Annotated in this window: 48 protein-coding genes (1 of these 48 only partly in view); 24 read left to right on the top strand and 24 right to left on the bottom strand. The window is 53.2% G+C overall.

All coding sequences use genetic code 11. The annotated features are described in order from the left end of the window. On the top strand, positions 1–449 hold the 3' portion of the coding sequence (cobA, locus tag HUF18_RS08920) for a uroporphyrinogen-III C-methyltransferase (protein ID WP_225691932.1). Its footprint begins 400 nt before the window's first position; 449 of the gene's 849 nt are visible here — the last part of the coding sequence; its start codon lies beyond the left edge, outside the window; it ends in the stop codon at positions 447–449. Positions 450–517: 68 nt separating this feature from the next. Here cobA and HUF18_RS08915 read toward each other — a convergent pair whose 3' ends face one another. Beyond that, on the bottom strand, positions 518–2,719 hold the full coding sequence (locus HUF18_RS08915; protein ID WP_225691931.1) for an OsmC domain/YcaO domain-containing protein: 2,202 nt from the start codon (positions 2,717–2,719) through the stop codon (positions 518–520). A gap of 258 nt (positions 2,720–2,977) precedes the next feature. On the opposite strand from HUF18_RS08915, the gene HUF18_RS08910 reads away from it, so the two are divergent. Continuing rightward, entirely contained in the window at positions 2,978–3,886 is a 909-nt protein-coding gene (locus HUF18_RS08910; RefSeq protein WP_225691930.1) for a hypothetical protein, read from the top strand. 545 nt (positions 3,887–4,431) lie between these two features. Here the strand turns inward: HUF18_RS08910 and HUF18_RS08905 are convergent. Continuing rightward, positions 4,432–4,872, bottom strand: a complete 441-nt coding sequence (locus HUF18_RS08905; protein WP_225691929.1) for an acetyltransferase — start codon at positions 4,870–4,872, stop codon at positions 4,432–4,434. Positions 4,873–4,878: 6 nt separating this feature from the next. Then, positions 4,879–5,526 (bottom strand): L,D-transpeptidase family protein, encoded by a 648-nt coding sequence (locus tag HUF18_RS08900; RefSeq protein WP_225691928.1) that lies wholly within the window; start codon positions 5,524–5,526, stop codon positions 4,879–4,881. Between the two features lie 191 nt (positions 5,527–5,717). Here HUF18_RS08900 and HUF18_RS08895 point away from each other — a divergent pair, with 191 nt between their 5' ends. The 4 genes from HUF18_RS08895 to HUF18_RS08880 are packed head-to-tail and all read left to right on the top strand — an operon-like array spanning position 5,718 to position 9,589. Further along, positions 5,718–6,488: a TetR/AcrR family transcriptional regulator gene (locus HUF18_RS08895; protein ID WP_225691927.1), complete on the top strand. Its 771-nt coding sequence runs from the start codon at positions 5,718–5,720 to the stop codon at positions 6,486–6,488. Continuing rightward, complete coding sequence (locus tag HUF18_RS08890; RefSeq protein WP_225691926.1) at positions 6,485–7,456, top strand: HlyD family secretion protein; 972 nt, start codon at positions 6,485–6,487, stop codon at positions 7,454–7,456. Before HUF18_RS08895 ends, HUF18_RS08890 begins: the two co-directional genes overlap by 4 nt. Then, a complete protein-coding gene (locus HUF18_RS08885) occupies positions 7,453–8,421 on the top strand; it encodes an ABC transporter ATP-binding protein (protein WP_225691925.1) in 969 nt (322 codons plus the stop codon). Before HUF18_RS08890 ends, HUF18_RS08885 begins: the two co-directional genes overlap by 4 nt. Then, positions 8,414–9,589 (top strand): ABC transporter permease, encoded by a 1,176-nt coding sequence (locus tag HUF18_RS08880; protein ID WP_225691924.1) that lies wholly within the window; start codon positions 8,414–8,416, stop codon positions 9,587–9,589. The genes HUF18_RS08885 and HUF18_RS08880 overlap by 8 nt, the downstream gene beginning before the upstream one ends. 12 nt (positions 9,590–9,601) lie before the next feature. Here the strand turns inward: HUF18_RS08880 and HUF18_RS08875 are convergent, their stop codons facing one another. From HUF18_RS08875 to HUF18_RS08860, 4 genes are all read right to left on the bottom strand, one after another. Next, a complete protein-coding gene (locus HUF18_RS08875; RefSeq protein WP_225691923.1) occupies positions 9,602–10,297 on the bottom strand; it encodes an MgtC/SapB family protein in 696 nt (231 codons plus the stop codon). A 220-nt stretch (positions 10,298–10,517) separates the two neighbouring features. Further along, complete coding sequence (locus tag HUF18_RS08870) at positions 10,518–10,877, bottom strand: hypothetical protein (RefSeq protein WP_225691922.1); 360 nt, start codon at positions 10,875–10,877, stop codon at positions 10,518–10,520. A 50-nt stretch (positions 10,878–10,927) separates the two neighbouring features. After that, entirely contained in the window at positions 10,928–11,521 is a 594-nt protein-coding gene (locus HUF18_RS08865; RefSeq protein ID WP_225691921.1) for a DNA-3-methyladenine glycosylase I, read from the bottom strand. Next, positions 11,514–12,176 (bottom strand): DUF938 domain-containing protein, encoded by a 663-nt coding sequence (locus HUF18_RS08860; protein WP_222428549.1) that lies wholly within the window; start codon positions 12,174–12,176, stop codon positions 11,514–11,516. The genes HUF18_RS08865 and HUF18_RS08860 overlap by 8 nt, the downstream gene beginning before the upstream one ends. A 225-nt stretch (positions 12,177–12,401) precedes the next feature. On the opposite strand from HUF18_RS08860, the gene HUF18_RS08855 reads away from it, so the two are divergent. From HUF18_RS08855 to HUF18_RS08845, 3 genes are all read left to right on the top strand, one after another. Continuing rightward, positions 12,402–14,135 carry a proline--tRNA ligase gene (locus HUF18_RS08855; RefSeq protein WP_225691920.1) on the top strand — a complete coding sequence of 578 codons (1,734 nt, stop codon included), beginning with the start codon at positions 12,402–12,404 and terminating at the stop codon, positions 14,133–14,135. Between the two features lie 96 nt (positions 14,136–14,231). Next, on the top strand, positions 14,232–14,780 hold the full coding sequence (locus tag HUF18_RS08850; protein ID WP_225692020.1) for a lytic transglycosylase domain-containing protein: 549 nt from the start codon (positions 14,232–14,234) through the stop codon (positions 14,778–14,780). Positions 14,781–14,831: 51 nt separating this feature from the next. After that, positions 14,832–15,857 (top strand): hypothetical protein, encoded by a 1,026-nt coding sequence (locus HUF18_RS08845; RefSeq protein WP_225691919.1) that lies wholly within the window; start codon positions 14,832–14,834, stop codon positions 15,855–15,857. A gap of 74 nt (positions 15,858–15,931) precedes the next feature. Here HUF18_RS08845 and HUF18_RS08840 read toward each other — a convergent pair whose 3' ends face one another. Genes HUF18_RS08840 through HUF18_RS08830 form a run of 3 tightly spaced genes read right to left on the bottom strand, consistent with a single transcriptional unit; the run spans position 15,932 to position 18,122 of the window. Next, positions 15,932–16,867: a TlpA family protein disulfide reductase gene (locus HUF18_RS08840; protein WP_225691918.1), complete on the bottom strand. Its 936-nt coding sequence runs from the start codon at positions 16,865–16,867 to the stop codon at positions 15,932–15,934. Further along, positions 16,864–17,394, bottom strand: coding sequence for a TlpA family protein disulfide reductase (locus tag HUF18_RS08835; RefSeq protein WP_225691917.1), 531 nt, complete (start codon positions 17,392–17,394; stop codon positions 16,864–16,866). The genes HUF18_RS08840 and HUF18_RS08835 overlap by 4 nt, the downstream gene beginning before the upstream one ends. Before the next feature lie 32 nt (positions 17,395–17,426). After that, the gene (locus HUF18_RS08830; RefSeq protein ID WP_225691916.1) at positions 17,427–18,122 is read right to left on the bottom strand and encodes a cytochrome c biogenesis protein CcdA; all 696 of its coding nucleotides are present in this window, start codon (positions 18,120–18,122) and stop codon (positions 17,427–17,429) included. Positions 18,123–18,337: 215 nt separating this feature from the next. Here HUF18_RS08830 and HUF18_RS08825 point away from each other — a divergent pair, with 215 nt between their 5' ends. Next, positions 18,338–20,686, top strand: a complete 2,349-nt coding sequence (locus HUF18_RS08825) for a winged helix-turn-helix domain-containing protein (RefSeq protein WP_225691915.1) — start codon at positions 18,338–18,340, stop codon at positions 20,684–20,686. A 2-nt stretch (positions 20,687–20,688) separates the two neighbouring features. Here HUF18_RS08825 and chrA read toward each other — a convergent pair whose 3' ends face one another. Further along, positions 20,689–21,882: a chromate efflux transporter gene (gene chrA, locus HUF18_RS08820; protein ID WP_225691914.1), complete on the bottom strand. Its 1,194-nt coding sequence runs from the start codon at positions 21,880–21,882 to the stop codon at positions 20,689–20,691. A 460-nt stretch (positions 21,883–22,342) separates the two neighbouring features. Between chrA and HUF18_RS08815 the strand changes: the two genes are divergently transcribed. From HUF18_RS08815 to HUF18_RS08795, 5 genes are all read left to right on the top strand, one after another. Beyond that, positions 22,343–23,416: a TRAP transporter substrate-binding protein gene (locus tag HUF18_RS08815; protein ID WP_145468978.1), complete on the top strand. Its 1,074-nt coding sequence runs from the start codon at positions 22,343–22,345 to the stop codon at positions 23,414–23,416. A gap of 72 nt (positions 23,417–23,488) precedes the next feature. Next, positions 23,489–24,019, top strand: a complete 531-nt coding sequence (locus HUF18_RS08810) for a TRAP transporter small permease subunit (RefSeq protein ID WP_145468979.1) — start codon at positions 23,489–23,491, stop codon at positions 24,017–24,019. Beyond that, positions 24,016–25,308 (top strand): TRAP transporter large permease, encoded by a 1,293-nt coding sequence (locus HUF18_RS08805; RefSeq protein WP_145468980.1) that lies wholly within the window; start codon positions 24,016–24,018, stop codon positions 25,306–25,308. Before HUF18_RS08810 ends, HUF18_RS08805 begins: the two co-directional genes overlap by 4 nt. A gap of 184 nt (positions 25,309–25,492) precedes the next feature. Next, a complete protein-coding gene (locus HUF18_RS08800; protein ID WP_225691913.1) occupies positions 25,493–26,908 on the top strand; it encodes a cache domain-containing protein in 1,416 nt (471 codons plus the stop codon). Further along, positions 26,905–27,549, top strand: coding sequence for a response regulator (locus tag HUF18_RS08795; RefSeq protein ID WP_225691912.1), 645 nt, complete (start codon positions 26,905–26,907; stop codon positions 27,547–27,549). The genes HUF18_RS08800 and HUF18_RS08795 overlap by 4 nt, the downstream gene beginning before the upstream one ends. Before the next feature lie 19 nt (positions 27,550–27,568). On the opposite strand, the gene HUF18_RS08790 is transcribed toward HUF18_RS08795, so the two are convergent. The 5 genes from HUF18_RS08790 to HUF18_RS08770 are packed head-to-tail and all read right to left on the bottom strand — an operon-like array spanning position 27,569 to position 35,042. After that, a complete protein-coding gene (locus HUF18_RS08790) occupies positions 27,569–28,531 on the bottom strand; it encodes a DUF4124 domain-containing protein (protein ID WP_225691911.1) in 963 nt (320 codons plus the stop codon). After that, positions 28,497–28,913 (bottom strand): group II truncated hemoglobin, encoded by a 417-nt coding sequence (locus HUF18_RS08785; protein ID WP_225691910.1) that lies wholly within the window; start codon positions 28,911–28,913, stop codon positions 28,497–28,499. The genes HUF18_RS08790 and HUF18_RS08785 overlap by 35 nt, the downstream gene beginning before the upstream one ends. After that, positions 28,913–32,569, bottom strand: a complete 3,657-nt coding sequence (locus tag HUF18_RS08780) for an ATP-binding protein (protein WP_225691909.1) — start codon at positions 32,567–32,569, stop codon at positions 28,913–28,915. The genes HUF18_RS08785 and HUF18_RS08780 overlap by 1 nt, the downstream gene beginning before the upstream one ends. Before the next feature lie 5 nt (positions 32,570–32,574). Continuing rightward, entirely contained in the window at positions 32,575–33,537 is a 963-nt protein-coding gene (locus HUF18_RS08775; RefSeq protein ID WP_225691908.1) for a DUF4194 domain-containing protein, read from the bottom strand. 2 nt (positions 33,538–33,539) lie between these two features. Beyond that, on the bottom strand, positions 33,540–35,042 hold the full coding sequence (locus HUF18_RS08770) for a Wadjet anti-phage system protein JetA family protein (protein WP_225691907.1): 1,503 nt from the start codon (positions 35,040–35,042) through the stop codon (positions 33,540–33,542). Between the two features lie 199 nt (positions 35,043–35,241). Here HUF18_RS08770 and HUF18_RS08765 point away from each other — a divergent pair, with 199 nt between their 5' ends. The 3 genes from HUF18_RS08765 to HUF18_RS08755 all read left to right on the top strand — a co-directional run bounded on the left by HUF18_RS08765 (position 35,242) and on the right by HUF18_RS08755 (position 38,914). After that, entirely contained in the window at positions 35,242–35,763 is a 522-nt protein-coding gene (locus tag HUF18_RS08765) for a hypothetical protein (RefSeq protein ID WP_145468987.1), read from the top strand. Between the two features lie 25 nt (positions 35,764–35,788). Beyond that, positions 35,789–38,230, top strand: a complete 2,442-nt coding sequence (locus HUF18_RS08760; RefSeq protein WP_225691906.1) for a sensor histidine kinase — start codon at positions 35,789–35,791, stop codon at positions 38,228–38,230. Between the two features lie 165 nt (positions 38,231–38,395). Then, positions 38,396–38,914, top strand: coding sequence for a discoidin domain-containing protein (locus HUF18_RS08755; protein ID WP_225691905.1), 519 nt, complete (start codon positions 38,396–38,398; stop codon positions 38,912–38,914). 139 nt (positions 38,915–39,053) lie between these two features. Here the strand turns inward: HUF18_RS08755 and HUF18_RS08750 are convergent, their stop codons facing one another. From HUF18_RS08750 to HUF18_RS08715, 8 genes are all read right to left on the bottom strand, one after another. Then, positions 39,054–41,096: an NADPH-dependent 2,4-dienoyl-CoA reductase gene (locus tag HUF18_RS08750; protein ID WP_225691904.1), complete on the bottom strand. Its 2,043-nt coding sequence runs from the start codon at positions 41,094–41,096 to the stop codon at positions 39,054–39,056. A 260-nt stretch (positions 41,097–41,356) separates the two neighbouring features. Beyond that, positions 41,357–42,451 (bottom strand): iron-sulfur cluster carrier protein ApbC, encoded by a 1,095-nt coding sequence (gene apbC, locus HUF18_RS08745; protein ID WP_145468993.1) that lies wholly within the window; start codon positions 42,449–42,451, stop codon positions 41,357–41,359. Between the two features lie 110 nt (positions 42,452–42,561). Further along, on the bottom strand, positions 42,562–44,172 hold the full coding sequence (locus HUF18_RS08740; RefSeq protein WP_225691903.1) for an ABC transporter ATP-binding protein: 1,611 nt from the start codon (positions 44,170–44,172) through the stop codon (positions 42,562–42,564). A 10-nt stretch (positions 44,173–44,182) separates the two neighbouring features. Next, positions 44,183–45,601 carry an ABC transporter permease gene (locus tag HUF18_RS08735; protein WP_225691902.1) on the bottom strand — a complete coding sequence of 473 codons (1,419 nt, stop codon included), beginning with the start codon at positions 45,599–45,601 and terminating at the stop codon, positions 44,183–44,185. Between the two features lies 1 nt (position 45,602). Then, positions 45,603–46,580, bottom strand: a complete 978-nt coding sequence (locus HUF18_RS08730) for an ABC transporter permease (RefSeq protein ID WP_145468995.1) — start codon at positions 46,578–46,580, stop codon at positions 45,603–45,605. A gap of 1 nt (position 46,581) precedes the next feature. Further along, positions 46,582–48,924, bottom strand: coding sequence for an ABC transporter substrate-binding protein (locus HUF18_RS08725; RefSeq protein WP_225691901.1), 2,343 nt, complete (start codon positions 48,922–48,924; stop codon positions 46,582–46,584). A gap of 442 nt (positions 48,925–49,366) precedes the next feature. Beyond that, complete coding sequence (locus tag HUF18_RS08720) at positions 49,367–49,630, bottom strand: hypothetical protein (protein WP_225691900.1); 264 nt, start codon at positions 49,628–49,630, stop codon at positions 49,367–49,369. Between the two features lie 337 nt (positions 49,631–49,967). Beyond that, complete coding sequence (locus tag HUF18_RS08715; RefSeq protein WP_225691899.1) at positions 49,968–50,465, bottom strand: hypothetical protein; 498 nt, start codon at positions 50,463–50,465, stop codon at positions 49,968–49,970. A gap of 1,132 nt (positions 50,466–51,597) precedes the next feature. On the opposite strand from HUF18_RS08715, the gene rsxA reads away from it, so the two are divergent. Genes rsxA through HUF18_RS08685 form a run of 6 tightly spaced genes read left to right on the top strand, consistent with a single transcriptional unit; the run spans position 51,598 to position 57,563 of the window. Then, positions 51,598–52,179: an electron transport complex subunit RsxA gene (rsxA, locus tag HUF18_RS08710; protein ID WP_145468997.1), complete on the top strand. Its 582-nt coding sequence runs from the start codon at positions 51,598–51,600 to the stop codon at positions 52,177–52,179. Positions 52,180–52,187: 8 nt separating this feature from the next. After that, the gene (gene rsxB, locus HUF18_RS08705; RefSeq protein WP_225691898.1) at positions 52,188–52,796 is read left to right on the top strand and encodes an electron transport complex subunit RsxB; all 609 of its coding nucleotides are present in this window, start codon (positions 52,188–52,190) and stop codon (positions 52,794–52,796) included. Continuing rightward, positions 52,793–55,090 (top strand): electron transport complex subunit RsxC, encoded by a 2,298-nt coding sequence (gene rsxC, locus HUF18_RS08700; protein WP_225691897.1) that lies wholly within the window; start codon positions 52,793–52,795, stop codon positions 55,088–55,090. Before rsxB ends, rsxC begins: the two co-directional genes overlap by 4 nt. A 2-nt stretch (positions 55,091–55,092) precedes the next feature. Beyond that, the gene (gene rsxD / locus HUF18_RS08695) at positions 55,093–56,145 is read left to right on the top strand and encodes an electron transport complex subunit RsxD (RefSeq protein ID WP_225691896.1); all 1,053 of its coding nucleotides are present in this window, start codon (positions 55,093–55,095) and stop codon (positions 56,143–56,145) included. A 9-nt stretch (positions 56,146–56,154) separates the two neighbouring features. Then, positions 56,155–56,847 (top strand): electron transport complex subunit RsxG, encoded by a 693-nt coding sequence (rsxG, locus tag HUF18_RS08690; RefSeq protein ID WP_225691895.1) that lies wholly within the window; start codon positions 56,155–56,157, stop codon positions 56,845–56,847. Between the two features lie 2 nt (positions 56,848–56,849). Beyond that, complete coding sequence (locus tag HUF18_RS08685; RefSeq protein WP_225691894.1) at positions 56,850–57,563, top strand: electron transport complex subunit E; 714 nt, start codon at positions 56,850–56,852, stop codon at positions 57,561–57,563. The last annotated feature ends 108 nt before the right edge of the window (positions 57,564–57,671 follow it).

The following is a 57,671-nucleotide window of genomic DNA, read 5'->3' as shown; positions in this document are numbered from 1 at the left end:
ACCTGCAACAGCGCGGCGTGGAAGTGGATATTGTCCCCGGCATTACCGCCGCCGGAGGCTGTGCCGCGGCAGCCGGTATTCCCCTCACCCACCGCGATTATGGCAATGCGCTGGTACTGCATTCCGGCCATAGCAAATTTAACGAATTTTCTCCGTGCCAGAATCCAACCCGGGTATTTTATATGGGCCTGCGCCAGGCCGGGCCGATTACCGCCCAACTGCTGCAGGAAGGCCTGCACGAATCCACCCCGGTAGCTTTAATCACCAACGGTACGTTAGCCAACCAACAGGTTTTTAAAGGCGTACTGATGGATCTTGCGTATCTGGCCGAACGTTATCTGAAAAGCGAGAGCGATGGTCCGGGGCTGATTATTGTCGGGGAAGTGGCAGCGATGGCACGCAGCAATAAAGAACTGCAGGCTGAGCTGAATGCACAGGCGGTAGCCTGAGAATATAAAAAGCCCTGCACTGCAGGGCTTTGTCTGGCATTAATAAATATAAGCGCAATGACGGGTGCTTAATTAAGCCCCGCTGCTGCTGCCCGCGCAGCATGCAGCTTTTTATAGCTGGCAATCAAACGCAGGTGTTTATCCAGCCCTTCCAGCTGCATATTGGTTGGTGTTAAACCGTAAAAACGCACACTGCCTTCAATGGAACCGACCACAGCATCCATGCGCTCGTTACCGTACATACGGCGGAAATTGCCGATGTAGTCTTCAGGCTCCAGTTCGTCATCAAGCACCACTTCCAGCATCACGTTCAGCGCCTGATAAAACAGCCCGCGCTCAACCGTATTGTCGTTAAACTGCAGGAAGGTTTCGGTCAGCTCTTTCGCTTCTTCCAGACGATCCAGTGCCAGATAAATCAGCAGTTTCAGTTCCAGAATCGTCAGCTGACCCCAGACGGTATTGTCGTCAAATTCAATACCGATCAGAGTGGTAATATCGGTATAGTTATCCAGGCCGCTTTCTTCCAGACGCTCAGCCAGATCTTCCAGTTGCTCATCGTTAAGGCGGTGCAGGTTAAGAATATCTTCACGGAAATACAGCGCTTTATTGGTGTTATCCCAGATCAGGTCTTCCACCGGATACACTTCAGAATACCCTGGCACCAGAATCCGGCAGGCATTAACGCCTAAATCGTCATACACCGCCATATAGCTTTCCAACCCGAGTTTTTCCAGAATGGCGAACAGGTTGGCCGCCTCTTCTTCGTTGGATTTTTCGTTATTGGCAGAAAAATCCCACTCAACAAAATCGACATCGGCTTTGGCACTGAAAAAGCGCCAGGACACCAACCCGGTTGAATCAATAAAGTGTTCAACGAAATTATTCGGCTCCTGCACAGCCTGGCTTTCAAAGGTTGGCTGCGGCAGATCATTTAAGCCTTCAAAACTGCGGCCCTGTAATAATTCAGTCAGGCTGCGCTCCAGCGCTACTTCAAAACTCGGGTGGGCGCCAAAAGAAGCAAACACACCGCCGGTACGCGGGTTCATCAGGGTGACGCACATGACCGGGAAACGGCCGCCAAGGGAGGCATCTTTTACCAGAACCGGAAAGCCCTGCTCTTCCAACCCCTGAATACCGGCAACAATACCCGGATATTTCGCCAGTACGTCCCGCGGTACGTCGGGTAGCGCGATTTCATTTTCCAGAATTTCGCGTTTTACCGCCCGCTCAAAAATTTCGGACAGACACTGTACCTGTGCTTCAGCCAGGGTGTTACCGGCACTCATGCCGTTACTGAGAAACAGGTTTTCGATCAGATTGGAGGGGAAATAGACCGTTTCGCCGTCAGACTGACGCACATAGGGCAGCGAGCAGATACCGCGTTCAACATTGCCCGAGTTCGTATCGTACAGGTGTGAGCCACACAGTTCGCCATCCGGGTTATAAATATCCAGACAGTATTCATCGAGAATTTCCTGCGGTAGTTCATCGTTCGGGCCGGGTTTAAACCAACGCTCCTGCGGGTAATGAACAAAATTGGCGTTAGCGATCTCTTCGCCAAAAAACTGATCGTTATAAAAGAAATTGCAGTTCAGGCGTTCAAGGAATTCACCCAGCGCCGAGGCCAGCGCACTTTCTTTGCTGGAGCCTTTACCATTGGTAAAACACATCTGCGAATCGGCATCACGGATATGCAACGACCAGACATTCGGCACGATATTACGCCAGGAAGCGATCTCGATTTTCATGCCCAGATCAGCCAGCTTGCCCGACATATTGGCAATGGTCTGCTCCAGTGGTAAATCCTTGCCCGGAATATAGGTCGCGGCATTGTCAGCCGGCAGTGTCATCAACAGCGCCTGCGCGTCTTCATCGAGGTTGTCGACTACCTCAATGACAAACTCCGGGCCGGTTTGTACAACCTTTTTAACCGTACAGCGGTCAATGGAGCGCAGAATCCCCTGACGGTCTTTCTCGGAGATATCTTCCGGCAGCTCGACCTGAATCTTGAAGATCTGGTTATAACGGTTTTCCGGATCGACGATATTGTTCTGCGACAGACGGATATTCTCAGTCGGGATATCACGGGTCTGGCAGTACAGCTTCACGAAATAGGCCGCACACAAGGCTGAAGAGGCCAGAAAGTAGTCAAACGGTCCCGGTGCGGAACCGTCTCCCTTATAGCGGATCGGCTGATCAGCCACCACGGTAAAGTCGTCGAATTTGGCTTCCAGACGGAGGTTGTCGAGAAAATTGACCTTAATTTGCATGCGGGAATACCAGAATAAGCGGGTTGCAACCGGGCGTTCAGCCTGCCCGGATCAGAATGAGCGCTATTATCCAGTTTTTAGGCGCGGAGTCTTGTTTGCTTTTTGAAGTACTCCTGAGGAACCCTCTGCTCAGCCCTGCCAGTCATAAGAAAACTGTCCTTCCTGCCGCGTTCTCCCGCCCCTCCTTATTATGTTCCCTATTCATAACCCCATTGGCGGACGTTATACTGGCGGGCCAAGTCATCACCGAGCCGGAATATGGACGTTACACCCGATATCAGGACATCACTGGAAGATACCCTGCAACGCTGGAGCAACACGCTGCTGAGCCGCAACAATACCCCATCAACATTCAGCAACAGCGCTGGCTGGCGGCAGCATTTCTTTGTCTTTGACGCCATTGATATCGAGCATGCAGTGATTACCTTCGATGAGCATGAGCAGGCTTTTATTGCCAGTTACTGTTTCAACCAGGAACATTTTATATCCGATGCTTTTCCCACCGAGGCAGAAGCACTCGCCAGCAAGAGTTTTTCCCTGCGTAACAGCAATCTGCATCAGCATCAGGCGATTTACCTTGATCAGCAGTGGCAGGTACTGAACAGAGCCTGCGACAGCAGCACCTTCCCTGATGACGCCCCGAGTGCCTGTGACCGCTTTGTCCAGCGCGCTGGCAATAAAGTATGTGTCAACGATTACGACTGTCGTGAGACCAATAATATTGCTCTTTCTCTGGGCAATAAAGCCTATGTACAACCGTCTGATTGCAGCATCACCACCGAATCACTGCCCGCGCGCTCGTCACCCGCCATCAAAGGCGAGATGGCCTTTGTGATCTGTGATCTGCCCGATGACGATGGCAAAAATGTTGAAATACAATTCCGCCTGACTTTCGATTTTAAAACCAAAGGCAAATCCTATCGTGCGCACAGCATTGTCCGTTTTTACGAAACGGAGAATATCGGCTGGTATGAAATTCCGGCAAAAGACCAGCTTAAAGCACAGATACATCTCTTGCTGAAAAGCGCCATCCTGCACAACAAAACAGAGCTGGAGAGAAAATTTGGCGGCATTTTCAGAGAGGGACCAGCCTTTCCCACGGACGACGAGAACATTGCATTGTTAGCGGAGGATATGTGGAGCAGGATTATGATTGACTATATATGACGGTTTATTTTGCCATTCAGATCCGGCGCTTACCGGGCAGTAACGTGACAGATGAGTACAGGTTTACCTTTATCATCTACTGATATTCACCCCGTACGCCGCAACGCTTTTTCAATTAATTCCGCCTCCCGGTATTTACCCATCGCCCTGAGCTCGCGGGCAAAAACAGGCCATGGAGGAAAATGAGCCACAAATGGATTCGGGTCCGCACCTGTGTACATTCCCCCGCCCGGACCGGTATAGAGGCCACCGCCCGGGCCAGTGTATAAACCACCGCCAGGCCCCGTATATAAACCGCCCCCGGGGCCAGCATAAGCACCACCACCAGGCCCGATATACAATCCACCACCAGGGCCTTTATAAGCTCCGCCACCCGGTCCGCGGTACAGGCCGCCGCCTGGACCGACAGATGCACCTCCTCCGGGACTGCGATACATGCCTCCGCCGGGGCCGGAATACGCACCACCACCGGCGCCGGTATAAAGATTACGAACCCACATGACCGGTTCACTCATAGCAATGTCCTTATCTTATGTTTCCGTCCGTTAAACGGCTGTCAGCTCCATATGCAACAGAGGATAAGGCTTGCCCTGTCCGTCCTGCGGCGAGCGTCCGATAACCGAAAAACCCAGATGCTGATAAAATCCCAGCGCCTGCTCATTCTGTTCGTTCACATCCACTCTGGTAGCCTGCTGACAATTGATGACATAACAGGTAAGCAGCTTCCCCACGCCCAGCCCCCTGGATTCTGGTGCAATAAACAGCATTTCAATATTGCCCTCACTGACGCCGATAAATCCCAGAATCTGAGCATCAGTATCTTTTGCCACCGTCAATTCAACCGCAGCAAAATACTGCTCCAGAATCAGTGGTTTTAACTCAACCAGGTCCTGCTCGGCTAAAAAATTATGCGTTGCCCGCACCGATGCTTCCCATAGTTCTATCAGTCGCGGATAGTCCGCCTGAGTTGCCCGTTCTGTATACACAATGATTTACCACTCAATCCGTATTGTTGTTCCGATGCTGACAAGATTCATAAATTCATCCATTTCTGCATCGGTAAGTGCGATACAGCCGTTTGTCCAGTTGAAATACTGCACAAGCAGTGCAAGCCATCCCAGTCCGTTACGCTGACCGTGCACCATGATAAAACCACCCGGAGCGATACCTTTTTTCTCAGCTTCAGCAACATCTGCGGCGTTCGGATAGCTAATGTGCATAGCCCGATAATAAGCAGAATCTTCTTTTTTATAATCGAGCGTGTAATCACCCTCAGGGGTTCTTTCATCACCTTCCTGCTGCTTATGACCTTGCGGGTTTGCTCCCAGAGCCACACGGTATTCTTTAACGATTTTACCGCCCGACAGCAGATACATTTTCCTTTCCGACTTGTCGACCTTAACAAGGTCAACGGTTTGCAAACCAGTCGTTAGCAAATCAGCTCCGACATCAACAGACGGCATTGCAAGCAGACAACAGAAAAGACCACCACTCGCACTTTTAAACAAAAATCTACGTGAGAATTTGATGGCTGAATACGCCCGTAAAATTATCTGTCGCACCGTAAAGGCCCCAATCCTGTTATTGCATCCACGCTCAGATAAACCGTTCAGACGGCTATCAGCGCAATCAATCTGCAACCTATATCCCTGTTATGTTGGCAGCCAGTCTGTATTGCGCTGAGTACTTAGTCAATAAACCACAAACCAACAACAACGCTTGGGTAAGCACCCTTAATTCATCAACCGCCGCTATCCGCAGAATTATTCCGCTGCCAATATTCATGCCTCTGCCCTAGGATATTCATCAAGTGATGAAACAGGCGATCAGCATGGAACAGCCCCCTTCAGAGAACACCCACAGCAAAGGTCCGGATGCAGCACCCAAGGCTGCAACAGCCGATGCAAAAAAAACACGCCGTGGCCGCCCGCTGGGCGATTCCGATGCCCGCGAGGCTTTACTGGAAACCGCCCGTGAACTCTTTGCCAACCGCCCCTACCGCACCGTGACCCTGCGCGAAGTCGCCCGTTATGCCGGAGTCGATGCCGCACTGGTGCGTTACTACTTTGGCGGCAAGGCCGGCCTGTTTGAGGCGATGATGCGCGAAACCCTGGCACCGGTGCTGGATGCCCTGCGTAAGGCCGGAGCTGGCACGGCGACAGCAGGCCAGCTCCCTGCAGCGCAACAGCAGGCCGAGCACCTGATGCAGACCTATTACCGGATTATGGGGCGCCATCCGCATCTGCCGCGGCTGGTGTTCCGCATTCTGAACGAAGGCGATGATCTGGAGCCTTTTGCCATTTTAAGCCGCGTCTTCGCCGATGTTGTCCAGGCGTCCGACAGCTGGCTGAAACAGGCCCTGCTGCTGCCCGGTCAGTTTGATCAGAGTGTTAATCCACAGTTTGCGCGGCTGTCGTTTATCAGCCTGATGGTATTTCCGCTGGTCGCGCCCCCTTTAATTTTGCGCCGCCTGGGCATCAGCATTAATCCCGACACTCTGGCAGCACTGGCCGGTCATAACAGCCGCCTGTTCAGCCAGGGCGTATTCACACCGCCAGAATCCGCTACCGATCAGAACACCAGCGGGGAGAACCTGAAATGAAAACGCTATGGCTTACCCCCTTTTACCTGTTGCTGTGCGCCTGCGGCAGCGACGATTCATCCGTTGCCCTGGGCACGCTGGAACGCGACCGTATCAGCCTGAGCGCCCCGGTCAGCGAAGTCATCCGCACCCTGAATGTGACTGAAGGTCAGAGCGTTCAGCCCGGCGATATCCTGCTGACCCTCGACAACACACTGGCAGAAAGCCGTCTGCAGCAGCGTCAGGCCGAACTCGACAGTGCCCGCGCCACGCTGGATGAATTGCTGGCTGGTGCCCGCCGCGAAGAACGCGCCGCCGCCGCAGCAGCAGCTGAAGCCGCTCGCGCCAGTCTGACCGAAGCCAGCCAGCGCCTGAGCCGTAATCGCACCCTGTTTAAACAACAGATGATTGGTCAGGCCGAACTCGACAATGCCATCGCCCAGCACGATGCCGCCGCTGCCCGCCTCGATCAGGCCGAAGAACAACTGCGTCAGTTAACCAACGGTACCCGGCCGGAAAAAATCCGTCAGGCCCAGGCCGCACTCAGAGCCGCCGAAGCCCGTCTGGCCGCTGAACAGAAGAATCTGGATGACTTAACCCTGCGTGCACCGCTGGCAGCACGCATTGATCTGATTGCTGCCGAAGCCGGCTCTCGGGTGAATGCCGGTACGCCCCTGCTGACCTTACTGGCCGATGCCGAACCCTATGTGCGGGTGTATGTACCGCAAAGCAAGATCGCCGCGCTGAGTGTTGGCACAGAGGTCGAGGTGCGGGTCGAAGGCCTGCCGCAAACACTGCATGGCCGGGTGCGGAATGTCCGTGCGCAGCCCGCCTATACCCCGTATTTCGCCCTGAATGAACGCGACCGCGCACGACTGATGCACCTGACGGAAATCGTACTGAACGATATGCCTGCCGGGCTCGCCAGCGGTCTGGCGGTTGAGGTTTTACTGCCAGACGACGCTTCAGCACAGGGAAGCAAACCATGAGCGATCTGGCGATTAACGTACAGAAAATGACCCGCTGCTTTGGTAACAATATCGCGGTCGATCATCTCGACCTGCAGATTCCGCGCGGGACTATTTATGGTTTTCTCGGCCCCAACGGCTGCGGTAAATCCACCTCGATCCGCATGCTGACCGGCCTGCTGACACCCACTTCCGGCGAGCTGGAAGTCCTGGGCCAGCGCCTGCCGGAAGAAGCCGAAGCCCTGCGCCTGCGCATTGGCTATATGACGCAGAAGTTTTCGCTGTACGACAACCTCAGCATCCGCGAGAACCTCAGTTTTGTTGCGCAGATTTATGGCCTTAACAGCCGTCAGAGCCGTGAGCGGGTCAACGAATTACTCGCCCTGTATGCACTGGATAAGCGCCAGACGCAGCTGGCCGGCTCACTCAGTGGCGGTCAGAAACAACGGCTGGCACTGGCTGCCGCCACCCTGCATCACCCGGATCTGCTGTTTCTGGATGAACCAACCTCGGCGGTCGATCCGGAAAACCGCCGTGAATTCTGGGAACGGTTGTTCGACCTGTGTAATGCCGGTACCACCATTCTGGTCTCCACCCACTATATGGATGAGGCCGAACGCTGCCATGCGCTGGCCATTCTGGAAAACGGTGTTAAACGCGCCGACGGATCACCGGCTGAATTAATGGCCACCATGGGCGCGCATGTGCTGGAAGTGGAAGGCAACGATCTGCGCACCCTGAAAAGCCAGCTGGTGCAATGCCCGCAGGTACTGTCAGCCGCGCAGCTGGGCACCCGTTTGCGGGTACTGGTACGCGATCAGACCGAACAACCACAGCAGTGGCTGCAGGCTCAGGTCAATGGCCGCCGCATCGAAGCGGTACGCCCCAGTCTGGAAGATGTGTTTGTTGCCTGCACCGGTCAACACCCGGCGGCCCCCGCATCCGTCATCAGTCCGGCTGCTGAGCAGGGAGAACGCCATGCCTGAGCTGCGTATACAACACAATCCGCTGCTGGCCACCTGGCGCCGTGTAGCCGCCATTGTTGTTAAGGAAATCCGCCAGCTGGCGCGCGACCGCATGACCTTTGGCATGATTGTGATGATTCCACTGGTACAGCTGCTGCTGTTTGGCTACGCCATCAACACCGATGTGCGCCATATACCGGCCGGACTGGTCGACCTGAGTCAGTCGTCTTACAGCCGCGAACTCATTGCCATTACCGAGGCCTGTCAGACCGTCGACTTTGTGCGGGTCTACGCCTCAGCTCAGGAGGCAGAACAGGCCATTGTCCGCGGTGATGTTAAAGCCGTGCTTTACCTGCCCGCCGATCTCGGTCAGCGCCTGAGTGTGCACCCGGCGTTTAACCGCGACAGCGGCCGCAGTAACAGCCAAACCCTGCAGCCTGTTGGCCAGTGGCTGGTTGATGGCGGCGATACCGTCATTGCCGCCAGCATCCGCAGCCTGCGTCAGCTGCCGCTGGATACTCTGGCCGGGCGGGCATTAAAAGATAACGTCCCCACCTTTGAAGTGGTGCAGTTTTTTAATCCACAGCAGCGCAGCGTAGTTAATATTGTGCCCGGTCTGCTGGCCATTATTCTGACCATGACCATGATTATGTTTACCTCCGCCGCTATCGTGCGTGAGCGTGAACAGGGCAATATGGAATTTCTGATCGCCACGCCGGTAAAACCGATGGAATTAATGATCGGTAAAATCGTGCCTTATGTACTGGTTGGTTTAATTCAGGTCGGCATTATCTTAGGCATCGGACACCTGCTTTTTTCGGTGCCGGTTCGGGGTGGATTACTGACCTTACTGGTGGCTGCACTGCTGTTTATTTTCGCCAGTCTGACTCTGGGACTGGTTATTTCAACCATTGCCAAAACCCAGCTGCAGGCGATGCAGATGACGGTATTTATTTTAATGCCATCGATTTTATTATCGGGCTTTATGTTCCCCTACGAGGCCATGCCGCAGCCGGCACAGATTATTTCCGAAGCACTGCCGGCCACGCATTTTATGCGCATGGTACGGGGAATTGTCTTACGCGATGCCCTGCTCTGGGATTTACAGCGCGATGCCCTGTGGCTCGCAGCTTTCACCCTGGGCGGTTTGGTATTTGCAGCATTACGCTTTAAAAAGCGGCTCGACTGATGGCGCTGAATGTCAATCACCGGTTGGCGTAATACGAAACTGCTGAATCGAATCCAGTGTTTCCAGTGTGGTGAATAAGCGGCCGACACTACTGCGGTCTGAGGTACGCAACACCATACCGTGGCGCCGCATCTGTTCTTCACCATCCAGCCGGTAGCTGAAATTGGCAATGCTGAAGCCATGTTCTTTCAGCAGCGCACGCAATGTTGCTTCCGTCATATCCGATGTACGCGCGACCTTAACATCAAAATGATAATAGGCCTGACTGGGCATAAAGGCTTCCAGCCAGCGGAATAATGACAGCGTACCCAGCGTAAGAACGATGGAGATAAGCATCGGTACATAAAAACCGATACCGGCAAGAATGCCGATGGTCGCGGTAATCCAGATAGACGCCGCCGTGGTTAAACCACGTACCGAAATACCATCTTTCATAATCACACCGGCACCTAAAAAACCAATGCCGGTCATAATGCCCTGCGCCATACGGGTAGGATCAAGACGGATTAAATCAACCGACGTGCGCAGCCAGTGTGCTTCATAAACGGTGACCAGCATCAGCATACAGGACGCCAGACTGACCAGACCATGAGTACGGAAGCCCGCCGGCCGGCCGCTGTAAGAACGTTCGTAACCAATCAGAACACCCGCCGCCAGAGCCGTCAGTAAGCGCACCAGCATTTCGGTTTCATCACTGCTGAGTATCAAAGGTCTGCTCCTTTACCCATCTGAAAAATACAACCTGTTATAAAAACTGGTTCATATCAGCCGGTTCGTCAAACCGCCGAGCACTGATACGCGCGGGTGCTGACAGAAAAAGAAGACAGATAACACAGGGATGATCGTGGCGCCTGAGCGCTATTTACAGGCGCGATGTATGAGCACTATTTATGGGCTCCGTTTATGAGCACTGCGAATAAACGGCAGATTAAGGGCAGACTTTCTGAACAACCGCTTCAGCGAGGGGCGCAATAATATATTCCTGCGCCTCACCGGCGCTGATATCCATACTTTCAAACACCAGCCCCGGCCCGCTGACGTCCACCGTTGCGGCGTGACAGTCGACCGTCACAGGAACCGACAATTCGCCGGATTTACCGCTGCGCTGCAGCCTCAGCCCTTCCGGCCGGGCGATATCGCCGTGCAGATACCATTCATCAAAATACGGGCCGCCGACTTCGTCCAGATACACAAATATAGTATCGTCAGCGCTGCTTTTTTCCTGAGCAAAACCAAACGGAGTAAGAGCCATCAGCAATGCGGCGGCCACGGATCTGCAGACGATCATCAGAGCATAATTCCTTTTAAATTGAATACAAAAATACAGCATAACCCGCTTCAGCGCTGGTTATCCGGATGACAGGGACAATCGGTCATATGGTCGTTCACCAGCCCCATGCTTTGCATAAAGGCATAACAGATGGTCGGGCCAACAAAGGTAAAACCTGCCTTTTTCAGTGCTTTACTCATGGCTTTGGCGGCAGTCGTCTCGGCCGGAACCTCTTTCATACTGGCAAAACGGTTAATCACAGGCTCGCCGCCAACAAAACTCCAGAGCAATTCAACAAAATCGGTACCCTGTTTTTCCAGCGCCAGCAAGGCCAGAGCATTTTTGCGGATGCCATACAGTTTTAAGCGGTTACGGATCAGTCCGGTATCGGTCAGTAATGTCTCAATCTGTTCATCCGTCATGCGGGCGATTTTTTGCGGATTAAAGCCGTAAAAACATTGGCGGTAATGGTCGCGCTTACGCAAGACGGTAATCCAGCTTAAACCCGCCTGCTGACCTTCAAGGCAGAGTTTTTCAAACAGTTTCTGCCGGTCGTAATTAGGGATGCCCCATTCGTTGTTGTGATATTCAAGATAATCATCCCCTTTCGCCCAGGCGCAGGGAGTGAGTGCTTTTGCAGCAGAAGACGATGTATCAGACATATTTTTGCAGCACCAGCAGACGGTTATTGGCGGGCATGGCGATATCTTTCAGCAGACGCAGTTTTTCTTTACGCGCCGCCAGCACGATTTGTTCAAAGTCTTTAATGCCCGAGTCCGGATCACGCTCACGCAGCCACTGATCCAGAAGGCGGTTACCGTCACTGGTAAACTGACCGCCGTAATTAAACGGGCCGTAAAAAAATGCCAGACCGGTATGCTTCAGCACCCGGCCGATACCCGCCATCATGGCACGTACTTTAGGCCAGCCGATAAAATGCACCACGTTGGCACTGAATACCGCATCCACCTGTTTAACCGGCCACAGGTCCTGTGCCACATCCAGCACCAGAGGCGGCAGAAAATTACTGTTCTGCGCGCGTTCGCGCCAGGCATTGATACCGGCAATACGGTCGGCAAGCTCAGACGGTTGCCATTTAATACCCGGCAAACGGCGGCTGATAAAGGCAGCATGCTGACCGGTACCGCTGCCAATCTCCAACACAACAGAGTGCGGTGGCAGCTCCCGTTCCAGCATATCGGCAATGGGTTGTTGATTACGCAGGCAGGCTTCAGATACCGGTGCTTCAGCAGAAGCTGTAACCTGCTTTGCCTGCATATTGTGCGCCGCACTGTGCAAATCGTCGGCCTCCGCCATGACATCACCTTTTACACGGACGAATGGACCGCGAGTATGTCATAGCTGAGTGACTGCACAAGAGCCCTGCGGTGAATTTTATATGTCAGCCCGGCAACGAGCAGACGGCTGTCGGGGTAGCACATTGCAAAAGCCGGCCAAATGGTAAATTGCCGCCGGAGCGCGCAAGCGATAAAATCGCGGCAATCTCCTCCTATTCACTCATGTGGAATCCAGACAAAGCTTATGCGCGCCACCGAATTTCTGATTGCAACCGAAAAAGAAACCCCGGCCGATGCCGTTGTCGTCAGCCATCAGCTGATGATGCGCTCCGGCATGATCCGCAAACTGGCCGCCGGCCTGTACACCTGGATGCCGCTTGGTCTGCGCACCCTACGCAAGGTCGAAGCCATTGTGCGTGAAGAAATGAACCGCGCCGGCGCTCAGGAAGTGCTGATGCCCGCGGTACAGCCAGCTGAGCTGTGGGAAGAAACCGGGCGCTGGTTCCAGTACGGCGGCGAACTGCTGCGCGTAAAAGACCGCCACAACCGTGACTTCTGCATCGGCCCGACCCACGAAGAAGTGATCACCGATCTGGCCCGTAACCAGCTGTCGAGCTACAAGCAGCTGCCGGTTAACCTGTACCAGATTCAGACCAAATTCCGCGACGAGACCCGTCCGCGTTTTGGTGTGATGCGCGCGCGTGAATTCATCATGAAGGATGCTTATTCCTTCCATGCCGACGAAGCCAGTCTGCAGATTACCTACGACAAAATGCACGAAGCCTACTCGCGCATCTTTACCCGTCTGGGTCTGGATTTCCGTCCGGTTCTGGCCGATACCGGCTCAATCGGCGGTGCGTCTTCACACGAATTCCACGTACTGGCTTCTTCCGGTGAAGACGATATTGCCTTCTCCAATGAGAGCGATTACGCCGCCAACGTCGAACTGGCCGAAGCCGTAGCACCGGCGGGTGAGCGTCCGGCGGCCACGGCTGCGCTGACCAGCGTTACCACGCCGGCGATGACCAGCATCGAAGACGTTGCCAGCTTCCTCAAAGCCAGCCCGGCTCAGGTGCTGAAAGCCATCGTTGTACGTGGTGAACACACCGAAGAAAACGCGCTGGGCGAACCGGCTCCTGTGGTGCTGTTCCTGCGTGGCGACCACGAGCTGAACGAAATCAAAGCCGAGAAGATTGCCGGTGTCGCAGCACCACTGCAGTTTGCTTCTGAAGCTGAAATCGCAGCCATTGGCGGCGTCAGTGGTTTTGTCGGCCCGCAGGGCATCCAAGCCAAGTGCTATGTTGACCGTTCTGCGGCGCACATGGCCGACTTTATCTGTGGCGCCAATGCCGCTGACACCCACCTGACCGGCTTTAACTGGGAACGTGACTGCGAGCTGCCGGAAGTCCGTGATCTGCGTAACGTGGTTGCCGGCGACCCAAGCCCATGCGGCAAAGGCACACTGGAAATCAAACGCGGTATCGAAGTGGGCCATATTTTCCAGCTCGGCACCAAGTACTCCGAAGCCATGAAAGCCAAAGTGCTGGATGAGAACGGTAAAGACCGTACGCTGGTGATGGGTTGTTACGGCATCGGTGTCAGCCGTGTTGTTGCTTCAGCGATCGAACAGAACCACGACGACAAAGGCATTATCTGGCCGGATGCAATTGCACCGTTCAACATCGGTATTGTGCCTATGGCTTACCAGAAATCCGAAGCCGTCACCAAGACCACCGATGAGCTGTACGCTCAGCTGACCGCCGCGGGCTTCGACGTGTATCTGGACGACCGCGACAAGAAAACCAGCCCTGGGGTTAAATTCGCCGATATGGAACTGATGGGCCTGCCACATCGTATCGTGATCAGCGACCGTGGTCTGGAAGCCGGTAATGTGGAATACAAAGCGCGCCGCCATGGCGAAGCTCAGGATATCCCACTGGCCGACATCCTTGATTTTCTTAAGCAGCAGATTGGTTAAATGCTGACCTCTGTGCAGACTCCGAACCGGGACTTCACAGCTGAAACCAGTGGACGCCTTGTGCGTTCGCTGGTTTTTTTCGCTCTGCTGGCTCTGATGTTGATCAGCCTGCCCTCCTATAGTGCTACGCAGAGCTCTGCACAAAGTATTGATCCGGAACTGCGCAACGCATTAAAAGATGCGGTTAACAGCAGCGAATCCTTTGAAGATAAATACGATGCTCAGGTCTGGCTGGTCGATATGTCGGCACGCCTTAAACGCTATATCAAAAACGATAAACAACGGCTGGAATTACTCAGCCTGATTCATAAAGAAGCCAGCCGGGCCGGTTTATCACCGGAACTGGTGTTATCGGTCATTCAGGTCGAAAGCGCCTTTGACCGTTTTGCCCTGTCTTACGTCGGCGCCCAGGGGTATATGCAGGTGATGCCATTCTGGAAAAAAGAAATCGGCCGCACCGACGACAACCTGATGCACCCTGCCACCAACCTGCGTTACGGCTGTACCATCCTCAAACATTATCTCGATAAAGAAAAAGGCGACTGGATTCGTGCGTTAGCACGCTACAACGGCAGCCTTGGCCGCACAAAATACCCGGAAAAAGTTATGCTGACCTGGGAACGGCACTGGTTTGTGAATTATTAATGCAGCACTAACGGCAAGACAGCTATAAACGTTTAAATGTTAAGGAACAACATGACTCACCGTATTATCCTGTTACTGCTCACTTCCCTTACCGCTATTCTGACGGCCTGTGGTGGCGGTGATGACACTAAAGATAAAGAAGTTGATATTAATCAGATTGAATTTCCGCAATCCCTGCCTGCCGTTAACCCTGCATTAGCAACCGATACGCCAAATGGTATCTGGATGGTGGTTTCTGACTCTGAGTTTAAACAAGGGGAAAAAGACTTCAGAACCACCTACCGTACCGATAAACGCCAGTTTATCGTTATTGAGCATACGCCAGAAGACCATATTCTATGGATACAAATGTGCAATATGACATGGTATGAAGAACCTTATGGCAACAGCCAGCGAAAAGACTTCGACTTATCCAAACGGCGCCAGACAATAAAGTGGATTACGCCGGATAATACCCTGACCACCACTTACGACTTTTATTTTAGTCAGAATTTCAACCACTTTTACGGTGAACTCAGCTACTGGAATAAAGCCTACTACAGCCAATTCAACGCTGTGAGCCCCAGTAAAGAAGAACATTTCTATGCAGTTAAAATATCAGACTCCACCGAGCTGCATACAGCCCCCGAATTGTCACTGGTCGTTAACAGCGACGCTCCCGAAGGCCCCGTATACACCAGCCCTGGAGTTACTCCTCGCTGTATCAGTGTAGAGAACAGCACCCTGACAGCAGATAATGGTTATCCTCTTCTGTGGAATGAAACGTTGGTTAATTTCTTCTTAGAAGCAAGAATAGCTTTAATTGCAAATGAAATTTATATTGAAGATGACGATGGAAAACGACATTTAGGCGCTTTTTATCATGGTAATTATGAATACCAGACCAGCGGTGATTTTGAATGTTTTGCCTCTGAAGATTGCAGTGGTCAGGAACAACTCAGCACCAGCATTTATCAGAATGATAGAAACGGAATCAGCTATGCTGTTGATATTACGATTCCCGATTATCATGAAAAAGGCTCAGAGCTGATCCTTCAGCCTCAGATAGCGTTAACCCTGAAAAATCCACAGCAATAACCTTAAAAATACAAACATCGGTGTCAAAGAAAATTCTGACGCATAAAAAAGCCCGCGATTGCGGGCTTTTTATGTTAGTGAATCTGATCCCCCCTGTTTTTCAGAACACCACCGATACCGATATCAACCTGATAAGGTGTTGCATGTATGCCAAAGGCATCAAAGACTTTATGCCCGTGATCAAACATTAACGGCAGCGTCAGTTTAAAACGCTGACGGAAAGGTTCTACCGCCTCAGCATTAACATAGTAAGAATTAACAACACCTAACCACTGGCGCTCCGGTGTACTTGCTACCAGCTGATTCAGCTGCGCGATTTTATCTTCGCAGCCGGGAAAATGTGGCATAGGACACAGGGTATCGAGAAAAACCAGGCTTAGCGGTTTTTCTGCTGTCAGCATTTTAAGACTCTGCTCTTTGCCCCCGGTATTGAGCAACATGATATCGCCCATATCAGCACCGGCCTGCGGCTTTTTCTGCTGTACCGGCTGTTGTTTTTTTCTCTGCTGAGGGCCGGCGCTAACAACCGCATTGTCAGCCTCGTTATCAGAAGCCTTGTCAGCCGCAACAGCTTCCATTTTTTCTGTTACCGTCAGACCCAGATAACGTCGCAGTTCATCCGTACTGCCGGAAAACACGCGCTGCTCGCCCTGATAAAGCACATGATAAGGCGATTCCCATACGCCCTCGCTGCGCATCAGGCGGAATTCCTTGTCCAGCACCAGCGGCTGCAATTGCGGATAGTAGCCCGAAAATTCCTCCAGCTGCGCGGTGGTAACATTTAACTGCGGCTGAATCCAGATTTGCTGGCTTTGCTGACGGAAACTGGCAGGCAGGCGTTCCAGCAATTGTTCATCGCCCCGGCCATCATAAACAGCCCAGATATCGGTAAACACCAGATGGCGGATTTTTTCGTTTTCAATGACCACCGGTTCACCCCGAAAATCGGTGAATTCAGCCTGCACCGCCACCGGTGCCAGTAATAATAAAGACATCAGTCCTGCTTTCATTGTTTGTCCTCCTGCTGGCTCCAATCAGCCACTATATTTTCCAGCTGATCGGTCAGTAAAAACGTGCGGTAAGCCACGCGCCCATCCCGGTCGATTAGAATATGCGTTGGCGTACCCACCACCCCATAAGCGGCGGTCAGCGCTCCGTTCTGATCAAAGGTGGTCGGCATGCTGTAGCCCCCGGCTTTAAACAGCTGCTGAATATTGGCTACCGAATCGTTAATACCAACATTCACACTCAGTACCTGAACAGGCTCTCCCGGCTGCTCATAAACGGACTGCAGGTACGGCATTTCTGCTTTGCAGTAGCTGCACCAGGTTGCCCAGAATTTCAGATACACCGGCTTCTTGCCGATCAGCTCGCTCAGTTGCAGCGTTTTGCCATCCAGTGTCTGCACACTGAAATCCGGCGCCGGATCGCCAACCGCCAGTGGTGGTTTCGCCTGCGTCAGAGAGGGAGCCAGAATCAGCGTCAGGCCCAGCAGCAAAGCCGCCGGTCTGAGCACAGGTTTAAGTGGTTTACACATTGCGTTCTCCTTATTGATTAAAAACAGAAACTTCAGAACGGTTGCAGCGCCTGCCAGCTGAACCACACAGCAGCCAGTAACATCAGGCCGGCCAGCAGACGCTGGCTGAGCAGCAACCAGCGCCCGGATTTCGGCAGTCGTGCCAGCATGCCGCTGAAAGTGCCAGCAGCCAGCAGCAACGCACTCATGCCGAGGGCAAACACAAACATCAGTAACAGCGCCCAGGGCACGCTGCCCTGTCCGGCCACATACATCAGCAACATGCCGAATACCGGCGATGTACAGGGAGCCAGCACCAAGCCCGATACCGCACCACTGAGCATGACGCGCATAAAGGGAGGCATTCGCCCAGCGGCAGGCACGTCTGGCAGCTGCAAGGCCGGCATTCTCAGCCAGCCCAGCATCCAGGCACTGAACAGCAGACACATAAACGCCACCAGCAACAGCGTGACAGGATGGCTGGCGACCGAGCCAAACAGCTGGCCACTGCTGGCCGCAAAAACGCCCAGAATGGCGTAGGTCAGTGACAGCCCCAGAACATAGAAAAGCGACAAGACAAAGGCCTGACGGCGGTCAGTACTGTGACTGCCGACCACCGCCACCGTAATCGGCAGCATGGGATACACGCAGGGAGTAAGACTGGTCAGCAAGCCGGTCGCAAATACAGCCAGAGGCACCCAGACTGACCATTGCCCATCAAACAGGGCGGTTTGAATAAAACTGTCCATAACGGACTCCGTCGTTGGTAATAACGGCATTGATAGCAGGAAGCGCCGCTTAGGTTATGTAAACGGGCTAAAATCCTCTTAAAATCCTTATAAAATTTATACTTTCCTTTATATTTCAATAACTTATAGAAATCACCAAAGAACGGCACGGTTGCCGGGGAAGCCGGCACTACCTAGAATGGGCGCCTTACCTCAGGCAGCAAACGGCCCAACGGATGACCAGGCAGTACCGATTTGACGCATTTACCTTTGACCCCGAGCGCGGCAGTCTTCACAGCGATCAGGGCGAACACACCGTGCTGCGCCACAAGGTTGCCAACCTGCTGCACTATCTGTTGCAACATGCCGACCGGGTAGTCAGTAAAGAGGAACTGCTGGCCGAACTGTGGACCCACGGCGACTACCGCGAGAACGCCCTCACCCAGAGTATTCGTGAACTGCGGCTGGCACTGGGCGACAACGCCCAATCACCGCGTTATATCCGCACCTTCAATCAGCGTGGTTATCAGTTTATTGGCCGCCTGACAGCCGCCGGGACAAGCAGCGAAAGTGAACCATCGCCCGGCCAGTCAATGGCACGCCAGACATGGCATCCGGCTCTGTTACTCACATTAGTGCTGGGCGGCGCACTGGCCCTGTTAGTGAGCGCACTGCTGCTCTGGCGTCCGGCCAGCACTCAGATCTCCCCTTCCGACAGCACGTCATCCCTGCTGGTTCTGCCTTTTATTAATGCCACCGGTGAAAGCCAGATGACCTGGCTTGAGCTGGGGCTGGCGGACATGATTGCCATTGACCTGAAACGCCAACAAAAACTGAGCGTTACCCCCCCGGCTCAGGCGCAGTCATTACTGCTCGATTCAGGCCTGCCCTGGCCAACTCTGCCGGTGCATATCCGCACCCTGCTCAATGACCAGCAGCAGGACGCCGCGCTGTTTGCCAGCGTACGTCTGCATAACCAGCAACAGGTGCTGGATTTTCAGCTGATTTATCGTGATGGCCGTATCCAGCAAGGGGCTATCAGCTACCCATCGCTGCCGGCCGAGTCGCTTGCCATCAGTCAGCAACTGCTGGCCTTACTGCGTCCGCAGCACGCTGAAAAACACCCGGCAGCCGCAACCGACCCGATTGCTGCCCAGGCACTGGCGCAGGGGATGCAGGCCCTGCGTCAGCAAGGTGCCGTTCGTGCACGGCCCTATTTCCAGGCATCCCTGACCATTGAGCCAGACAGCCACTGGGCCAGAGCCTGGCTGGTACGCGCCCTGCTCAATCTTGGTGAATGGCAACAGGCCGAACAGCAACTGGCCGCCATTCCCGCCAGCGAACTGGACAATGACCTCAGCCTGAAAACCTTTGCCCTGCACAGTCGTGCACAGCTGGCCTTATGGCGCGGCGACAACGGCAGCAGCCTGCTCGCTGATCAGGCACTGAATCTGGCGCAACAAACCTCCGACCCGGAGCTGATCACTCAGAGCCTGCAGCTCAAGGCACAACAAGCCTGGGATGCAATGGACTGGCAGGAGCATCAACGCTTACTGCAACAGGCCAGTCTGCGGACAGAACAATCCGCCGATATACAACTGCGCGCAGATCAGTTGTTTTATCTCGGCAACCCCAGCAACAGTGGTCTGGAAAAGTCGCCTCTGAACGATCTGGACAGCAATCGCCTGCGTCTGGAGAAAGCGCTTAATTTTTACCGCCAGCTGAATAATCAGCCACAGATCGCCGCCACCGAGCTGGCAATTGCGCAGAATTACCGTTTCCCGCTGCATGAGCGCAGCACTGCACTGGCAGCAGCCATTGCTGCCTATCGCACGTTAAAGCAACCCTATGATCTGGCTCAGGCGCTGATTTATGGCGGCTTTTTTCAATTGCAGTTACACCGGGGGGATCTGGCGCAGGACTACTTTCAGGAAGCCGCCGGCATCGCCCGCCAGCTGGGAGCCACTCCGCTGATCAGCCTGAGTGAACTCTATCTGGGCTTTGCCAGTCTGGATCAGGGACTCGACCAGAGCAGCCTTGGCCGTCATGGCCAGAACAGCGAATACCTGCACAAGGCACTGCAGCAATTTCAGAGTTTTATCGATACAGCGCCGACCAAACTCTATCTCGCCCATGCGCGCTTCTTCCGCGGCTGGGCACTGGCCGATCTGGCGCGCAGCGCGCCGGAAAAACAGCGCAGCCGCTATTTCTCTCAGGCGCTGGATGAGCTGCAGCAGGCTCAGACGCATTATCAGACCCTACAAATGCCCACCAGCATCGGCTACAGCAACTATTCAATTCTGTGGATTTATCTGCAGCAGCAACAGTATGACAAAGCACTGCTGGCCGCCCGCTCTCCCGACACCCGGCTGCAGGCCAGATATCTGGCCCGGGCACACTACGAGCAGCAGCGGCCTGAGCAGGCGCAACAGGTGCTGGAAGAGTTCCGTAAACGCTGGCCGCAGCTCTGGCAGGAAGACGATACGCAGCGCTTACGTCTGTATCAGCAAGGGGACTATCAGTTGCTGCCGCCGGAGCCCCTGCCGCATCTGGTGTACTGTGAATCAGACTGGCTGGAGGGCTGACATCAGGGCGCCAGCAAACCAAACCCCAGTGCCAGCGGAATTAATCCGATTACATTGAGTGCTTTCCGCCGCAGGGCAATAAAACCTACCGCAGCAAAAACAATATCGGCGCCACTCAGCAGGCTTGAGCTGGCGACCGGTGTGACCAATATCGCCAGTAACAGTCCGACAACCGCAGCATTAACGCCCATTAAAGCGTGCTTTAAACCGGGTTTAACCAGCCACTGCGACCATAACGGCTGCACCGCCGTTAACAGGATAAAACCCGGTAAAAATACCCCCAGCGTTGCCAGTAAAGCGCCGGTCACCCGAGCCTCTGGCAATAATTCAGCACCTAAAAACGTGGCGAAGGTAAACATCGGGCCCGGCACCAGCTGTGCAGCGCCATAACCGGTAAGCAGGGTTTCGGCAGTCAGCTGCCCGGCAAACTGCTGCTGTACCAGGGGTAACACCACATGGCCACCACCAAACACCAGACTGCCGGTCTGATAAAAAGCGGCGAACATTCCCATAGCGTCTGCAGTACCGTTCAGGCCGGACAGATGGCTGAGTAAATACAGACCGGCCCATAGCATCAGTCCGATAATCAGTGCCAGACGCTTGGCCGGATACAACTGAAACGGCTGCGCCTGTTGCTCTGCCTGCCCGGCAGAATCTGCCAGTCTGGTGCCCTGCCAGCGCGCATATATCCAGCCGCCGAACGCTGCCAGAATCAGCAACAGCCAAACCGGCAGCGGCGTCAGCCAGAGCACAACGGCAGTAAGCAACATCAATACCCGGCTGAAAGCGCTGCTGCAGAAGCTCTTCGCCATGCTCAGTGTGGCATCGGCCACAACAATCACGGCCAGCAATTTCAGGCCGTGAATCAGCGCCGGAAACCAGTGATAAGTCAGCAAGGTATGAAGACCGCCGGTCAGCGCCAGCATCAGTAAGAAAGACGGCAGGGTAAAGGCAATAAACGCGCTGATACCACCTGCCACTCCGGCCCGTTGCACGCCAATTGCAAAGCCGACCTGACTGGACGCCGGCCCGGGCAGAAACTGCGCCAGCGCCACCAGCTGAGCGTAATGCTCTGCACTCAGCCACTGCAGGCGCTGGACAAAGACACGCTGAAAATACCCCAGATGAGCCGCTGGCCCGCCAAAACTGATGCAACCCAGCCACAGGAACTGGCGGAATATATGCCATAAGCGCACAGCCAATGGCTCTGTTTTCTTTGCCGGCCTGTCAGGCCGTACTGGCATTGTCATCGCTATCCGCCGCGCATATTGATCGTGGCTGTGCAATGTACATAAAACCCGGAAAAACGTGAAATCAGAAGATGATGCAGGCCCGAACCGGCTTCATCAGGGCCTTACACGACCAAAGTCTAGCGCTCGCTGGAATATTGGTCATACCAATATTTTCACCCTGTTTTTCAAGCCTGATATCAGCAATGACAAGGGCTGCGGGCCTTTTTCCTTTTCGGCCTCCGGTCTGACACCTCACAGCATACTGGTAAAACTACTTACGTGTTGTTGCCAGAACTACTTACAAAACCGCAGTCCTGCGGATAGTCATCAACAGCCATGACTTGCACACTCGAAAAGTCAGGGTGTGCTGTGCCTATTCTCGGGTACGCACAATCAATCTGAAACACTAAAAAGGATAATAACCATGATCCGCCTATCCCGCTTTAAACAGGTACTGGTAGCCGCTGCGTGCAGTCTGGCTATGTTCGGTACTGCTCAGGCAGACGAGAAAGTATACCGTCTGAAACTGGCCGAAAGCTGGCCGACGAACTTCCCCGTTTTTGGTGACGCACCGCGTAATATGGCTGCGATGGCTGAGAAAATGTCGAATGGCCGTCTGCAGATCACCATCGACTCCGCCAACAAGCACAAGTCAGCCTTTGGCGTGTTCGATATGGTACGTGCCGGTCAGTACGATATGGGCCACTCAGCGTCTTATTACTGGAAAGGCAAAGTACCGAATACGCTGTATTTCACCACCATGCCATTCGGAATGACCGCCCCTGAGCAATACGCCTGGTTCTACTACGGCGGCGGCATGGAGCTGATGGAAAAAGTGTACGGTGAGTTCAATATCCTGAGCTTCCCGGGCGGCAACACCGGTAACCAGATGGGTGGTTGGTTCCAGAAAGAAATCAACAGCCTGGAAGACCTGAAAGGCCTGAAAATGCGTATTCCGGGCTTTGCCGGTGAGGTTCTGGCCAAACTGGGCGCCAGCCCGACCAATATCCCGCCAGGCGAGCTGTACACTGCCCTTGAGCGCCGCACCATCGATGCACTGGAATGGGTTGGTCCGTCGCTGGATCTGCGCATGGGTTTCCACAAGATCGCCCCTTACTACTACACCGGCTGGCATGAGCCTGCAACCGAACTGCAGTTCATGATCAACAAGCGTTCATGGGACCGTCTGCCTGCGGATCTGCAGGAAGTCCTGCGCGTCGCGATGCGTACCGCAGCCTACGATATGTACATTCAGTCTTACCACGAATCCGCTGAAAACATGGCCGTGCTGGATAAAGACTATCCTAAAGTTCAGATCCGTACTTTCCCGGCTGACGTAATGAAAGCTCTGCATAAAGCCAACAACGAATTACTGGCAGAAAGTGCGGCAAAAGATCCACTGGCCAAAGAAATTCTCGATTCGCAGGCAACTTATCTGAAGAAAGCCCGCCGCTGGACCGATATTTCTGACAAAGCTTACCTGAACAGCGCCGACTGATCAGGACCCAATAACAACGACAGACGCCCCGCCGGGCTTACCCAGTCCGGCGGGGGCAAACGGGAGTGCATTATGCTGATTAAGGCAGAACGGGCCATTAATCGCTTTTCCGATTTTCTCGGCACAGTCGCCGCTGTGCTTTTTATTCTGATGCTGATGAACGTGTTTATTGACGTTGTCATGCGTTACGCCCTGAACGAAGTTTCCATCGCGATGCAGGAAATGGAATGGCATCTGTTTGCTGCCATGTTCATGCTGGGTGTTCCTTACACGCTGCGGGCCGGTGGCCATGTGCGCGTGGATCTGGTGTATGAAAATTTATCCATCCGCCGCAAAGCCATTATTGATATTGCCGGCGGCCTGCTGTTACTGATCCCGTTTTGCCTGCTGGTCGGCTGGTACGGTATCGATTTTGCGCATGAAGCCTGGAGCCTGGGCGAAACCTCCGGCGATCCCGGCGGCCTGAGCAATCGCTGGATTATTAAAGCCGTTATTCCATTTGCATTTTTTGCGACGGCCATATCCGGTATTGCAATGATTCTGAACAGCGTAATTGCCCTGAAAGATGAGCATGAAACCAAAATCGACCGGGGGCTTTTATGATCGGTATTATTATGTTTTTCGTCGCCCTGCTGATGCTGATCTTCGGCTTCCCGGTGGCGTTTACTTTTGGCGGTGTCGCCCTTATTTTTGGCGTATTTGCTGAAGGTCCGGACATTTTCGCTTTTATGCCTTTCCGCGTACAAAGCATTATGGAAAACGTCACCTTGATGGCAGTACCACTGTTTATCTTTATGGGTATTGTGCTGCAACGTACCAGACTGGCAGAACAACTGCTGGAAGCCATGGGTAAACTCTTTGGTGGTGTGCGTGGTGGCCTGGCTATTTCCACGGTTCTTGTGGGAGCTTTATTAGCCGCCTCTACCGGCGTTGTTGGCGCATCGGTTGTTGCGATGGGATTAATCTCCCTGCCGGTTATGCTGAAGTATAATTATGACAAGTCTCTGGCCTGCGGAACTATCTGCGCCTCCGGAACCCTGGGGCAGATTATTCCACCATCCATTATTCTGATTATTCTCGGTGATGTATTAGGTATTCCCGTTGGCGACTTATTCCAGGCAGCATTAGCGCCCGGTCTGGTGCTGATTGGCTGCTACGTGGTGTATATCCTGATCTACACCTGGATTAAACCAGAAGCTGCACCTGCCCTGCCGATGGACGACGATTTAACCCATCGTCATGAGCAATATATCCGCGCATTAAAGGCGATTATTCCTCCGCTGGCGCTGATTCTTGTTGTTCTCGGTTCCATTTTTGCCGGTATTGCCACCCCGACAGAATCGTCGGCACTGGGTGGTGTTGGCGCCCTGCTTCTGGCGGCGATTTACGGCCAGTTTAACTGGAAAATGGTGTACGAGGCCTCACAGGAAACGGTAAAAATCTCTGCGATGGTTTTCGCCATTCTGCTTGGTGCAACGGCCTTCTCCATGGCGTTCAGTTACACCGGTGGCGATTATATTGTTGAGGAACTGCTGTCTGACATGCCAGGTGGTGCGATGGGCTTCCTGATTCTGTCGATGGTTGCCATTATGATTCTGGGCTTCTTTATCGACTTCGTGGAAATCAGTTTTATCATCGTACCGATTCTGGCACCGGTTGCTAACGCACTGGGCATTGCTCCGGTCTGGTTCGCCATTCTGATTGCCATGAACCTGCAGACGTCTTTCCTGACACCGCCTTTTGGTTTCAGTCTGTTCTATTTAAAAGGGGTCGCACCCGCCGGTGTCCGCACCATGGATATTTATCGCGGCGTTGTACCTTTTATTTTAATGCAGGTCGGCGTGGTAATTACCATTCTGCTGTTCCCTGAATGGTATGGCCTGCTTGACTGACAGGAGTCCTGTTCTGTGGCCGGAAAGCATCAGGCATCCGGCTACAGAATATGTTATTTATCCATTACCGCTGCTCTCTTTGCTGACAATAATAATGACAATAAAGTACTTATGAATACCCGACAGCAAACGACAGAATCAGGCTCTGAACGGCGACTATCTATCCTTGCCGACAGGTTCTAAGATGAACAATCTTTTAATTCCGCCACGGCCACCGGGTATGAATCTGACGTTAAAAGCCAAGATCCTGCTGCTTACCGTATTACCACTGGTCGCACTCACCCTGACCATTACCTGGATAACCCAGCGCCAGGCACAGCAACTGGCACAGCAACAGGTCGCTATTTTTGAAGAAAACGTACTGGCCAGTAAACGCAAAGCGCTGGTCGATTATGTCAGCCTGGCCATGACATCGATTAATCCGGTTCTGGAAGAACTGGAATATGGCCTCGACCAGTCACGGGCAGAATACGAAATCAAACGCATTCTGCAGGGGCTCACCTACGGTAACGATGGCTACTTTTTTGTTTACGACCAGAACGGTACCAACCTTGTTCACCCGGCACAGCCGGATCTGGTCGGCCAACCCATGATCGATTTTCAGGACGATAACGGCCAGTATGTTATCCGCGATCTGCTGGCGCTGGCGGGTAAAGGTGGTGGGTTTTATCGCTATATCTGGAATAAGCCCTCGTTATCGGGGCAGGAAAACAAGCTCAGTTACGTCGTCAATATTCCTTATCTTAACTGGATGATGGGCACCGGCCTGTACGTTGATGATATCGCCGCTGAAACCCGCTCACTGCAGAATAAAGTGAATACCAATGTACGCCGTACCTTTCTCGCGGCGTCTGTATTGCTGGCCGTTACCCTCGCGCTGGTCGTCATCATCGTTATTATTATTAATATTCATGCCACCCAGCTGGCCGATCAGCGCCTGCAGGATCTGGCGCATCGCTCTGTAGCCTTTCAGGTTATGCAGCGCCGGACGTTTGCCCGAGAGTTGCATGATGGCATTAATCAGATGCTGGTATCCGCCAAATTGCGCTTGAATCTGGCGGATAAAAAATGGCCCCATGAAGATGCCCGTGAGCATCTGCATAAAGCCACCGACATGCTCAATATGTCGATTCAGGAAGTACGCCGGGTATCACACAATCTGCGCCCGGTGATGCTTGATGATCTGGGCCTTGAGGCGGCATTGCACAGTCTGCTCGATAATATCAGCGAGTCGGGAAAAATACGGGTAAAACGGCGTATCCGTTTACCGGAAACCCGCCTGCCCGATGCCATTGAGATGACACTGTATCGTCTGGTACAGGAAGCCATTACCAATGTGCAAAAGCATGCCGAAGCGACTCAGGTCAGCCTGAATATCAGCCATAATCTGCAGAGTATTCTGATTGAAATGGAAGACAACGGCTGCGGGTTTTCTCTCGAAGAAGATCAGAGCGGTATCGGCCTGATGAACATGCGTGAACGGGTTGAACTTGTAGGCGGAAAGTTTAGTGTCCGCAGCCGGCGCACACAGGGTACACTCATTCATGCGGAATTTTTCCTTAATCCGGACACAGCCTTAAGAGAGGCCGATTCATTATGAGCAGCAAACCAATTCGCCTGATTATTGCCGACGACCATCCGATGGTGCGTGAAGGGCTTAAAGTCAGCCTCGAAAGCGAAGGACTGAGCGTGGTCGCCGATGTCAGTAATGGTGAAGAAGCCCTGGCTGCCGCAGCAGAGCACCATCCGGATGTTGTCTTGCTGGATATATCCATGCCGGTCATGAACGGTCTTGAAGCCTGTATCGCCTTTCAGGAACAACTGCCGGATATTCGCCTGCTGATCATTACCATGCATGATGATCGCGAATATATTATGAAAGTTATCCAGGCCGGAGCCGCTGGCTACGTATTAAAAGATGTAGCTCCGGAAGAGCTGATTCTTGCCGTTCAGACCGTACATCAGGGCGGCACTTACTTCAGTTCCAGCGTTGCCAAAACCCTGTTCAGTGAATTTGGCCGCCCCCGCCCGCCCGCCAGCGAAGATGTATTAAGCCCACGCGAAGAAGATGTACTGGCCCGCCTGGCCGAAGGCCTGGGTAATAAAGAAATCGCCCGCGAACTGGATATTTCTGTGCGTACTGTGGAAGCACACCGGCTGAAGATCAAGCAGAAGCTGGGCATCGGTAATTCTGCCGGGTTAATCCGCTACGCGCTGGATCATGGGGTTATCCGCCGCTGAACAGCGGCCGTTTTTACGCTTATTGCAGACGAATTATCGCTGGTTGCCGCATCTCTGTTTTAAGCCAGTTTTCCCAGTGTGTTTTCAGCGCCTGAGAACCACCAATATAGTGTTCATCCAGCAAGTAAAAAGCGCGCATATTCACCCCGCGTTTATAATCCTGCAATAAACGCGTAATCAGGCTGCGGCCATAAGTGGTCGACAGCAGCATATACACCAGCTGCCCTGCCATCTGCTGATTTACCCCACGCCGGTGATTGGCATTGCGCCAGTCGTCACTGCGCACTTCAATAAACTTCAGCACGTCCATCGCCTTGTTCTGGCGGGCAAGAAAGCTGCGGCGGTTACTGTCATGGCTGCCGATCAGAAATCCTTCCGGGCTATAACTGAGTGTTTCCATTTGCTCGGCCATACCTTCATTGAGCCAGTCCGGTAGTATCTGCGCCAGAGAATGCAGAATCGCATGACTGGCTTCATGGCGGATGGTTCTGTAAGTGCTTTCAATTCCGCCCAGAGCATCATCGTGAATAAACACCGCAATCTCATGGGTTTTTGACAGGTATACCCCCAGGGAATTGGCGGCCGAGTATCCGGAAATACGCTTCACAAAGGCCATATATTCACGCTGATCAGCAAGCAGATGAATTTTCACCGGCACCTGGCGGTAAAAATCAAAATAAATCACCTGATCGTAAAAGCGGTAAACCTCATTCACTTCACGCTTGATGCGCGCCAGATCCAGTTGCTGGGCGGCCGACGCCAGACTGCCCTCCTGAATGACGCGGATATCCAATGGCTGCCAGCCATTATTACCCTGCGTTTTCAGTTCCAGTACTTCAGCCTGTTTATGGGGTTTATCAGAAAAATGTACCTGGCCGCGTTCATCAACCCAGCGGTACACGGCTGCCTGAGCGACAGAAACGCTCAGCAGCCAGAAGATAACGAGCTTAATCGCGGCTGCGACTGCGTTCCGCCGGCACATAGAGCTGCTCCAGCAGGTAGGTTTTAAAGTCATCGGCAAAGGGCTGCTTAGCCGCTGCGACTTTCATGCACAGCAACCAGGCGTCGCGCTCCGCCGGACCGATAGGAAACGCCTGATGAAATTTAGGAATCGCAATCGGGCCGTATTTTTCGCTGAACAAACGCGGACCACCGAGCCAGCCACACAAAAATCGCGTCAGTTTATCGGCCGAGGTAGATAAATCGGCCGGATGCATCGCGCGGATATTCGCCGCTTCCGGCAGGGTATCCATCGCCGCATAAAAATCATCAACCAGGGCTTTGATACCATCAAAGCCACCGGCTGCCTGAAAAGACGCATCACCCTGACCATAAGGGCGCTTTTCTTCCACAGAGTCATACATCAGGCAAACTCCTCCATAAAATCGAGCGCCGCCTGATGACGAATGGTGCGACGATGATTCGCCCACAGCTCTTTGACTTTTTCCTGATTGCACTGCTGACGGTCAATCAGCACCCGGGTCTGCAGTTCACCTTTTTTCTGACCGCCGGTCAGCGGTACTTTGGAAAACACAAACTGGTTGGAAATCAGATCCATAAATGGCCCGGATTTACTGGTTGGCATAATAAACAGCAGTTGCAGCCCCAGACTTTCGGTGAGGTAATTAATCACCTCTTTCGAGCGGGTTTCATCCATTTTCGAGAAGGCCTCATCCACCAGCACCACGCGCAGATGGGTATCTCCTTCATTAAAGCGGAAGGCCGAGGTAATGGCCGCCGAGCGGATAATATAAGCCGGAGTTTCCAGCTGACCGCCGGAGCCGGTACCGTACTGGCTCAGTGCAATTGGCTCTTTATTGGCCGGTTGCTTGTAAATTTCGTAGGCACGGTAATTCCGGTAATCGGAAATCCGCTCCAGCTCACGCATTGCTTTCTGCTCATCATCGTCGAGCAGCATGGTCATCAGGTGATCACGCACACGCTTGGAGTTTTTCGACAGATCAGCGGTAAAGAGTGTCGCACCGTCGCCAAGACTCGGGTTCTTGATAATTTCTTCGAAGAACTGCCAGTATTCTTTGTACTCCGGCACCCACTGCCAATCGAACCAGTAGGTTTCCCGGTCAGCACCAAACTGATGGTGTGCCAGTTCTTTATTCAGGTCTTCAAGGATGCGCTTACCATCATTAATCGCCTGATAAATGGAGTGACACAGGTTGGTCACAAAGGCGTTGTTAAAGCTTTCGCGCAGCTGCACCAGTTTGTCCTGTTTCTCCACCAGAATATTATTTTTCAGGCGGTTATAAACGCGCTCAACTTCGCGTTCCAGACCACAAACGGTCTTAAAGAAAGCAACGCTGTGTTCCTGACGGTAATCCGGGGTGTAGACGATAGCATCCGCGGTCTGACAACGAAGATTATGTTCGGCAATATTGCGCTCGATTTCATAAGCCGTGGAATTAAGTTCCTGACTGATGCTTTTACGATGATTTTCAATCGCATCCGCCGGACTTTCCTGCGCTTCGGTATCTGCCGCCGCTAGCCGGGCTTCGGTATCGAATTCCGGCCAGACGCTGACAATATGACGCAGGGCTTCTTCTTTGCTGTCCGCCACTTCAGACGTCTGTTCCTGCTGATCACTCAGGTGCTTGCACTGTTTTTCGCTGTCGTTCAGCTGTTGCTGTAAACGTCCCAGCTCACCATCGAGCTCTTTAATCTGGGCATCCAGATCATCGGCTTTTTCTTTCAGTGCATCGAACTGGCTTTCCAGCTGCGAGAAATCAGACAGATCCACATTGCTTAATGCCTGTTCGGCCTGCTGCATCTGATACTGGGTATCCAGCATCTGCTGCATCTGATCGGCAAAACTCACATGGCGCAGCAGATTCACCGCATCCAGTAATTGCTGAACCTGTTTAAGCTGGTAAGCCGCTTCGTTAGCCTGCTCAACCAGAGCCTCATATTCTGCTTTTTTCGCCGCCAGTGCGCGCTCACGGGCACCCAGACCAAACACCAGTTCGGTATCGTCCAGGTCACAGCGATAAACCGAATAAGCACCGGAACCCAGGCCGTCTTTAGTGACACCACGACGGGTCATACGCAGCGCCTGAGCATCGGCCACCTGTTCAACCGAACCGTAACTGGCTTCGAGGTAATAACGCGCGGTAGCGTGCTCAAATTCCATTAAATGAATAATGGATTTATCGGATAATTTCAGGCGCTCACAGTCTTTTTTCGCTTTTTCGCCCTGAATAACCCGCGCCCGGCTGCCGCCCGGAATAGAACGTAAAATATGCGCCGCTTCGGCTTCAAATACCGATTCCACAATAATGCTGAAACGGGCACCACCGATATAACCTTCAATGGCGCTCTGCCATTGTGGGTCGGTAATTTCCACGTAGTCGGCCAATACGCGCGGATCAGCCTGCGGACATTCGCGGCGAATCGCTTCCAGTGCCTGACGGACAAAACCCGGATAATTCAGCTGACGCGATTCCAGACTGTCGATATCCGCCTGCTTCTGCGCTATGCGGCCCTGAATCTGCTGCAGCTTCTGTTCGCGGCGATCGACCTGCTTGGCAATCTGATCGCGCAGGGAAATACCACTGCTTTCCAGTTCGGTGGAATGGAAACGCTCACGCCACTGGTTAACCAGCATCTGCTGTTGCTGGGCATCATCCAGATGCGCTTCCAGCGGTGACAGATCAACCCAGTCTTTACCCAGCAGTTTGCGGAAATCGACCGCGCCCTGATCTTTAATCGCCAGAACCTGTTTGGCCTGATCGATAATTTTCTTTTGCCCCAGGGTTGGAATTTCCAGACCAATGGAGGTTTTCTGCAGCGCGCCATACACCAGTTCGGTAGCACGCAACGAGGCCTGTAATAACTGGTCCTGCTCCAGCAGCGGAATGGCCTGCTGCTGTAATTGTTTTTTGCCTTCGGCAATGGCTTGTTCGGCAGCGTCTTTATCCTGCAGCGCATCGATACCACGGCGCTGGGCTTCCATGCTGATCAGCTGCTCACGCAACTGCTTGCGGCGTTCCTGTGCGGTTTCCCGTTCTTTTTCTGCTTTATGCAGACGCTCACGGATGCCCTGCTGCTTTTCTTTAGCGGCCAGATACGCCCGCTGATCATTGATATAGCGGCTCTTGGCGGCGGTGTATTCCAGTACGTTGTAGTCGATCCACTGATCGATATAACGCTGTGAGGCACCTTTGGTATTGCTCAGAATGGCGATGGTTTCTGCCAGGGTATTGGCATCCGATTCCATCGCATAAATGGTTTTCATCAGATCGGATACACTGCGGATCGCATCACCCAGATCTTTGGCTTCAAGAATTTCGTTGGCAACAAAACCGTTGATGCTTTTAACCGGTTTATACGCCATAAAACGTGAGAAGGTACGCGCGGCATTCATCGCTTCGCGCTCACTCACCGCATCGGTGCGGCCACGCAGAGCTCCGTACAGACGGCGCAGATATTGTTTTTTGGTATCGTATTTTTCGATATTGCTGGCATCCATGCGCCCTTTCAGATGACCCGGCAATTTATTCAGCTCGATCACATTACGCTGACCGTCTTTATCGTCGTGCAGAAAATCCGACAGCGTCAGCTGTTCGGTGACAATATAAAACTGCAGATCATTCTGGCGCGCCACCGGCTGACTGCCGGCACGATCAATGGATGCACTGACACCAATAATGGCGGTAAAAGGTTCACCACTTTCACCGGCGGCACCATCGGCACCAACGGTCGGATGAAAAACTGCAGCCAGATAGCCTACGGCACCATTCGGGCGGGCATAACTGCCGTCGTCACAACCCAGCACATAAGACGCCAGGGTACGGACGTTTTTACCACGGCCACGCTGGGTCGCTTCGTCCTGACCCGGGTTGTAATGAAACAGCGTATCGTGGGCGGCGGTCATAATGGTCTGAATCGCATCGGCTGCGGTGGTTTTACCCGAGCCGTTACCGCCAGACAGTAAATTAATCGGGCCGAATTCAAATTCGGTTGCCGGAATATTGCCCCAGTTAACGTAAATAAACTTCTTTAAAAACATGACAATTATTCCCCAAACAAACTGGCAGGTTGTTTTTTACTGTCGGCTGCCTGCTCTTCTGTTTCTTCCGGCGCCTGCCCTGCGGCAGTGGCCGTTGATTCTTCTTCTGTGGCTACAGGCTCTTCGGCAGCGGTCGCCACGGTATCTTCTGTTGCCACGCTATCGTCAGTGGCTTCGTCAGTAACCTCTTCAGCAGCACCTTCAAAAACACCTTCGGTCTTTTCGGCAGCCTCTTCTGCTGCAGCCTGCAAAGACTCATCAGTATCCTCAGCGCTGGCGCCTTCTGCGGTTGCACCTGCCTCTGAAGAAACCGGCTGCCCGGCAGCATCCGCATTGTCCTGCTGCTCGTCTTCCATTAATTCCGACAGCACCTGATCGGAGACATAGCTCATAATCATTGGTCGTACACGCAGCCACATATCGCCATCGGTTAAGGTATCTTCGTTGGCAATCTGCACCAGACGTAATTGTTTTAAGCGGCGGAACAGCGCTTTACGCTCAGTCAGGTTTTCCGGCAGAGTGCGTTTCAGCAGATTTTTCATGGCAATGCTGAGCGCTTCCAGCGATACCATGACGCAGCCCTGTTCATCCACCATACCTTCGCGCAGTGCTTTGTCGTATTGCGCGCGCAGCACCAGAATCAACGCCACTTCGTTCTGATTTAAGCGGCTGCGGAATGCCTGGGCACCGCTGTTCTGCGGATCATCCACCATGCCGGGCACCTGGGCACCGGGCGGATATAAACGCACAAACTGAAAACGGCGGTCGTGCTGAATACGGATGCCCAGCAGCGACAGATAATCGCCGATTAATTCTTCCAGTCGCAGGTAGCGGTCGTACAGCTGCTGCTCAATCTGGCTTTCGTCACGGCAGACAACACCATAATCCAGCAGACGTACCAGTAATTCGGAAAAATCACGCTGGCTGAGGCCTTCTTTTTCTAACTCTTTTTCAATGATCTGCAACATATTCAGGACTCTTTCTGCACCAGCTCGAAGGTGAAGTGGTCTTTTTTCAGGAAATACGTGGCGCTGTTTTCAGCCCCGTCAGTACACTCAGTGTCGGCCTGCTCATCGTATTCAATGCGGAATTCAAATTCACTGGATAAACCATCAGCGGCGCCCAGCCCGATGGCATGAGCAACCGCAAGAAAATCTTTGGCATTTTCAATCGGTAATTCACGGGTAGACACTTTACGGCCACTGCCCAGGTGCTTCTGCATATAGGTTTTCAGGGCTTGCTGATTCACCAGGAAGGCCTGATCCAGCACCTGCTGGATATAAATATCCTTACGTGCATCCACATCAAAATCGCCCTGACCATCATCAACGGCGGCATCAATCATGCGACGCTGACGCGGTGCGGCAAGACGCACCTGCCCCGGATCAACCAGTGCAATCTGTGGTACGGCCATACGGTCGGCGGCTTTATCCAGCAAGGCGTTCTGCTGTTTTTCCGGCATTGCTGCCAGACGCTTACAGACCGCCAGTACATCGTTGTGCTGCTGCGACGCCAGATAGCTCATCTGGCGGATAATAATATCGGCGCGCTTGGTAAAGCTTTGCAGCGCTTTGCGCAGGGCCGGCAACATAATGTCGGAGGCATTACGCAGGCGCATTTCAATGCCGTCGAGAATGGTCCAGAGCACCGACTGCCCTTCCTGAGCAATATCCGGTAATAATTCGCGCAGGCGGCGTTCGGCATTGGCTTTAAAGGCTTTATCGCGCTTGCGGATACCATTAATCAGCTGGCTGATCTGATCGCGGTGTTTTTCCACGTTATCGGCCGATAAACGTACCGACAGGTCAGGCTGGAAACGGTTTTCCATAAAGTCGAAGAAGGCTTCGCTGGCACGCTGCACCAGCAGCTGATCTTCCATTTCCCGTACCAGATCACGTTTGCGCTCTTCCAGCTCGGCGATCACATCGGTGAAGTCGCTGATGATGCGCTCGGAATATTCGTAGGCATCCAGCAGATCGTAAATATCGCCACGTTCCAGAAAAGACTCGAGTGAGTTACGGGTATTACGGGTATTACGGTGGCGGGTGCGCGCCATGCTGCGGCTTTCAGCCACAAAGGGTTCGGTAAACAACCGGCCATAACGGCTAAAGGCAAAGGTACTTTGCAGTGTTGCTTCGTCTACCTGCTTTTCGATCCAGCCATGTTCCAGCAGCTGGTTCAGCACCCAAACGGCCTGATCGCGGCTGGTGCGGAAACGGCCTTCGCTGTTGTCGTCACTGGCAGCATCATTCTGCTGCTCATCTGACAGACCTTCGTCCGCCAGCAGTGGCGCACGCACCAGTGCTTCCTGAAAGATTTCAATCAGGGTATCGCGGGCCAGAGCCTGACCGTAATCGGCACTGCTGGAGCTGTACAGGCGTTGGTACAGCTCGCGCAGGCTCTCCATCACCTGAGCACGGTACTTGCCGGTCAACGGGCGGAAAAACTGCCCTCGTTCCTGTTCAAAAAACATACAAAATGTATCTGTAAGGCGGATTAAATGACCGGCTAGATTACTGAAAGCCTGCGCCAATGACCAGCGCCGCGACACATCCCCCGCCAGCCCGCATCAGTACTGACATTATGAAGGCGCTGACGGCATTTCCCCGTGCAAACAGCCGGGGTATACTGCCGGCGTAATGACTCTGTAGGCCACCATTTCAGGACCCTTCATGCAGCCTCACCCGGAACAACAGCATAAAGCCACCTTCTTTCAGGTCGGTACGGAAAAACTGATCGAACTGACACTGGCTACCTTTGGCCTCTACGCGCTGTTCTGGACATACCGCAACTGGCTGCAACTGCAACGCCGTGGTGAAGCGGTTAATCCGTTGCTGCGTACACTGCTGGCTGTTGTCTATCAGTACGATCTTTATCGCCGGATTCATCAGCGTGCACGGGTTGAAAACGCTACTCCGCGCTGGTCGCCTTTACGTATTTACCTGTTGTTTCTGATTTTTACGCTGGTGCCACTGTGGTTACTGGCTACCGATCATCCCTGGGGGATTCTGCTTAACCTGATGACACTGCTGCCCAACCTGCTGGCAAATCAGAGCATCAATCAGATTCACGACAAACATCTGCATTTTTTTGCGCAGAATACTGAGCTTTCAGGCCAGAACTGGGCGGCAATTGTGGCCGGACTGGTCGGCTGGTTGACCCTGCTCACACTGGCACTCGCCTATAACCAGTAACATCTTTTATTTTCAGGATTATTCCATGGCTATAGCCAGTCGCGCGTTATTCCCTCAGCCGCTGCTCCGGGCGCTACCGGTGATGTTTATGCTGCTGTTATTTTCTTTTACCCAGCACAGCAGTGCCCTGGCGTCGGATCCCGCACCGCACACACAAAACGACAAAACCTCCGCTAGCCTGCCGCTGTTACCGCCGGTCTTAAACCTGAATATGCCGGGCGATTTCAGCATCGGCCGCCACAGTCAGTGGCTGGAAGATCCGCATCGCAGCCTGACGCCGGATGCCGCCATGCTGACGGACAGCTGGCAGAACAGTAAATCCGACAGTCTGAATTTTGGCTTCAGCGATTCAGCCTTCTGGTTGCGCACTTCGCTCAGCACCGGCAGCCTGGATGACTGGTACCTGTGGAACCGCTACTCACTGCTCGATCAGGTCGATATGTACCTGTGCCCGCGCCCCTACAACAACAGCAGTGAATGTGTACACAAGCAGGCCGGTGATTTACAGCCGTTCGACATCAACCGCGATGTATCGCACCCGAACACCATTATTCACCTGCCGACCGACAAGGGGCACGACTACCTGTTGTTACTGCGCGTTGAAACCCACGGCACGTATCAGTTACCGGCCAGTCTGGTCGACAGTCAGACGCTGCATAACGAACTGCTGATGAACAACATCCTGCGTGGCGGCTACTACGCCACCATGCTGGTAATGGGCCTTTATAACCTGTTTATTTTCTTCGCTACCCGCGAGCGCAGTTACTTCTATTACTCGGCGTTTGTGCTGTCGTTCCTGTTATTTCATATGACTTATGAAGGTTCAGCCTTCCAGTTCTTCTGGCCAGAACTGCCGATGATTAATAACAGCGCGTTTCTGCTGGCGTTCTCTGTGAATCAGCTGATTCTGTGTTTCTTTGTGCCCAATTTTTTACGCCTGAAGCAACACAGCCCGGCAGCCTACCGGTTGTTCCGTGTATACACCGCGATCACGCTCGTCACCCTGCTGATGATTCCGCTGCTGCATTACGAAGTAATGGTGCCGATTAATAATCTTCTCAGCATGCTGATAACCGCATCGGCTCTTATTGTCAGCATCCGTGTCTGGATTGGCGGCGAATCAGCCGCACGCTTCTTCACCATTGCCTGGATCATGCTGATAACCGGACTGATTCTGGCCAATGCCCGCAGCCTGGGCCTGATTCCGACCAATACCTTTACTCTGTACGCCTATCAGATTGGCTCCTTTATGGAAGTCATTCTGCTGTCGCTGGCGCTGGGTGAGCGTATTATGCGTCTGCAGAAAGATCAGCTGGCGGCGCGTAAAGCGATGCTGAAAAGCCAGGAAGATGCCATTCAGTATCTGCGCGACTACGAAGACCTGTATCAGAACTCACTGACCGGAAAGTTCCAGCTCGACGAAGAAGGTTTTTTCCTCAAAACCAACCCGGCCTGGCGCACGATGCTGGGTTACAGCGAGCAGAATCATTTCAGCAATGACAACCCGAGCTTTGACAGCCTGATCGCCGAAGCCTCACAGCGCCGGGCCCTGTGGCGCAAACTGCGCGACAGCGGACGTGTACAGGCTTTTGTTGTTGCCATTATTCAGCCCCTGACCGGCGAACGCCTGATGGTGTCACTGACCATCCGCAAACGCGCACCGGGCGAACGTGCCGCCTGGATTGGCTCCGGCCAGAACGTCACCGAACAGTATCAACAGGAGCAGGAGCTGATGCACCTGCAAAAAGAAAAGACCCTCGCACTGCGCCAGCTGGTGATGGGCATTGCCCACGAAATGAATACGCCACTGGGCAATATCCGTCTGGCCGAAAGCTTCTTAACCGAGCACCACGATGACTGGAGTGCCGACGAAGCCCAGCAACAACTGCAGCAAGGGCTGGTGCATATTCACGATGGTATTGAGCGCCTCAACAGCCTTAACCAACTGATGAAAAATGCCGTAGTACTGGAAAACCAGTACGCCAGCGAAATCATCGAGCTGCGCCCATGGCTCGAACAATGGCGTAATACCAACAGCCAGCAACATCCGCAGGTAAAACTGCGTACCGGTATTCACAGTTATCTGACCGAATGGCAAACCTACCCGGAAGCCCTCGACATTATTCTCAATCAGCTGGTTGATAACTCCTGCGTGCACAACCGGGAGCAGGAAGCCGAAGGCAAACTGCAGATCAGCGTTGATTTACGCGAACGTGGTGAACATCTGGAGCTGCATTATCAGGATAATGGTAAAGGCATCGACGCCGAGCAGCGTGAAGCCATCTTTATGCCGTTCTATACCACCCAGCGCTCTTCAGCACGCAGCAAAGGTCTGGGTCTGTACCAGACGTATAATCTGCTCACCGAACTGTTGCATGGCCATATCGACTGGCCGGACGACGCCGAAGGGTTTTATCTGGTGGTGCGTTTTCCGCTGCCGGCGGAACATAATGACAGCGGTGCATAGAACCTGATTTATAGAATCTGATTTACAGAATAAAAACCGGGCAAAGACCCGGTTTTTTTATAGACATTCTCCGCCTTTCTACATCAGACAACCGCTTAATTATTGATCGCAAAATCAGCAGAACTTTATAATCAGTAACCATTCCTCTTTACGACAGGCAGTATTATGAAACCAGCACTCTCCCTTATCGCTGCATCAGTACTTTTTCTCAGCGCCTGTGGTGGAAGCAGTAGTGACAGCTCTATCCCCGGACTAAAAGCCGATACTAATGTTGCCCTGCTCTCTCGCGGAGCCAGCGCCAGTAGCAGCCATAACAGCAGCAATGCCAACAACCTGATCGATGGCAACATCAATACCAGCTGGACCAGTGCATCGGGTCAAAAAATCGTGGTTGATTTTGGCAGCGTAGAAAAAATTAAAAGCATTAAACTGATCCGTCAGGCAGGAGCTGTTATTACCGGCAGCAATCCGGATATTCTGATTGAGCTGTCCGCCAACGGCAGCAGCTACACCGCCTCCAATCTCAGCGTTGTAACCGGTGGCATTCCCTGCACCAGCCGAAGCATGAATGAGACAACCATGAGCTGCACTATGGCCGAGCGTGATACCCGCTATATCCGTATCACCAGCCAGAATGGCAATGCCCATGACTTTTTCGAGCTGGAAGCTTTAGCCACCAAATAAAAATCAGAATAAAAGCAGAGTAACGCTGCCGGTAAATCAGCATTACCCTGAAATTTTTTCATAGCAGCGTTCATAAACCGCAGCCATAAAAAAACGCCGCATTAAGCGGCGTTTTTATTCACTGCAAACCAACCTGATATTACAGACTGGCCGCCAGTTCGCTGGCCAGTTTGATAGCGCGCTTGGCATCCAGTTCACCGGCAAACTCAGCGCCACCCACTAAGTGCAGACCAAAGCCTTTGCTTTCGTCGGCTTTCAGGGTTTCGTGCAGTTCGTTAACCGATACCTGACCGGCACAGATCACGATGTTATCAACGTCGAGTACGCGCTGGCTGCTTTCTTCACCTTTGGTGATGGTGATGTGCAGGCCCTGCTCGTCGATCTTGTCGTAAGACACACCGCCAATCATTTCCACGCCTTTCATTTTCATCACAGCGCGGTGTACCCAACCGGTGGTTTTGTTCAGGCCTTTACCCAGCGACGAAGCCTTACGCTGCATCATGTACACCTTGCGCGGTGATGGATGAATTTCGGCTTTTTTCAGACCACCGCGGGTGCTGTTGCTTTCATCCACGCCCCACTCTTTCATCCAGGCATCTTTATTCAGCGTGGTGGATTCACCTTCGTGGGTCAGGTATTCGCTGATATCGAAACCGATACCACCGGCACCCATAACGGCAACGCTTTTACCCAGTTGCAGTTCTTTATCCAGCACTTCCTGGTAAGACACCACTTTCGGGCTGTCGATACCCGGAATATTCGGCATACGCGGTGCAACACCAGAGGCGATCACCACTTCGTCAAAACCACCGGATTTTAATTCATCGGCCGTTACAATGTGGTTCAGCTTCAGATCAATATTGTATTTTTTGATCATGGCGGTGAAGTAGCGGATGGTTTCTTTAAATTCTTCTTTGCCCGGAATTTTCGAGGCGTAGTTGAACTGACCACCGATTTCGCCACGGCCTTCAAACAGAGTGACTGCATGACCACGCTCAGCGGCCGTAACGGCACAGGCCAGACCCGCAGGACCAGCACCAACAACAGCTACTTTTTTCGCCTGTTTAACCGGGATGTACACCAGTTTGGTTTCGTTACAGGCACGCGGGTTAACTAAGCAGGATGCACGCTTGTTTTCAAAAGTGTGATCCAGACAAGCCTGGTTACAGGCGATACAGGTGTTGATTTCGTCAGCGCGGTCTTCTTCAACCTTTTTCACCCAGTACGGGTCGGCCAGTAACGGACGCGCCATCGACACCATATCGGCTTTGCCGTTGGCGATAATATCTTCGGCGGTTTCCGGCATATTAATACGGTTAGAAGCGACCACCGGAATATTCACCTGCGCTTTTACCTTGGCGGTAACATCGGCGAACGCTGCACGCGGAACAGAGGTCACGATGGTCGGAACACGGGCTTCGTGCCAGCCGATACCGGTGTTAATGATGGTGACACCGGCTTTTTCCAGTTCTTTCGCCAGATGGATAACTTCTTCCATATCGGACGCTTCTTCCACCAGATCCAGCATCGACAGGCGGAACATGATGATGAATTCTTCGCCTACGGTCGCACGCATTTTGCGGATGACTTCCAGTGGGAAACGGATACGGTTTTCGTAAGAACCGCCCCACTCGTCGCTGCGCTGGTTGGTGCGTTTGTTGATCATCTGGGTAATGAAATAACCTTCAGAACCCATCACCTCAACACCATCGTAACCGGCTTTCTGTGCCAGTTTGGCGGCACGGGCATACTGGTCGATGGTTTTATAAATCTGTTTGCTGGTCAGTTCTTTTGGTTTGAACGGTGTAATCGGCGATTTAATCGCAGAAGGTGCAACGTTCAGCGGAGTGTAACCGTAACGGCCGGCATGCAGAATCTGCAGCAGAATTTTGGAACCGTTTTCATGCACGGCATTGGTTACTTTCTTATGGAAAGGCACCTGCCAGCTGCTCATCATTTTGGAGCCAAACGGCAACAGGTCACCGGCACGGTTCGGAGAGAAACCACCGGTTACCAGCAGGCCAACACCACCACGGGCACGCTCGGCAAAGTATTCTGCCAGCTCACCAAAGTGCCACGGACGATCTTCCAGGCCGGTGTGCATGGAGCCCATCATCACGCGGTTTTTCAGAGTGGTGAAGCCAAGATCCAGTGGCTGCAGAATATGGGAGTACTTGCTCATGGTTGCTTTCTCACAAATCGGTTGTGTTGGCACAGGTTATTATCATCGGCTGCCGGACAAGCCGGCATCCTGTATTGCTTTATGGCGAACCAGTTTACCCGGCTTTACTGACAGGTAAATGACCAAACATAGCATATGAATGATCATTCTTAACACCAGATGCCGTAAGCCAGGCACCGAGAGCCGGACCCAGAAGCCAGACTGCGGAAGCCGGGCTCTTAAGCAAGCAGCCTGCTCGTCTGCAAGCTACCCGCCTGCAATCACTCGTCAGCAATCTCAATGGATGGCATCGCCTGAGCCGCAGCTGCCTGACGTGCCAGTGCTACCGCCAGACGGCGTGAAGCATGGCGGTACATCATAGAGACTTCCGAGCAATCATCCGCGGCCACCACCGGCGTACCGGCATCGGACTGCTCACGGATGTACTTGGATAACGGCAGTGAACCCAGCACCGTGGTGTTGTAGGTTTCCGCCAGACGCTCGGCACCGTCTTCACCAAAAATATGCTCGGCATGACCACACTGCGAACAGATATGCATGCTCATATTTTCAATCATACCCAGCACCGGAATATTCACTTTGCGGAACATTTCCACGCCTTTTTTGGCGTCGGCCAGGGCAATATCCTGCGGTGTGGTGACAATCACGGCGCCGGATACCGGGAATTTCTGACTCAGGGTCAGCTGAATATCACCGGTGCCCGGCGGCATATCAATAATCAGATAATCCAGCTCGCCCCACTGGGTCTGAGTCAGGATCTGCATCAGCGCCCCGGCGACCATCGGCCCGCGCCAGACCATCGGCGTGCTTTCGGTAACCAGGTACGCCATCGACATGCTTTTCAGACCATGAGCTTCAATAGGCACGAACCATTTGTTGTCGATGGTTTCCGGGCGGGTGCCGTCTTCGACCCCCAGCATAATGCCCTGACTCGGGCCGTAAATATCGGCATCCAGCAGGCCGACTTTGGCGCCGTCTTTGGCCAGCGCAATGGCCAGGTTAACCGCCGTGGTGGATTTGCCCACCCCGCCTTTGCCGGACGCCACCGCAACAATATTTTTCACCTGGGCAATGGCTTCAACGCTGTTCTGGCTTTTGTTTTCCGCCACCGACCAGCTGATATTAACCGCCGCAGCGCTGCAGCCATCTATATTTTCCAGCGCCGTTTGCAGCATCTGCGCGATGCCGCCTTTGAGAAATTCAGACGGGTAATCAAGATGAATATCCACCTCAACCCGGCCGCCATCAATACGTATATCACGCACGCAACCGGCGCTGAGCAGATCGGATTCCAGATAAGGATCGGTATAACCGGCCAGAGCGGCCTCAACCTGAGAACGGGAAATCTGTGACACAAGACACTCCTGCACAAAAAGGCGACAACAAAGAATGGCAGGATTTTACGCCCCGGCGGCAGAATTACCACCGCCAGAGTGTCGGGTTATTCCGTGCTGCGCTGGCGCCACTAAACCGGGCTGACTGGTACCGAGGCCAGCAGGCTGCGGGTGTAATCGTGCTGTGGTGCGGTCATTATCTGCCCGGTATCGCCCTGCTCAACGATCACGCCGTCTTTCATCACCGCTACCCGGTGCGCCAGATGCGGAATAATCGACAGGTCGTGGGTAATAAACAGATACGACAAGCCCATTTCCTGCTGCAATTCCTGCAACAGCTGCAACACCTGACCACGAATAGAAACATCCAGCGCACTGGTTGGCTCATCACAAATAATCAGTTCGGGCTCCACCGCAATGGCACGGGCAATCGCCAGACGCTGGCGTTGACCGCCGGAAAACTCATGGGGAAAGCGATCCAGATGCGCGGCTTCCAGCCCGACCCGCTGCAGCAATGCCTGCAGGCGCTGTTCGCGTTTAGCGGCATCGGCCTCAACCTTCAGCGCGATCATCCCTTCGGCCAGAATATCGCGTACATTCATACGCGGATTCATCGACGAAAACGGGTCCTGAAAAATCACCTGAATGCGCTTGCGCAACGGTAAAAACTGACGCTGGCTGAGCTGATCAATGCGTTCACCAGCAAAATACAGCTCACCACCAGCCAGCGGCTCCAGACTCAAAATAGCGCGCCCGGCGGTCGATTTACCCGAACCACTTTCGCCCACCAGAGCCAGGGTTTCACCCCGGCCAATACTCAGACTGATGCCATCCACGGCTTTGGTATAGCCGACCACCCGCTGCAAAATACCTTTACGCTGGGCAAACCAGACACGCACATCCTTTAACTGCAGCAAAGGCCCGCTTTGCGCCGGAGCAGACAAAAAATGGCGGCGATCGGGTAATGAGTGAATCAGCGCACGACTGTATTCATGTTTTGGCGCGGCAAAAAATTCGCGGGCAGCGGCCTGTTCAACAATTTCACCATAGCGCATCACCGCCACACGATCGGCCATCTGTGCCACCACGCCCATATCGTGGGTAATCAACAGCACGGCCAGCTGGCGTTTGCGGCGTAATTCGTTAAGCAATTCCAGAATCTGCTTTTGGATGGTGACATCCAGTGCGGTGGTCGGTTCATCGGCAATCAGTAATTGCGGCTCGCAGGCCAGTGCAATGGCGATCACCACACGCTGCTTCTGCCCGCCGGACAACTGATGCGGATACCAGCCCAGGCGTTGCTCGGCATCGTTAATACCGACCTCGTGCAACAGACTGATGATTTTTTCGCGCAGCGCGGCACCGCTTAACCCTTTATGCAAACGCAGCACTTCGCCAATCTGCTGTTCAATAGTCTGCACCGGATTCAGCGAACTTTGTGGCTCCTGAAATACCATCGCCGCCATACGCCCGCGCACGGAATTCATCTGCGCTTCGGTCAGATTAAACACATCGGTTCCGGCCAGTTGCACACGGCCACTGCGAATGGCCAGCGCCTCCGGCAGCAGGCGCATTAACGCCAGCGACGTCAGCGATTTACCCGAACCACTCTCGCCTACCAAGGCCAGTATTTCTCCGGCGCGAATACTGAAACTCACCGGTTTTACCAGCAAGCGTCCCGCCTGCTGATATTTGCCCGGTAATAATTCGATACTGAGGTTCTCGACCTGTAATAACTCCATGAACCTCTCCTCAGGCCGACCGTGGATCGAAAGCATCGCGAACCCGGTCGGAGAATAAATTCGCCGCCAGCACCAGTACAAACATCAGCACAAAGGCCGCCGCTACCGACCACCACACCACCGGATCACGGGATAACTCAGAACGTGCTTCATTAATCATATTGCCCCAACTGGCCATCGACGGATCAACGCCCACGCCGATATAAGACAGCACCGCTTCGGCCAGCACAAAGACACTGAAATCCAGCACCAGAGCAATCAGAATAATATGGGTAATGTTGGGCAGAATATGGCGGAAAATAATGCGGTTATGACCAACCCCAAAGGCATGGGCGGCCTGCACATAATCGAGCTGACTGACTTTTAACGTTTCCGCGCGCAATAAACGGCACAGGCCGGTCCAGCTGGTCATACCTAAAATAAAACACAGCGCCAGGAATTTAAAATCGGCCCGCACAGCCACCAGATTAAACTGCTCCGGGTGGGTTTCGATATACACATCAATCAGCAGCACCGATGCCGCAATTAACAGAATGCCCGGAATAGAACTCAGCGTGGTGTAAATATACTGCACCACATCATCGACCCAGCCTTTGAAGTAGCCAGCACTGATACCTAACACAATCGCCAGCGGCAGAGTCAGCAGCGTTGCCAGGGTGCCGATTAACACCCCGGTGCGGATGGCTTTAATGCTCCAGTAGAGAACATCCTGACCGACCTTATCGGTCCCCAGAATGTGATACACCTTACTCAGTTCCAGCACCCAGCAACAAGAAAGTACCAACACAGATAACGTCAGATAAATGGTTCCCCAGGGTAAGGTCCGGACACCGGCCAACCCAGATTGCAGAGAGTGCTGGCGCTTACGCCAGGCGATATGCAAACCGATAATCACCGCACTGATAAACGCCGCTACCAGCAATGCTTTCATTGAACGAACAAAGATATCCATACCATGCTCAGCCGCACTTTCAAGATGCTGCCCGGCATTCGCTAAGCGCGGAAAGTCGCGATACACAACCCCGTCGTCGGTTTGCATGTTTTCTTTGGCGAAAGAATAAATTGCGAAAGGTGCCGAATAGGTTTTTTCATCTTTATTACGCAGTTCGGTCAGAACCACATCCAGCAGGCTGTGTACTTCCTGACTGTAATGCACCTCCTCGCTGCCTTCGGTTTTTTCCAGAGGTGCGCGGTAATGCAGAGAATCCAGCAGAGCAATCAGCAAATAAAACAGAATAACAATAACCGAGGCAACACCGGCACGGGAGTGAAACACCGTACGCCAGCGCTGACGCGCCAGCGGGTTTTTACTTAACTGGTAAAAAAACAGTCCGAGACTGGCCACCAGAATATAAATAAGCACATCGCTCCACAACACGACGGGCTTAATGCTCAGTAATTCATTCATAACAGACACTAATTCATTCATATCAGGACAGCCTTACCCGTGGATCAACCAGGGTGTAAGAAATATCCGTCAGAATCAGACCGAGGATATAGAGTACGGAACCAAGAAACACCATGCTGCGCACGATGGCAAAATCCTGCGCCTGAATGGCGTCCAGGGTGTAACTGCCAAGACCGGGAATGCCGAAGAAAGATTCAATCAGCAGGCTGCCCATAAATAACGACGGTATCACCACCACCACACTGGTGAGAATCGGGATCAGGCCGTTAGGCAGAATATGGCGGAACAATACCGCAGTTTCCGACACGCCTTTGGCGCGCGCAGTGCGCACATAATCTTTATTGGCTTCTTCCAGAAATAAGGTGCGGTACAACCGCGTACCACCACCGATACCGGCGACCACGCCGATAATCACCGGCAATATCAGAAAACGGATGGCATCGGTGCCGCCCAGATAACCGGAGATCGGTACCAGATGCCAGAGTTTGGCAAAGAAATACTGCCCGGCAAGAATATAAAACACCCCGGATATCGACAGCAGCACCACGCACAGCACCATGGCTGCGGTATCAAAAACACTGGCACGGAACATCACCACAAACAGCGCAAAAACAATATTCACACTGATGCCGATAATAAAGGTCGGCAAGGCCACGGCCAGACTGGGCCACATACGCTCACTGATATCTGCCCCGATCACCCGCCCTTCATCGGATTTACCGAAATCAAACACAAACAGACGCGCAGACTTTTCAAAGAAGATGGTATCGGTCAGCAGCCCTTCGCTGTTTTCAGCGGTGTTGATAAATAAGGGTTTGTCATAACCGCGCTGCGCTTTCCATTGCTCTATGGCTTCCGCCGATACGTGTTTATCGCCCAGTTGCACCCGTGCCATCTGATCCGGTGTATTCACCATAAAGAACAGGGCAAAGGTCAGCAGGTTAACCCCCAACAGAATAGGCAGTGCGTACAGCAAACGACGGATAATATAAGCCAGCATGTCAGCCCTCCTGTTCTGCAGATGTAGTATTTGTCAGCGCCGTTTGAATACGACGCTGCTGGCGACGGCGGAAGGCACGGTAACCCGGCAGCAACGTAACCAGCAGAATTCCGGCGACGACAAAAATGGGCCATAACACCGGGGCATTCCAGGCCGCCTGTGCCTGACGGCGTTGCTCTTTATCCACGGCAAAATATTTGAGCACACTCTTACTGATACCGTGAGCTTTGACATTGCGTACCCAATGGTTATTCAGCACATAGGAATGCGGATGCCAGCCGGATGCCCACACCGCATCGCGCTGCATAATGGCAATCATGCGGCGGATAATCTCCATACGCTGCGGCGAGTCTTCCATCAGCTGCATCTGGTCGAATAGGCGGTTGTATTCGGCATTGTTATAGTTGGTGGAGTTCACGCCACTGCCACCACTTACAACCGTGCCATTATTCCCATATTGCAGGAACAGGAAATTCTCAGCATCCGGGTAATCGGCCAGCCAGCCCCACTGGAATAACTGGGCATTACCGGTCTGCATTTTTTCTTTAAAGCGGTTGTAATCGGTGCCACGGATATTGAGCTGAATATTCAGCTTTTTAAACTGCTTGATCATCCAGTTCTGCATGGCGCTGCCGCCACTGCCACCGGTCGGCGTATCCAGATTCAGCACCAGAGGCTCACCGGTTTTTGCATGACGGCCATCCGGGTAACCGGCTTCGGCCAGTAAACGTTTGGCCTCTTCCAGCGATTTACGCTGTGGCTTACCATCTACCCAGTCAAACACATAAGGGTTAATGCCCTCTTCACCACTCTGATAACCGAAAATACCCGGCGGTATCGGGCTCATAGCCACTTCGCCACGACCGTTGGCAAAAATCGAAATCATTTCCTGCTGATCGTAAGCAATGGCGATTGCCTGACGCAGCTTGCGTGCACGTTCGCGGCTTTTGGCATCCCCTTTATCGCCGACCACCGGGTCGAGCATATTAAAGGCCAGATAATAACTGCCCAGCACCACTTCTTTTTCCAGGGTAACGCCTTTCTCCGTCATTTCCGGACTCAGACCAATACCATCGCTGCTGACCCGGATCGCCTGGTCAAAACTGTCACTGGCGATACCGGAGCGGTCGTAATAACCCTGCATAAATTTGGTCCACAGCGGGATGGCTTCTTTTTCCAGGCGGTACACCACTTTATCCAGTAATGGCAGCCGCTCTCCGGCATCATCCAGTAAGCCTGCCTCAGCATCACCAGGCATACCTTCCGAGGGGTAATAATCGGCGCGGTAATTCGGGTTCTTTTCCAGAATGATGACTTCGTTAGGGTTATTGCGCGTCATCATAAAAGGACCGCTGCCAACCGGATGCCAGTTCAGCACAATATTACGCTCGGCCAGTCCCGGCTGATGGTAAAAACGATCGACTTCCCAGGGAATGGGCGCAAAAAAGTGAAAGGCCAGCCAGTATTTAAACTGCGGATATTTGCCTTTTAAGCGGATAGTAAAATCATAACGCCCCTGAGCCTCAACACCGGCCATGCTGAGTTGGCGTAAATCCAGCCAGGCCTGCTTGCCTGCTTTTTCTTCCAGTGCTTTACGCGTATCGCTCGCAATCTGGCTGAACTCCGTCATGCCCACAATATAATCGCTAAGCAGTGCACGTACCGGCGACAGCAGTTTAGGGTCGGCCAGGCGTTTAACCTGATACACATAATCCTCGGCCACCAGTTCACGGCTGCCCTGCTCGGTAAAATCGTCCAGAGTGCGGTATTGCTCTGATTCGGCGGCCGAGGCAAACAGATAAAGTGACTCACCCCTGTCGTTCAGGGCAAAGGCCGGATGCGGCTGATAGCGGATGCCGGGTTGTAACTGAAAATGGTAGGTAGAAAAGGCAATGTTTTCGCTGTTGGCATCCACCTCATTGCCATCAGCATCGCTGTAACGGATATCCGGCATCGCCGTCAGGGTATTAGGAATCAGCTCGTAAGGGCGTTTAAGGTAGTCGTAAGCCAGAGGTGGCTCATAAATCTGATCAATAAAGCGCGATTCATCGGTGCTGTAAGAGCGGGCCGGATCAAGGTATTTGGGACGTTCAGAAAAACTGGAATAGAGAATATTGGCGCTGGCTTCGGATTCCGGATGCGGATTATTCCAGGCCTGATCGCTGCATCCCGCCAGTAACAGCGCACCTGCCAGCCATAGCCCTGCGCCGCCAAAGCGCCCGGTAACTGCGCTTACAGCCTTCAGCCAGCCAGCCTTCTGCGAAACAGCCTTTCGCAAACCAGCCTGCAGACGACCAGCAAACCCGCCGCAGCGGCGCATCTTCCCCAAAACAACAGTGTTCATCAGCAGCTATCCATTACAACTCCGGCAGTCAGCCCCTCACTGCGGCTCCCTCTTACAGCGAAGGCGACCTGAGAGCAGCTGGCACAACGCCAGTCCGATGCAGAGATTTATTATTGTGTTTGCCTGCCCAACCACCTCAGAGGCAGACTGATATGACAGCAGAGTGTGCCAACATTTCCCGCCGGTGCAAGCTTTCCTCATTCAGGATATGTCAGTGTCCGCTGTGTCGGATGCTCTGGTGGTTATATTTTGAACAGAAGGGGCAATCAGGCTGCCGTTGAGACTCTGTTACTGACCGCATAACGGAGATCGGGCGCGTTATCAGCACAGGCGCCCTTGTCCACTCTAAGAACTAGAACGCCTGCCAGCAGGGGCAAATTTGTTTTTAACACGAAGTGCGTTAGTTTGTCCTGCAAGTACGCTGGCAAACTGACTTAGTTTATTAAGAGTTCAATATTTCAGGTATAAATTCGCTAACCTCCTCACACCAAGGAACAACCAGCTTATTGAATTCGGCATTACGTGAAAATCTCAAAATCAACACAGATTTATCCCAGAAAATATGATGACTGACAGACTCTATTTCATTCCAAGAAATAAATCGGCAAACTTCATCTTTATAGACTTCAACACCATCAACTCTTGGAATGCTACATAATGCGGCAACTTCAGATTGAAATGCCCCCCCCAATAATAGCAAGATCATTATTACCCACAACCTCTGCTTTCACGCCAAAGTTCACCAAATATCTCTTAAATCTTCCCACTCGAAAATACACATCAAGCGAAATTAAAATCGTAGATATACAAACCCCGACAAACAAGCCCAGCCAAACACTAAGATCCAAACAACACCCAACTGCGACAAGTGAAATAATCAAAGCAGGATACTTAAGCACCTTCCAAGTAACCGGAATTCTTGGGTAATTTATTTTTTTCAGACATTTCGATTCATATCTCTTGCCCACCTGCGTAGCTATTTAGCATGTATTTTTGCTCGACAGTAAATCATGACAACCTGCAATGTCCGGCGCAGCAGCTTGTTAAATGTAATCCTTAAACTTGTACCAATGTTCACCTGCTACCTTATGACTTTCAGCTCCAGAATGCAGAGCATCTTCAAACTCTTTACTATTTTCAAGTATATTATCAACAACTGTTTTTTTTGCATTAATGACGAGACTTCTAGTCAATTTAAATGGATACTCAAAGAACTGAATAAAAATTACTGGCTCCTCCATCTCTTTGAGTTTAACCTCAATGATATATGCATCACTATTAGCTCCATCCTTTAATGGTATTAGACCCTCTCGACCATAACACCAGCCATCCAATAATTCTTCGCTCTGACGAATAGTTTCTTGTGCTATTCGATGAGCTTCTTCTTGAGTTTCGGCTTCAAAAGGAAACAACCTTACTCCTTTATCCGAAAAAAATACTCCAAAAGGAATTAATAGTTCGTCTTTATTAGTAATGCTACCTATGTAAATAGCATTGCTTAAAGCAAGTCCGAGATAATACCCTAATTTTTCTAGGCTCATAGATTTCCCTTTACGCTCAACAGCTTGTTAGTATGCATGCGCATTTATTCCGGGCGATTCTTTCGAGAAACCCCGCATAACTTATTGACCAAACTGAGAAATCGTCCATAACTCAAAAATCCCTTCCAGAAAAACGCGCACGCCTGTTAATTCCGGCGTTCTGTGCAGCTAACTTTACACTCCAGCCTGTAAACCGAAACGCAATCTATTGATTCATTTGGCATTTACGTTACTACCCTCTGGCAAAACGGGCAAGCACGAATGCAAAGCGTGCAAATATCGCGGCTGAAAGCCGCTCCCACACGGTGCTTGCCGGGTAAGTTGAATCTTCTGACTTTGTCGCGGATAAGATCCGCTCCTACAAACGACACCTGATTTAATATGCCGGGTCGCGGATAGTCGAATGCAACATCCACTGCAAATATCGCGGCTGAAAGCCGCTCCCACACGGTGCTTGCCGGGTAAGTTGAATCTTCTGACTTTGTCGCGGATAAGATCCGCTCCTACAAACGACACCTGATTTAATATGCCGGGTCGCGGATAGTCGAATGCAACATCCACTGCAGATATCGCGGCTGAAAGCCGCTCCCACACTGTGCTTGCCGGGTAAATTGAGTCTTCTGATTTTGTCGCGGACAAGTTCCGCTTCTGCAAACGACACCTGATTTAATATGCGGGGTTGCAGATAGTCGAATGCAACATCCATTGCTGATATCGCGGCTGAAAGCCGCTCCCACACTGTGCTTGCCGGGTGAGTTGAGACTTCTGATTTTGTCTTGGATAAGTTCCGCTCCTGCCCTCTGCCCTCTGCCCTCTGCCCTCTGCCCTCTGCCCTCTGCCCTCTGCCCTCTGCCCTCTGCCCTCTGCCCTCTGCCCTCTGCCTTCTGCCTCAAAATAACCATCCGGTTATATCCTTGACCCGCATCAGTACCTTCCCCCAACAGCCCGCTATCATCCCCGGCTGGCATGCCAATAAGGCGGCCGTTACAAGCCATAGACGTAACAACCACTAAGCTTATTCCAAACGGTGCTTAGAACCGAAAAAAACCTTCTTGTCCGAAATAACACAGTTTTGGGATAATGCGCGCCCATTTTTTAATATCGACGGTACACATGTGCTGCGGAGCCATTGATGACTGACTATCTGCTGATTCTGGTAAGCACCATTCTGGTCAACAACTTCGTGCTGGTGCAGTTCCTCGGTCTCTGCCCTTTCATGGGTGTATCCAACAAGCTGGAAACCGCCATCGGCATGGGCGCGGCCACCACCTTCGTACTGACGCTGGCATCGGTGTGCAGCTATCTGGTGTACACCTACCTGCTGATTCCGCTGGATCTGGCCTACCTGAAAACCATCAGTTTTATCATGGTGATTGCCGTGGTGGTGGGCTTTACCGAGATGGCCATCCGCAAAACCAGCCCGCTGCTGTACCGCGTGCTGGGTATCTTCTTACCGCTGATTACCACCAACTGCGCGGTACTGGGTGTGGCCCTGCTGAATATCAAACGCGACAACAGTCTGGTCGAATCCATTCTTTATGGCTTTGGTGCCGCCGTGGGTTTCTCGCTGGTGATGGTGCTGTTCGCCGCCCTGCGTGAACGTGTGGCCGTCGCCGACGTACCCAAGCCCTTTCAGGGCTCGGCCATCGCTATGCTCACTGCCGGATTAATGTCGCTGGCGTTCTTAGGCTTTACCGGTCTGGTCAGTATTTAGGAGTTTTCATGTCAGCTGCACTCTGGACCATTGTTATTGCAGTCGGCCTGCTGGCCGTTCTGGCGGTTATTTTTGGTGCCATTCTGGGTTTTGCCGCCATCCGCTTTAAAGTAGAAGGCAACCCGATTGTCGATCAGATCAACAACCTGCTGCCGCAGACCCAGTGTGGTCAGTGCGGCTATCCGGGTTGTAAGCCCTACGCCGAAGCCATTGCCGGCGGTGAAAAAATCAACAAATGCCCACCCGGCGGCGAAGGTACGATTCAGTCTTTGGCCGACCTGCTCGGCGTAGAACCTGAGCCGCTGGACGCCGAACACGGTGCCGAAAAAGCCGTGCCCACCGTTGCCTTTATCCGCGAAGACGAGTGCATTGGCTGCACCAAGTGCATTCAGGCCTGTCCGGTCGATGCCATTCTCGGCGCCGCCAAGCAGATGCATACCGTCATCGCCGATGAATGCACCGGCTGCGATCTGTGTGTGGAGCCCTGCCCGGTTGACTGTATCGATATGATTCCGGTCAGCGTCGATAAATCCAACTGGTACTGGCAGGCCCCGACCTCAGGCGTTGAACTCATTGCCACCGACCGTCATCACCACCTGGCCGGAGACGCCGCATGACCAACCTGATTCGCCTGCACAATTTTGATGGCGGTATTCATCCGGCAGAAAACAAAGCCCAGTCCACCGCCACGCCGGTACAGCAGGCCAGCCTGCCAGCCGAGCTGGTACTGCCGCTGCACCAGCATATTGGTGCCGCCGCCAAGCCACTTGTGAAAGCCGGTGACCAGGTATTAAAAGGCCAGCTGATTGCCGCCGCCGATGGTTTTGTCTCGGTGCCGCTGCACGCGCCAACCTCAGGCACCGTCGCCGCCGTTGAACCGCGCGCCGTGCCGCACGCTTCCGGCCTGCAGGAAGACTGCATCGTGATCATTCCCGATGGTGCCGAGCGCTGGATTGAACATCAGAGCCTGTATCAGCAACTGGGCCTTGAGCACCTGAGCGATATCAGCCCGCGCCAGCTGACCGAGCATATCCGCCAGTGCGGTATTGCCGGTATGGGCGGCGCCGGTTTCCCCACCGCCGTTAAGCTGAGCACCGGCCAGCGCGAGATTCACACCCTGATTCTGAACGGCGCCGAGTGTGAACCGTACATCACCGCCGATGACATGCTGATGCGCGAACGCGCGTCTGAGGTCATTCAGGGCGCGCAGATTCTGCTGCATATTCTCGGCGCCAAAGGCTGCATGATCGGCGTTGAAGACAACAAACCGCAAGCCATTGCCGCCCTGAATGCCGCACTGGTTGAGCTGGGTGAAGAGCACCATATCGACGTGGTGACCATTCCCACCAAATACCCGTCCGGTGGTGAAAAACAGCTGATCAAAATTTTAACCGGCGAAGAAGTCCCGGCCGGTGGCATTCCTGCCGACCTCGGTCTGGTCTGTCAGAACGTCGGCACCGCGGCCGCCATTTACCGCGCCGTCGCCTTTGGCGAGCCGCTGATTTCGCGTATCACCACCTTAACCGGCGATGCGATGCAGCAGCCCGGTAACTGGGAAGTCTTAATCGGCACCCCGGTCAGCCACCTGCTGCAACTGGCCGGCTATCAGCCACAAAAGCGCGAACGCGTGATTATGGGTGGGCCGATGATGGGCTTTGCCCTGCCCGGTCTGGATCTGCCGATCACCAAAACCAGCAACTGTCTGCTGGCACCAACCGAAAAAGAATTACCGCCTAACGATATCGCCATGGCCTGTATCCGCTGTGGCATGTGCGCCGATGCCTGTCCGGCCGACCTGCTGCCTCAGCAGCTGTACTGGTTCAGCAAGAGTCAGGAGTTCGACAAGGCTGAACAGCACAATATTTTTGACTGCATCGAGTGCGGCGCCTGCTCTTACGTGTGCCCGAGCCATATTCCGCTGGTGCAGTATTACCGTTACGCCAAAGGCGCCATCCGCGAAGAGCGTGCAGCCCAGGCCAAGGCCGAACGCGCGCGCCAGCGCTTTGAAGAGCGTCTGGCCCGTCAGGAACGCGAAGTCGCCGAAAAAGAAGCCAAGCGTAAAGCCCGTGCCGAAGCGGCGGCCAAAGCTCAGGCCGCCAAGCCTGCCGTCGCCGCAGACAGCGCAGCCGCTGCAAATACAGCTGACGGCAACGCGACTTCAGACAACAACGCCGAGCTGGAAAAACTGCAAAAGCAGTTCGATGCCGCGCAAAGCGCACTGGCCAAAACCAAAGAAAAACTCGAAGCGGCCCGTGCCGATGAAAACATGACCGACAAAGTGCCGTTATTTGAAAGCGCGCTGAACAAGACTCAGGACAAAATCAAAGACTTGGCCAAGCAGCTTGCGGCCGCGAAAAAAGCCGCCAAAGCCGCACCGGCAGCTGCCTCTGCTGCAACGACCGACACCGACAAAGGCGACCCGAATTCGCCGGAGCGCTTAAAGCGTAAATGGGAAACCGCTCAGGCACGTCTGGATACTGCAATCAAGCGTCTGGCCGAAGCCAAAGAACAGGGGCTGGATACCGTTGACGCACTGCAGACCGGTGTTGATAAGCAGCAGGAACGGGTGAATGAAGCCAAAGCGGCTTACGATGCGTCTGTCGCTGATGGCGCTGCGGCCGGTGCGACTGTCGGTGGCAGCACTGCGCCTCAGGCAACAGGCGCTCAGACTGCTGATAATAACGCCGCTGATCAGGCCGCCAATATCGAAGCGCTGAACAAGAAGATCCTTGCCCAGCAAGACCGGGTGGCAAAAATGCAGGAGCGTCTGGATATGGCCAAAGCCGAGGGGCTGGACACCGTCGATGCCCTGACGCTCGGCGTACAGAAACAGCAGGATAAACTATTGCAACTGCAACAGGAGCTGGCCGCCCTTGCGCCGGCCGGCACAACATCGAACGAGGCGTCCTGACCATGGGTTTGCTGACCTTATCTTCACCCCACACCCACGGCCCGAACAGCACCAGTAAGGTGATGGCGACGGTGATTCTTGCCACCCTGCCGGGTCTGGCAGTGATTACCGCCCTGTTTGGCTGGGGCACCTTTATTAATGTGCTGCTCGCCAGTGCCACCGCGGTTGCGAGCGAAGCGGCCATTCTCAGTATCCGTAAGCGTCCGCTGGCGTTTTTCCTGAAAGACAACACCGCGCTGTTAACCGGTGTGCTGATTGGTCTGGCCCTGCCGCCTTTTGCCCCCTTCTGGATTACGCTGGTTGCCACCGCTTTTGCCATCGTCTTTGCCAAGCAGCTGTACGGCGGTATGGGCAACAATCCGTTTAACCCGGCGATGGTCGGTTATGCGCTGGTGCTGGTGTCGTTCCCGGTACAGATGACCACCAGCTGGGCGCTTTCAACGCAGATGTCCGGTCAGGCGACTCTGGGCTTTGCCGATACCCTGCAGGTGATTTTTGCCGGTTCCGCCAGCCTGGCCGATGGTTTCAGTGGCGCTACGCCGCTGGATGCTTACAAACACCTGATTGCCAAAGGCACTGCCGACAGCGTGCTGGCCGAAGCCACCTTTAACGGCTGGCTGAACGGCGGCTGGGAATGGGTCAACCTGGCGTTTCTCGCCGGTGGTCTGGTGCTGATCTGGCGCCGCATTATCAGCTGGCATATTCCGCTGGCGATGCTGGTATCACTCAGTCTGTGCTCGCTGATGCTGGGCTGGGATGAAGATATGTACACCCCGCTGTCGCTGCATCTCCTCAGTGGTGCCACCATGCTGGGGGCCTTCTTTATTGCCACCGACCCGGTGTCAGCTTCCACCACGCCACGCGGCAAACTGATTTACGGTGCCGGTATCGGTATTCTGCTGTACGTAATCCGCACCTGGGGGGCTTACCCGGATGCCGTGGCCTTTGCCGTGCTGCTGATGAACTTTGCTGCCCCCTTTATTGATGCCTACACCCAGCCGCGGACCTATGGTCACGCCAAAGCCAAACGCGGCCTGCCGCCAAAACAACGCTGAGGAGCGGCCATGAACGATTTACTGCAATCTATCCGTCGTAATGCCATTGGTCTCGGCCTGTTTGCCATGGTCACCGCCGGAGCCATCGCGGTGGCTCAGGTCGGCACCAAAGAGCGCATTGAGCACAATATCCGTATGGCTCAGGCCAAAGCGCTGAATGAAATTGTGCCGGCCGGCAGCTACGACAACGACCTGCTGACCGATGTGATCGCCGTCGATAAACGCTTTAACCAGCAGTTGCTTGGCCCCTTGCCGGACGATGCCCAGATTCATCTGGCGCGCACCAATGGCCGGGTTAATACCGTGATTCTGCCAGTGGTTGCTCCGGATGGTTACACCACCCAGATTGCGGTACTGGTTGGCGTTCATGCCGACGGCAGTATTGCCGGCGTACGGATTATTGAGCACAAAGAAACACCGGGACTGGGCGATAAAATCGACCGTAAAAAATCCGATTGGGTACTGGGCTTTAACGATAAAAGCCTGAATAACCCGCAAGCAGAACGCTGGGCAGTAAAAAAAGACGGTGGCGATTTTGACCAGTTTACCGGCGCAACCATCACGCCCCGGGCCGTCGTAAAAGCGGTAAAACTGGCGCTGAAATTTTTTGAATTACATAAAAACGAACTGCTGGGGCAACGCCTGACCGAACCACAATCAGTGTCCGGCCAGTTACCCCAGAATTCAGGCAGCGGAGAATAATGATGGCAACGAAATCCCTGCGCGACATCAGCCTCGACGGCTTATGGCATAACAACCCCGCTCTGGTGCAGCTTTTGGGCCTGTGCCCGTTGCTGGCGGTAACCGGCTCAGTGGTGAACGCCCTCGGTCTGGGTCTGGCCACCATGATGGTGCTGGTAGGCTCGAATTTTTCTGTGTCCTTAATCCGCAACCACGTACCTGATGCCGTGCGTCTGCCTGCCTTTGTGATGATTATTGCCTCCTTTACCACGGTCGCAGAGCTGGTAATGCAGGCATTCACTTACGAGCTGTACGAAGTGCTGGGTATCTTTATTCCGCTGATCGTTACCAACTGCGCGATTCTTGGCCGTGCCGATGCCTTTGCCTGTAAAAACCCGATTATTCCGTCGGTGGTTGACGGTTTTACCATGGCGCTGGGCTTTACCATCGTGCTGATTATTCTCGGCGCGATGCGCGAAATTCTCGGTCAGGGCGTGATTTTCTCCGATATGCAGTTACTGTTCGGACCGGCTGCCGCCAGCTGGAAAATTGAGCTGGTAAAAGACTACCCCGACTTTTTATTCGCCATTCTGCCACCCGGCGCCTTTATGGCGATGGGTCTGTTAATTGCGCTGAAAAACATCATCGACGATAAACTTAAAGAAAAAGCCGAAGCACATAAAGCACCGGTTGAAGCCGGCAGTAAGCGGGTGCGGGTGACTGGTAAAATCAGCTGATTATTGGCTGTGGCGGAGGTGTAAAAACTCCGCTACGGCCAATACTGACCCACAGCTTAAATCAGCCTCTGGCTAACAAAAACAGCATGTTTTAATGTTTAGGCCCAG

This window comes from Thalassolituus sp. ST750PaO-4 (genome assembly GCF_020320405.1).
Lineage (GTDB): Bacteria > Pseudomonadota > Gammaproteobacteria > Pseudomonadales > Oceanobacteraceae > Venatoribacter > Venatoribacter alkanivorans.
This window is presented reverse-complemented; position numbering and strand designations above follow the sequence as displayed.

Excerpts from the sequence above, each read along its gene's own strand:
- HUF18_RS08835 (WP_225691917.1), bottom strand. The coding sequence starts at position 17,394 with ATGTGTAAACCACTTAAACCTGTGCTCAGACCGGCGGCTTTGCTGCTG.
- HUF18_RS08730 (WP_145468995.1), bottom strand. The coding sequence starts at position 46,580 with ATGCTGGCTTATATTATCCGTCGTTTGCTGTACGCACTGCCTATTCTG.
- HUF18_RS08860 (WP_222428549.1), bottom strand. The coding sequence starts at position 12,176 with ATGGCGGAGGCCGACGATTTGCACAGTGCGGCGCACAATATGCAGGCA.
- HUF18_RS08815 (WP_145468978.1), top strand. The coding sequence starts at position 22,343 with ATGATCCGCCTATCCCGCTTTAAACAGGTACTGGTAGCCGCTGCGTGC.
- HUF18_RS08825 (WP_225691915.1), top strand. The coding sequence starts at position 18,338 with ATGACCAGGCAGTACCGATTTGACGCATTTACCTTTGACCCCGAGCGC.
- HUF18_RS08685 (WP_225691894.1), top strand. The coding sequence starts at position 56,850 with ATGGCAACGAAATCCCTGCGCGACATCAGCCTCGACGGCTTATGGCAT.
- HUF18_RS08735 (WP_225691902.1), bottom strand. The coding sequence starts at position 45,601 with ATGAATGAATTAGTGTCTGTTATGAATGAATTACTGAGCATTAAGCCC.
- rsxA (WP_145468997.1), top strand. The coding sequence starts at position 51,598 with ATGACTGACTATCTGCTGATTCTGGTAAGCACCATTCTGGTCAACAAC.
- HUF18_RS08805 (WP_145468980.1), top strand. The coding sequence starts at position 24,016 with ATGATCGGTATTATTATGTTTTTCGTCGCCCTGCTGATGCTGATCTTC.
- HUF18_RS08840 (WP_225691918.1), bottom strand. The coding sequence starts at position 16,867 with ATGAAAGCAGGACTGATGTCTTTATTATTACTGGCACCGGTGGCGGTG.
- HUF18_RS08845 (WP_225691919.1), top strand. The coding sequence starts at position 14,832 with ATGACTCACCGTATTATCCTGTTACTGCTCACTTCCCTTACCGCTATT.
- rsxD (WP_225691896.1), top strand. The coding sequence starts at position 55,093 with ATGGGTTTGCTGACCTTATCTTCACCCCACACCCACGGCCCGAACAGC.
- HUF18_RS08755 (WP_225691905.1), top strand. The coding sequence starts at position 38,396 with ATGAAACCAGCACTCTCCCTTATCGCTGCATCAGTACTTTTTCTCAGC.
- HUF18_RS08915 (WP_225691931.1), bottom strand. The coding sequence starts at position 2,719 with ATGCAAATTAAGGTCAATTTTCTCGACAACCTCCGTCTGGAAGCCAAA.
- HUF18_RS08780 (WP_225691909.1), bottom strand. The coding sequence starts at position 32,569 with ATGTTTTTAAAGAAGTTTATTTACGTTAACTGGGGCAATATTCCGGCA.
- rsxC (WP_225691897.1), top strand. The coding sequence starts at position 52,793 with ATGACCAACCTGATTCGCCTGCACAATTTTGATGGCGGTATTCATCCG.
- HUF18_RS08715 (WP_225691899.1), bottom strand. The coding sequence starts at position 50,465 with ATGAGCCTAGAAAAATTAGGGTATTATCTCGGACTTGCTTTAAGCAAT.
- HUF18_RS08740 (WP_225691903.1), bottom strand. The coding sequence starts at position 44,172 with ATGGAGTTATTACAGGTCGAGAACCTCAGTATCGAATTATTACCGGGC.
- HUF18_RS08790 (WP_225691911.1), bottom strand. The coding sequence starts at position 28,531 with ATGTGCCGGCGGAACGCAGTCGCAGCCGCGATTAAGCTCGTTATCTTC.
- HUF18_RS08830 (WP_225691916.1), bottom strand. The coding sequence starts at position 18,122 with ATGGACAGTTTTATTCAAACCGCCCTGTTTGATGGGCAATGGTCAGTC.
- HUF18_RS08720 (WP_225691900.1), bottom strand. The coding sequence starts at position 49,630 with ATGATCTTGCTATTATTGGGGGGGGCATTTCAATCTGAAGTTGCCGCA.
- HUF18_RS08850 (WP_225692020.1), top strand. The coding sequence starts at position 14,232 with ATGTTGATCAGCCTGCCCTCCTATAGTGCTACGCAGAGCTCTGCACAA.
- HUF18_RS08775 (WP_225691908.1), bottom strand. The coding sequence starts at position 33,537 with ATGTTGCAGATCATTGAAAAAGAGTTAGAAAAAGAAGGCCTCAGCCAG.
- HUF18_RS08810 (WP_145468979.1), top strand. The coding sequence starts at position 23,489 with ATGCTGATTAAGGCAGAACGGGCCATTAATCGCTTTTCCGATTTTCTC.
- HUF18_RS08765 (WP_145468987.1), top strand. The coding sequence starts at position 35,242 with ATGCAGCCTCACCCGGAACAACAGCATAAAGCCACCTTCTTTCAGGTC.
- HUF18_RS08855 (WP_225691920.1), top strand. The coding sequence starts at position 12,402 with ATGCGCGCCACCGAATTTCTGATTGCAACCGAAAAAGAAACCCCGGCC.
- HUF18_RS08880 (WP_225691924.1), top strand. The coding sequence starts at position 8,414 with ATGCCTGAGCTGCGTATACAACACAATCCGCTGCTGGCCACCTGGCGC.
- HUF18_RS08885 (WP_225691925.1), top strand. The coding sequence starts at position 7,453 with ATGAGCGATCTGGCGATTAACGTACAGAAAATGACCCGCTGCTTTGGT.
- HUF18_RS08890 (WP_225691926.1), top strand. The coding sequence starts at position 6,485 with ATGAAAACGCTATGGCTTACCCCCTTTTACCTGTTGCTGTGCGCCTGC.
- HUF18_RS08865 (WP_225691921.1), bottom strand. The coding sequence starts at position 11,521 with ATGTCTGATACATCGTCTTCTGCTGCAAAAGCACTCACTCCCTGCGCC.
- HUF18_RS08800 (WP_225691913.1), top strand. The coding sequence starts at position 25,493 with ATGAACAATCTTTTAATTCCGCCACGGCCACCGGGTATGAATCTGACG.
- HUF18_RS08910 (WP_225691930.1), top strand. The coding sequence starts at position 2,978 with ATGGACGTTACACCCGATATCAGGACATCACTGGAAGATACCCTGCAA.
- HUF18_RS08725 (WP_225691901.1), bottom strand. The coding sequence starts at position 48,924 with ATGAACACTGTTGTTTTGGGGAAGATGCGCCGCTGCGGCGGGTTTGCT.
- HUF18_RS08750 (WP_225691904.1), bottom strand. The coding sequence starts at position 41,096 with ATGAGCAAGTACTCCCATATTCTGCAGCCACTGGATCTTGGCTTCACC.
- HUF18_RS08895 (WP_225691927.1), top strand. The coding sequence starts at position 5,718 with ATGGAACAGCCCCCTTCAGAGAACACCCACAGCAAAGGTCCGGATGCA.
- HUF18_RS08760 (WP_225691906.1), top strand. The coding sequence starts at position 35,789 with ATGGCTATAGCCAGTCGCGCGTTATTCCCTCAGCCGCTGCTCCGGGCG.
- HUF18_RS08870 (WP_225691922.1), bottom strand. The coding sequence starts at position 10,877 with ATGATCGTCTGCAGATCCGTGGCCGCCGCATTGCTGATGGCTCTTACT.
- rsxB (WP_225691898.1), top strand. The coding sequence starts at position 52,188 with ATGTCAGCTGCACTCTGGACCATTGTTATTGCAGTCGGCCTGCTGGCC.
- rsxG (WP_225691895.1), top strand. The coding sequence starts at position 56,155 with ATGAACGATTTACTGCAATCTATCCGTCGTAATGCCATTGGTCTCGGC.
- HUF18_RS08770 (WP_225691907.1), bottom strand. The coding sequence starts at position 35,042 with ATGTTTTTTGAACAGGAACGAGGGCAGTTTTTCCGCCCGTTGACCGGC.
- HUF18_RS08785 (WP_225691910.1), bottom strand. The coding sequence starts at position 28,913 with ATGTATGACTCTGTGGAAGAAAAGCGCCCTTATGGTCAGGGTGATGCG.
- HUF18_RS08795 (WP_225691912.1), top strand. The coding sequence starts at position 26,905 with ATGAGCAGCAAACCAATTCGCCTGATTATTGCCGACGACCATCCGATG.